At 55.5% G+C, this 57671-nt stretch carries 51 protein-coding genes and 1 riboswitch (2 of these 52 only partly in view); of the genes, 20 read left to right on the top strand and 31 right to left on the bottom strand.

The window, feature by feature from the left end; translation table 11 throughout:
- A protein-coding gene (locus tag JAO79_RS02575; protein WP_199005591.1) for a hypothetical protein crosses the window boundary here: on the bottom strand, positions 1 to 165 show its beginning. 240 nt of this gene lie to the left of the window's left edge; 165 of the gene's 405 nt are visible here — the first part of the coding sequence; its start codon is at positions 163 to 165; the stop codon falls past the left edge of the window.
- A 237-nt stretch (positions 166 to 402) separates the two neighbouring features.
- On the opposite strand from JAO79_RS02575, the gene JAO79_RS02570 reads away from it, so the two are divergent.
- Positions 403 to 1362 (top strand): integron integrase, encoded by a 960-nt coding sequence (locus JAO79_RS02570; RefSeq protein WP_199005590.1) that lies wholly within the window; start codon positions 403 to 405, stop codon positions 1360 to 1362.
- Positions 1363 to 1366: 4 nt separating this feature from the next.
- Here the strand turns inward: JAO79_RS02570 and JAO79_RS02565 are convergent, their stop codons facing one another.
- Complete coding sequence (locus tag JAO79_RS02565) at positions 1367 to 2140, bottom strand: CLCA_X family protein (protein WP_199005589.1); 774 nt, start codon at positions 2138 to 2140, stop codon at positions 1367 to 1369.
- A gap of 220 nt (positions 2141 to 2360) precedes the next feature.
- Between JAO79_RS02565 and JAO79_RS02560 the strand changes: the two genes are divergently transcribed.
- From JAO79_RS02560 to JAO79_RS02500, 13 genes are all read left to right on the top strand, one after another.
- Entirely contained in the window at positions 2361 to 2963 is a 603-nt protein-coding gene (locus JAO79_RS02560; RefSeq protein ID WP_199005588.1) for a cysteine hydrolase family protein, read from the top strand.
- A 155-nt stretch (positions 2964 to 3118) separates the two neighbouring features.
- The gene (locus JAO79_RS02555; protein WP_199005587.1) at positions 3119 to 3829 is read left to right on the top strand and encodes a DUF4377 domain-containing protein; all 711 of its coding nucleotides are present in this window, start codon (positions 3119 to 3121) and stop codon (positions 3827 to 3829) included.
- 13 nt (positions 3830 to 3842) lie between these two features.
- Positions 3843 to 4736, top strand: coding sequence for a LysR family transcriptional regulator (locus JAO79_RS02550; RefSeq protein ID WP_199005586.1), 894 nt, complete (start codon positions 3843 to 3845; stop codon positions 4734 to 4736).
- Positions 4737 to 4842: 106 nt separating this feature from the next.
- Entirely contained in the window at positions 4843 to 5634 is a 792-nt protein-coding gene (locus JAO79_RS02545; RefSeq protein WP_199005585.1) for a putative hydro-lyase, read from the top strand.
- A gap of 39 nt (positions 5635 to 5673) precedes the next feature.
- Positions 5674 to 6738: a TRAP transporter substrate-binding protein gene (locus JAO79_RS02540; RefSeq protein WP_106761160.1), complete on the top strand. Its 1065-nt coding sequence runs from the start codon at positions 5674 to 5676 to the stop codon at positions 6736 to 6738.
- Positions 6739 to 6801: 63 nt separating this feature from the next.
- A complete protein-coding gene (locus JAO79_RS02535) occupies positions 6802 to 7395 on the top strand; it encodes a TRAP transporter small permease subunit (protein WP_199005584.1) in 594 nt (197 codons plus the stop codon).
- The gene (locus tag JAO79_RS02530; RefSeq protein WP_199005583.1) at positions 7395 to 8678 is read left to right on the top strand and encodes a TRAP transporter large permease; all 1284 of its coding nucleotides are present in this window, start codon (positions 7395 to 7397) and stop codon (positions 8676 to 8678) included. Before JAO79_RS02535 ends, JAO79_RS02530 begins: the two co-directional genes overlap by 1 nt.
- Positions 8679 to 8713: 35 nt before the next feature.
- Complete coding sequence (locus tag JAO79_RS02525; RefSeq protein WP_199005582.1) at positions 8714 to 9391, top strand: DUF2848 domain-containing protein; 678 nt, start codon at positions 8714 to 8716, stop codon at positions 9389 to 9391.
- Positions 9388 to 10761, top strand: a complete 1374-nt coding sequence (locus tag JAO79_RS02520) for an amidase (protein WP_199005581.1) — start codon at positions 9388 to 9390, stop codon at positions 10759 to 10761. Before JAO79_RS02525 ends, JAO79_RS02520 begins: the two co-directional genes overlap by 4 nt.
- Complete coding sequence (locus JAO79_RS02515; protein ID WP_199005580.1) at positions 10755 to 11555, top strand: hypothetical protein; 801 nt, start codon at positions 10755 to 10757, stop codon at positions 11553 to 11555. The genes JAO79_RS02520 and JAO79_RS02515 overlap by 7 nt, the downstream gene beginning before the upstream one ends.
- Complete coding sequence (locus JAO79_RS02510; protein WP_199005579.1) at positions 11552 to 12307, top strand: 5-oxoprolinase subunit PxpA; 756 nt, start codon at positions 11552 to 11554, stop codon at positions 12305 to 12307. Before JAO79_RS02515 ends, JAO79_RS02510 begins: the two co-directional genes overlap by 4 nt.
- Positions 12304 to 13032, top strand: a complete 729-nt coding sequence (gene pxpB, locus JAO79_RS02505; RefSeq protein WP_199005578.1) for a 5-oxoprolinase subunit PxpB — start codon at positions 12304 to 12306, stop codon at positions 13030 to 13032. Before JAO79_RS02510 ends, pxpB begins: the two co-directional genes overlap by 4 nt.
- Positions 13029 to 13982, top strand: coding sequence for a biotin-dependent carboxyltransferase family protein (locus JAO79_RS02500; RefSeq protein WP_199005577.1), 954 nt, complete (start codon positions 13029 to 13031; stop codon positions 13980 to 13982). The genes pxpB and JAO79_RS02500 overlap by 4 nt, the downstream gene beginning before the upstream one ends.
- A gap of 60 nt (positions 13983 to 14042) precedes the next feature.
- Here the strand turns inward: JAO79_RS02500 and JAO79_RS02495 are convergent, their stop codons facing one another.
- From JAO79_RS02495 to JAO79_RS02475, 5 genes are all read right to left on the bottom strand, one after another.
- Positions 14043 to 15101, bottom strand: coding sequence for a ribonucleotide-diphosphate reductase subunit beta (locus tag JAO79_RS02495; protein ID WP_199005576.1), 1059 nt, complete (start codon positions 15099 to 15101; stop codon positions 14043 to 14045).
- A 28-nt stretch (positions 15102 to 15129) separates the two neighbouring features.
- A complete protein-coding gene (locus JAO79_RS02490) occupies positions 15130 to 17898 on the bottom strand; it encodes a ribonucleoside-diphosphate reductase subunit alpha (RefSeq protein WP_199005575.1) in 2769 nt (922 codons plus the stop codon).
- Positions 17899 to 18072: 174 nt separating this feature from the next.
- A riboswitch (cobalamin riboswitch) is annotated at positions 18073 to 18306 on the bottom strand.
- A 43-nt stretch (positions 18307 to 18349) separates the two neighbouring features.
- Entirely contained in the window at positions 18350 to 19096 is a 747-nt protein-coding gene (locus JAO79_RS02485; protein ID WP_199005574.1) for a substrate-binding periplasmic protein, read from the bottom strand.
- Positions 19097 to 19256: 160 nt separating this feature from the next.
- Positions 19257 to 20762, bottom strand: a complete 1506-nt coding sequence (nhaB, locus tag JAO79_RS02480; RefSeq protein ID WP_199005573.1) for a sodium/proton antiporter NhaB — start codon at positions 20760 to 20762, stop codon at positions 19257 to 19259.
- Between the two features lie 189 nt (positions 20763 to 20951).
- On the bottom strand, positions 20952 to 21938 hold the full coding sequence (locus JAO79_RS02475; RefSeq protein ID WP_199005572.1) for a CobW family GTP-binding protein: 987 nt from the start codon (positions 21936 to 21938) through the stop codon (positions 20952 to 20954).
- A 323-nt stretch (positions 21939 to 22261) separates the two neighbouring features.
- Here JAO79_RS02475 and JAO79_RS02470 point away from each other — a divergent pair, with 323 nt between their 5' ends.
- Genes JAO79_RS02470 through JAO79_RS02460 form a run of 3 tightly spaced genes read left to right on the top strand, consistent with a single transcriptional unit; the run spans position 22262 to position 25005 of the window.
- Positions 22262 to 23326 carry a hypothetical protein gene (locus JAO79_RS02470; protein WP_227664300.1) on the top strand — a complete coding sequence of 355 codons (1065 nt, stop codon included), beginning with the start codon at positions 22262 to 22264 and terminating at the stop codon, positions 23324 to 23326.
- 1 nt (position 23327) lies between these two features.
- A complete protein-coding gene (locus JAO79_RS02465; protein ID WP_227664299.1) occupies positions 23328 to 24251 on the top strand; it encodes a metal ABC transporter substrate-binding protein in 924 nt (307 codons plus the stop codon).
- Positions 24238 to 25005: a metal ABC transporter permease gene (locus tag JAO79_RS02460; protein WP_199005571.1), complete on the top strand. Its 768-nt coding sequence runs from the start codon at positions 24238 to 24240 to the stop codon at positions 25003 to 25005. Before JAO79_RS02465 ends, JAO79_RS02460 begins: the two co-directional genes overlap by 14 nt.
- 16 nt (positions 25006 to 25021) lie before the next feature.
- On the opposite strand, the gene glmS is transcribed toward JAO79_RS02460, so the two are convergent.
- The 17 genes from glmS to JAO79_RS02375 all read right to left on the bottom strand — a co-directional run bounded on the left by glmS (position 25022) and on the right by JAO79_RS02375 (position 44586).
- Complete coding sequence (gene glmS / locus JAO79_RS02455) at positions 25022 to 26854, bottom strand: glutamine--fructose-6-phosphate transaminase (isomerizing) (RefSeq protein WP_199005570.1); 1833 nt, start codon at positions 26852 to 26854, stop codon at positions 25022 to 25024.
- Positions 26855 to 26883: 29 nt separating this feature from the next.
- Entirely contained in the window at positions 26884 to 28248 is a 1365-nt protein-coding gene (gene glmU / locus JAO79_RS02450; protein WP_199005569.1) for a bifunctional UDP-N-acetylglucosamine diphosphorylase/glucosamine-1-phosphate N-acetyltransferase GlmU, read from the bottom strand.
- Between the two features lie 150 nt (positions 28249 to 28398).
- Positions 28399 to 28821, bottom strand: coding sequence for a F0F1 ATP synthase subunit epsilon (locus tag JAO79_RS02445; protein WP_199005568.1), 423 nt, complete (start codon positions 28819 to 28821; stop codon positions 28399 to 28401).
- Positions 28822 to 28858: 37 nt separating this feature from the next.
- On the bottom strand, positions 28859 to 30253 hold the full coding sequence (atpD, locus tag JAO79_RS02440; protein WP_199005567.1) for a F0F1 ATP synthase subunit beta: 1395 nt from the start codon (positions 30251 to 30253) through the stop codon (positions 28859 to 28861).
- 54 nt (positions 30254 to 30307) lie between these two features.
- Entirely contained in the window at positions 30308 to 31168 is an 861-nt protein-coding gene (atpG, locus tag JAO79_RS02435; protein ID WP_199005566.1) for a F0F1 ATP synthase subunit gamma, read from the bottom strand.
- Positions 31169 to 31238: 70 nt separating this feature from the next.
- On the bottom strand, positions 31239 to 32783 hold the full coding sequence (gene atpA / locus JAO79_RS02430; protein WP_199005565.1) for a F0F1 ATP synthase subunit alpha: 1545 nt from the start codon (positions 32781 to 32783) through the stop codon (positions 31239 to 31241).
- 28 nt (positions 32784 to 32811) lie between these two features.
- Positions 32812 to 33348 (bottom strand): F0F1 ATP synthase subunit delta, encoded by a 537-nt coding sequence (locus JAO79_RS02425; protein WP_199005564.1) that lies wholly within the window; start codon positions 33346 to 33348, stop codon positions 32812 to 32814.
- Positions 33349 to 33360: 12 nt separating this feature from the next.
- Entirely contained in the window at positions 33361 to 33831 is a 471-nt protein-coding gene (locus tag JAO79_RS02420; RefSeq protein WP_199005563.1) for a F0F1 ATP synthase subunit B, read from the bottom strand.
- A gap of 88 nt (positions 33832 to 33919) precedes the next feature.
- Positions 33920 to 34147 carry a F0F1 ATP synthase subunit C gene (gene atpE, locus JAO79_RS02415; RefSeq protein ID WP_014423137.1) on the bottom strand — a complete coding sequence of 76 codons (228 nt, stop codon included), beginning with the start codon at positions 34145 to 34147 and terminating at the stop codon, positions 33920 to 33922.
- A 54-nt stretch (positions 34148 to 34201) separates the two neighbouring features.
- Positions 34202 to 35056 carry a F0F1 ATP synthase subunit A gene (gene atpB / locus JAO79_RS02410; RefSeq protein WP_199005562.1) on the bottom strand — a complete coding sequence of 285 codons (855 nt, stop codon included), beginning with the start codon at positions 35054 to 35056 and terminating at the stop codon, positions 34202 to 34204.
- Between the two features lie 15 nt (positions 35057 to 35071).
- Entirely contained in the window at positions 35072 to 35479 is a 408-nt protein-coding gene (locus JAO79_RS02405) for an ATP synthase subunit I (protein ID WP_199005561.1), read from the bottom strand.
- Positions 35480 to 35679: 200 nt separating this feature from the next.
- Positions 35680 to 36561, bottom strand: coding sequence for a ParB/RepB/Spo0J family partition protein (locus JAO79_RS02400; RefSeq protein WP_199005560.1), 882 nt, complete (start codon positions 36559 to 36561; stop codon positions 35680 to 35682).
- 60 nt (positions 36562 to 36621) lie between these two features.
- On the bottom strand, positions 36622 to 37416 hold the full coding sequence (locus tag JAO79_RS02395) for a ParA family protein (RefSeq protein ID WP_199005559.1): 795 nt from the start codon (positions 37414 to 37416) through the stop codon (positions 36622 to 36624).
- Between the two features lie 23 nt (positions 37417 to 37439).
- Positions 37440 to 38084 carry a 16S rRNA (guanine(527)-N(7))-methyltransferase RsmG gene (gene rsmG, locus JAO79_RS02390; RefSeq protein WP_199005558.1) on the bottom strand — a complete coding sequence of 215 codons (645 nt, stop codon included), beginning with the start codon at positions 38082 to 38084 and terminating at the stop codon, positions 37440 to 37442.
- 9 nt (positions 38085 to 38093) lie between these two features.
- Complete coding sequence (gene mnmG, locus JAO79_RS02385) at positions 38094 to 39980, bottom strand: tRNA uridine-5-carboxymethylaminomethyl(34) synthesis enzyme MnmG (RefSeq protein WP_199005557.1); 1887 nt, start codon at positions 39978 to 39980, stop codon at positions 38094 to 38096.
- 385 nt (positions 39981 to 40365) lie between these two features.
- Positions 40366 to 43491: an efflux RND transporter permease subunit gene (locus tag JAO79_RS02380; RefSeq protein WP_199005556.1), complete on the bottom strand. Its 3126-nt coding sequence runs from the start codon at positions 43489 to 43491 to the stop codon at positions 40366 to 40368.
- Between the two features lie 3 nt (positions 43492 to 43494).
- Complete coding sequence (locus tag JAO79_RS02375) at positions 43495 to 44586, bottom strand: efflux RND transporter periplasmic adaptor subunit (protein ID WP_199005555.1); 1092 nt, start codon at positions 44584 to 44586, stop codon at positions 43495 to 43497.
- Positions 44587 to 44901: 315 nt separating this feature from the next.
- Between JAO79_RS02375 and JAO79_RS02370 the strand changes: the two genes are divergently transcribed.
- Complete coding sequence (locus tag JAO79_RS02370) at positions 44902 to 46722, top strand: acyl-CoA dehydrogenase C-terminal domain-containing protein (RefSeq protein WP_199005554.1); 1821 nt, start codon at positions 44902 to 44904, stop codon at positions 46720 to 46722.
- 54 nt (positions 46723 to 46776) lie between these two features.
- Here the strand turns inward: JAO79_RS02370 and JAO79_RS02365 are convergent, their stop codons facing one another.
- Together JAO79_RS02365 and JAO79_RS02360 are read right to left on the bottom strand one after the other, a co-directional pair.
- On the bottom strand, positions 46777 to 47532 hold the full coding sequence (locus JAO79_RS02365) for a substrate-binding periplasmic protein (protein ID WP_320158927.1): 756 nt from the start codon (positions 47530 to 47532) through the stop codon (positions 46777 to 46779).
- A 150-nt stretch (positions 47533 to 47682) separates the two neighbouring features.
- A complete protein-coding gene (locus JAO79_RS02360; RefSeq protein WP_199005553.1) occupies positions 47683 to 49872 on the bottom strand; it encodes a TonB-dependent receptor domain-containing protein in 2190 nt (729 codons plus the stop codon).
- A 327-nt stretch (positions 49873 to 50199) separates the two neighbouring features.
- Here JAO79_RS02360 and thpD point away from each other — a divergent pair, with 327 nt between their 5' ends.
- Positions 50200 to 51135 (top strand): ectoine hydroxylase, encoded by a 936-nt coding sequence (thpD, locus tag JAO79_RS02355; RefSeq protein WP_199005552.1) that lies wholly within the window; start codon positions 50200 to 50202, stop codon positions 51133 to 51135.
- A 49-nt stretch (positions 51136 to 51184) separates the two neighbouring features.
- On the opposite strand, the gene fghA is transcribed toward thpD, so the two are convergent.
- Entirely contained in the window at positions 51185 to 52024 is an 840-nt protein-coding gene (gene fghA, locus JAO79_RS02350; protein ID WP_199005551.1) for an S-formylglutathione hydrolase, read from the bottom strand.
- Between the two features lie 54 nt (positions 52025 to 52078).
- Positions 52079 to 53206 carry an S-(hydroxymethyl)glutathione dehydrogenase/class III alcohol dehydrogenase gene (locus JAO79_RS02345; RefSeq protein ID WP_008175541.1) on the bottom strand — a complete coding sequence of 376 codons (1128 nt, stop codon included), beginning with the start codon at positions 53204 to 53206 and terminating at the stop codon, positions 52079 to 52081.
- A 195-nt stretch (positions 53207 to 53401) separates the two neighbouring features.
- On the opposite strand from JAO79_RS02345, the gene JAO79_RS02340 reads away from it, so the two are divergent.
- Positions 53402 to 54271, top strand: coding sequence for a LysR substrate-binding domain-containing protein (locus JAO79_RS02340; protein ID WP_199005550.1), 870 nt, complete (start codon positions 53402 to 53404; stop codon positions 54269 to 54271).
- Positions 54272 to 54294: 23 nt separating this feature from the next.
- Here the strand turns inward: JAO79_RS02340 and mnmE are convergent, their stop codons facing one another.
- From mnmE to yidD, 3 genes are all read right to left on the bottom strand, one after another.
- The gene (mnmE, locus tag JAO79_RS02335; RefSeq protein ID WP_199005549.1) at positions 54295 to 55665 is read right to left on the bottom strand and encodes a tRNA uridine-5-carboxymethylaminomethyl(34) synthesis GTPase MnmE; all 1371 of its coding nucleotides are present in this window, start codon (positions 55663 to 55665) and stop codon (positions 54295 to 54297) included.
- A 71-nt stretch (positions 55666 to 55736) separates the two neighbouring features.
- Complete coding sequence (gene yidC, locus JAO79_RS02330) at positions 55737 to 57440, bottom strand: membrane protein insertase YidC (protein ID WP_199005548.1); 1704 nt, start codon at positions 57438 to 57440, stop codon at positions 55737 to 55739.
- 4 nt (positions 57441 to 57444) lie between these two features.
- On the bottom strand, positions 57445 to 57671 hold the 3' portion of the coding sequence (yidD, locus tag JAO79_RS02325) for a membrane protein insertion efficiency factor YidD (protein ID WP_199005547.1). 67 nt of this gene lie beyond the right edge of the window; only the last 227 of its 294 coding nucleotides appear in the window; its start codon lies off the right edge, out of view; it ends in the stop codon at positions 57445 to 57447.

Raw genomic sequence — 57671 nt, 5'->3', positions numbered from 1 at the left:
GTCAGCTTTTAACGTTTCGTATTCCACCGCCACCTCGAAAGCCAAATCGTTGGTTGACTGGTTCACGTAAAGCATTGCACCGATTGAGAAAATAATCAGCAGAAGGCCGAACAACGCATAGAACTTGTAAATGTTATCCGTCGGCAATGGAACACGGTTTTCCATTAAGATTCCTAAGGTTTAGTACTTGCCTAACAGCAACTAGACAGGCCGCTTCGCGATTGCAGAAATCTGACTGCTTCGATATTCCGCTTTCTACTCAATTGGGCGAATCGGCCATTAATATTTAAAACAACAGGTTATCTCACCTCGCACTCTGTTTCCATGTAATCGTTTGACATCTGTGATTTACGCCACCAATAATACTGTATAAAAACACAGCAATGGCAAGGAGCCACCGCTATGCAGAAAAACGAACCTCGGCTAAGAGATCAAGTCCGTGCCGTTATCAGAGTGAATCGCTACAGTATTCGTACAGAAAAATCCTACTGGTACTGGATTCGGTTTTTTATTCGTTTTCAAAACATGAAACACCCGCACGAAATGGGTGCGCCAGAAGTGAATGAGTTTCTCACCTGGCTTGCCGTTCGTCGCAATGTGGCAGCGGCAACTCAGGCCCAGGCACTGAATGCGCTGGTATTCCTGTATGACAAAGTACTGGACAAACCAATGGGCGATATCGGCGAGGTTATCCGGTCGAAAAAACCACGTAAATTGCCGGTAGTTCTCACCCATGATGAAGCCATGGCCATCATAAATCGGCTGGGGGAAACAGATCGCCTGATTGCTTCCCTGCTATACGGTGCAGGCCTGCGAATTACGGAGGCCTGCCGGTTACGTATTAAAGATCTCGATTTTCAACAACAGGTCGTCACAGTTCGAGACGGCAAAGGCGCCAAAGACCGAACAACCCTGTTACCCGCCCCTTTGCTGGCTCCGCTGCAATGTCATATCGATACCATTCGAAAAGCCTGGCGGGAGCAGGACAAAGCGTTTCTTCATCCTGTCAGCCTTCCGTTCGCACTCGCCCGAAAATACCCGAATGCAGGTCGGACTCTGGAATGGCAATGGCTTTTTCCGTCACCATCGATTAGCACTGATAATCTTGGCAACGTGGTTCGTCACCATAGGCATATTACCTCTGTTCAAAAGGCCGTACGCAATGCCGTCAAACAAACTGGCATTGGCAAGCAGGCGGGTTGTCATACGTTCAGGCACACGTTTGCAACCGAGCTATTGAAACGCGGAACCGATATTCGCACCGTTCAGGATCTGCTCGGCCACTCGGATCTGCGAACGACCCAGATCTATACGCACGTTCTTGGTCAGGGCTTTGCCGGGGTTCGCAGTCCGCTCGGATAGCATGTCAGCTTTCTGCCTTTTGCAGCGCACGCCCTAGCATCTGGAAGTAGGCAAAAAATGCCTGATTCACCCGCTCCCGCTGTTCCCCCTGTGGATAAAGGCCCAGTTTCGCGTCTTCGCTTTCTTTGGTGCCTTTCACCAGAAAGGCATTTTTTACCGCCGCATCCTGAACGAAGGCTTCAAAGGCTCTGGCGCAGAGTTCTTCGGGTTGGCTGTAATAATGCACGCCAGCGGCCTTGTCGGCTTTTGCCGACACCCTGAACAGGGTACTGGGGTGGTTGCCCTGCTCGTCCAGCAGGATGGCTTTGAAGCAGGCTTCAAGCCGCTGGTTCAGCGGGTGCGGGATGGCGTCTTGCCGGTGCAGCCATTGGCGGGACGCAAACTGGCCCCCGGGTACACGGGTGAACAGCTTGTTGCTGATGTAGTGGTCGAATGCATGAAACCATTCATGGGCTATGCTACCGGGGCCCGCATTTTTGGCCAGGGCGAAACTGCGGGTTGCGGGGGTATAGTGGGCAGACACCCCCGGGCGGCCGCCGATACCATATTGCAGGGCCAGGGTGCCACGCAGCGAGATCAGGCTTTCGGTGCCACCGAGAATGATCATCAGGTCGCACAGGGCGTCGTAGAAAAGGCCCGCACTGCGCTGCTTTTCCGGCTCGGTTACCCAGCGGCCGATTTCCACACTGCGGAACTGGAAACGGCGGCGCACGTCCAAAAACCCGACGCGGGCCCCGGCTCTGTGGTCCGGGCCGCGCCGATAAAAGTCTTTTTGCATGGAGCTATGATAAGGAGGCCGTAGCCCGGATGCCACTGCAGGCAACACGGCACTTTGGTACTGGCTCCCAAGGCGCGGGGCAATCCTCCCTTATGTTGATTCACTTGCTGGCAGGGGCCGGGTAACTTGCCAGTGTCGGTCGGTTTTTATAACCGGTGAGCCATTGCAACTGCGCCGTCACACAGAAGTTTTTTGCCGTTGCCAACCATAAGGAAACATCATGAGTGATCTGACAACCCTACGGGACATTGTTGGCCTGGGGAATCAGGCCAGCCCGATCAGCGATTCCGCGCTGGTGATTATCGATGCCCAGAACACCTACCGCGAAGGTATTATGAAACTGGACGGCGTGGAGCCCGCACTGCAGGAGTGCAAGGCACTGCTGGAGCGCTTCCGGGCGGCGGGTCGGCCGGTATTCCACATTCAGCACGATGCCGGTGCCGGTTCACCCTACGACCTCACGGCACCGATTGGACAGATCGCCGATGTGGTTGCCCCGATGGATGGCGAGCCGGTGATCACCAAAAATTTCCCGAATTCCTTCACCCAGACAAACCTGAATGACCAACTGAAAGCCGCGGGCGTGCAGAATCTGATTCTGGCGGGCTTTATGTCCCATATGTGCGTGAACTCCACCGCTCGGGGCGCCTTCTCGCTGGGCTACAACCCCACGGTGGTTGCCGCAGCCACCGCTACCCGTTCCTTGCCGTCCCGGGCGTCTGGCAAAGCCGTGCCCTCAGAGCAGGTGCAGGAAGCCGCGTTGGCTGCGCTGTCGGATCTGCCCTCGGCCGTGGTGCCGTCGGTAGCTGACGTACCAGACTGAACACCATCGAGATACCTCATCGTCTACAGGATGGTGGGGTATCCGTCAATTCGTTATCTTCCTATCATACGTTCATCAACTTAGTGCTACCCTCATTAAAGCTGCGATAAGGCCAGCCCGGCCATGACCCAGGATTGATGATGAGAGGTAACTGCATGCTTCGAGGTTCTATTGCCATTGCTCTGGGAGCATCACTGCTGGTTGGTTGTTCAGCATTCAGCCCTTCCTCGGCGGATAATACCGGCGCAAATTCCACCACCAGCACCTACTGGGTGAACAGCCTGAATGCCAGGTGCGTGGGCGTCGGCCCCATGCAATGTCTGCAGGTGCAGAAGGGCGAGGAGCTGTCTGCCGGTAACTGGCAGCTGTTCTACGCGCCCATTCACGGCTTTGAGTACGTACCGGGCTATATCTACAAGCTGAGGGTGAAGGAAACGCAGCTGCCCGCACATCAGGTGCCTGCGGATAAGTCATCCATTGCCTACGAACTGGTTGAAGTTCTGGACAAACAAGCCGACAGCCGGTTGCGGCTGCACGATATCTGGGTGCTCGAAGCCATTGAGGGCGAACCGCTTGCACTAACCAGCGAGCGCCAGCGGCCGCGCCTGGAATTCAACCTCACGGAAATGCGTTTCACCGGCACCGATGGCTGCAATAACGTCTTTGGCAACCTGCACGCCGTCACCCCAGACACGCTGTCGCTCGGCCCGATCGCGGCCACCATGATGGCCTGCACCGATATGGCCACTGCAGACCGGTTCCGGCAGCGGCTGGGCAAGGTTGAGGGGTATGTGCTTGAGGGCCTGAAACTGCACCTGAAAAATGCCAGTGGCAAGACTCTGCTGTCGTTCCAGAAAACGGATTAGGCTCCGGAAAATTATGAATATCAGATCCCTTGAAACCTTCTATTGGATAGCCAAGCTGGGTAGTTTTCGGGCCACCGGTGAAAAGCTGTACGCCTCCCAGCCGACCATATCTGCACGTATTTCCGGCCTGGAGGACGAGCTCGGCGTTAAACTGTTTGACCGATCCGGGCGCAGTGCAGTGCTGACAACCAAAGGCCGGGAGCTGCTGGTTTACGCCGAAAAAATTCTTGAACTTCATCAGGAACTTCTGGAGAAAGTCGCCGACCCGGACTCCATCCATGGCACCATACGATTAGGCGTTGCAGAAACCATTGCCTATACTTGGCTGCCCAGGCTGATCGAAAGGATCAATGAAACCTATCCCGCCATCAATCTCGAACTCGATGTGGATATTTCCGTTAGTCTTGCCGAAAAACTCATCCGGCGAGAAATCGACATTGCGTTTCTGATCGGTGAGGTACGGCATGAGGACTTTGTCACCAAACCATTCTGCAGCTATTCCCTCACCTGGGTGGCCAGTGAAAAGCTGTTGCTGCACGAAAAACCTCTGAGCGTCTCTGCTCTGGCCCAGGTGCCTATCATCACCTACCCACGAATGAGCGAACCACACATTTACATTCGCTCGCTGATCAATCCTGTGAGTCGCTCGATCCAGATCCACTCAAGCTCCTCACTCTCAACCATCATTCGAATGACGGTCGATGGTGTTGGTGTCAGTGCGCTACCCAGTGAGATTGTTACCAGCGAGCTTGAGTCCGGAAAACTTCGAGAACTGCAGGTAGAGGCAAATGTACCTGATCTTGTGTTCAACGTCGCTTATACCACAGCACCTGGCGGCTACATTGTTCGTGCAATCGCCGATCTAGCGCTGAATCTGGTGTCATCAGAATCCCGGGAATCACGTTAGCCATACAACTGATCACATTTTTCGATCAGTCTGTATTCTAAATATCAATTGGAATTAATCATTGCTTTTGCCTTAATTTAAGTAGAAACCATTACAAGGCGAAAAAATGATCAGCGTTAATCCCTCCGAGGCCAGAGCGGTTCGACAAAGGGCACGAGATGGCAGCCTGACCGGCCCCACCGCTGGCCTGGCAAACGGTTTTGTTCAGGTAAATCTGGTAGTGCTTCCCGAGGCACAGGCCAATGGTTTCCTGCGTTTCTGCCAGGCGAATCCAAAACCCTGTCCACTGATTGCCGTTAGTGAGCCGGGGCAGCGAACCTGCGAATTGCTGGGCAACGATCTGGATATTGCACGGGATGTTCCGGCCTATCACGTCTACCGTCACGGTGAACTCTCCGGCACAGCAGGGGATGTCTCTGATCTTTGGCGCGACGATCTTGTAACCTTCGCCCTGGGCTGTTCTTTCAGCTTTGAACATGCACTGATGCAAAACGGTGTGGCTGTTCGCCATATAGACGAAAGCCGCAACGTCCCTATGTTCAAAACCTCGATCCCACTTCAAGCTGCCGGAGGGTTTTCCGGTCATATGGTGGTATCCATGCGCCCCTTCCCGGCAGCGCAGGCAATCCGTGCCATTCAGATCACCACACGCTTCCCTCTGGCCCACGGTGCCCCCGTGCATTTTGGCGATCCGGCTCTGATTGGTATTCGTGATCTGATGAAACCGGATTACGGTGATCCCGTGTCCATCTATAGTAATGAGACACCCGTTTTCTGGGCATGTGGCGTGACCCCTCAGCAAGTATTGATGGATGCAGGCGTGCCTTTTGCGATTACTCATAGCCCGGGCCACATGCTGGTAACAGACATTCCCGAAAGCCAAGTTACCTTGCTTTAGTACCTGGTGAACAACAAAGAGAAGAGAAGAGGAAATGACATGATGAACAAGAATCAGGTTTGCGCCGCAGCCACTGCACTTACCCTTCTGATGGCAGGCCATGCCACCGCTCAGGACATTGATAACACCAGCTTTTCATACGTTGGCAGCTGGAGCAGCCTGTCGCTGTATAAAAACTTCGAGAACCCGTTCTGGAGCAATCATATTCCTGAGGCATCCGGCGGCAATATCTCTACCAATGTAACAACGTTCGACCAGATGGGGTTGGGTGGCGGTGAGGTCTACCGTCTGATGGCTCGCAATGTCATTGAGGTTACCTCAACGGTTGCCGACTACGCGGTTCAGGATGCACCTGAGCTGGAAGGGCTTGATATGCCCATGATGGCACCGGATGTTGAAACTGCCCGCAAGGTTGCCGAAGCCTACTGGCCGGTTCTGGACGAAGCCTTCAGCGAGCGTTTCGATGGCGCCAAGGTGCTTGCAGTGGCGCCGTACCCTTCTCAGGTTGTGTTCTGCAATGCCGAAATCAGCAGTCTCTCGGATCTCGCAGGCAAGAAAGTACGTGCCAGTGGCCGAACAACTGCGGAGTTCCTGGAAGCTCTGGGGGCCGAAGGTATCACACTGAATTACAGCGAAGTGCCCGGAGCACTTCAGCGTGGCGTTATTGATTGTGCGGTCACCGGTTCACTTTCCGGCTACAGCTCCGGATGGTACGAAGTAGCCACTCACCTGTACCCGCTTCCAGTTGGCGGGTGGGATCACGTTGTAACCGCCATGAACGGTAAAAAGTGGCAGTCACTATCGGCAGATACCCAGGAGTGGTTGCTCAAAGAACTGAAAGAGAACTACGAAGCAAAAGTATGGGCCACAGCAGTTGACGAAACCAAAGAAGGGATTGCCTGCCTGACCGGTGAAGGAGAATGCTCCCGTGGTGAGCCGGGCAATATGGTACTGGTTCAGGCAACGGAGAGCGATTTCAAAGCAGTTTCCCGCCACCTGGAAGAAAAGCTGCTGCCAAACTGGGCCGACCGGGTTGATCAGCGCTGGGTTGATCGCTGGAATGAAACCATCGGCAGTGTCACAGGCCTGAAAGCCTCAAAGTAAATTTCATCATCCTGCAATAACTGAAGAACGGGTTGTGCGCGGCAACCCGTTCTGGAGAACCCTATGTTGGAACAGATAACTTCCGGGCTCGACCGGATTCTTCAGGGCGTCCAGTCCGGCTCGCTCTGGCTGGCCCGGGCCGGTGGCGTTCTGATTCTCCTGACAGTCGCTCTGGTGACCATAGAAATTTTGTCCCGTCAGCTGATCGGCCGCTCAAATTTGCACGCGACTGAAATCACCGGATACGTGATGGCTATCAGCACAAGCTGGGCGTTTGCCTACACCCTGATGCGCAAAGCTCACATCCGCATTGATGCTTTGTATGTGAAATTGCCCGTCAGCGCACGCGGTGTGCTTGATCTCATCGCCCTGTTGTCTCTGGCCTTGTTCTGCGTTCTGGTTGTGGGTGCCGCATTCGATGTGGCAGAGCACTCCTATACGGGCGGAGCCCGCGCAAATACGCCTTTGGGCACACCCGTATGGATTCCCCAGGCACTGTGGTTGCTAGGTCTGGTGTGGTTCTCCGTCGCTGTCGTGCTGATGTCTCTGCGAGTACTGCTCGGCCTGCTCAGCGGCCAGATGAATGACGTACAGCGCCTGGCTGGCAGCCCGACACTGGATGAACAGATCCGCGAAGAGAACAAGGAAACCAACTGATGATTGTGCTAACTCTGACCGTTCTGCTTGTTCTTCTGCTGCTGAGTGTTCCGGTGGCCGCTACACTGATTGTGCTGGGGCTGTTTCTGGACGAGTTCTTCTCGCCGTTTCCCCTGGTTAATGCCATGGGAGACGTCCTCTGGACAGCTTCCAACAGCTTTCTCCTGATCGCCATTCCCCTGTTCATACTATTGGGCGAAATTCTGGTGCGCACCGGCATCGCCAAAGGAACCTATCGGGCATTGGAGAGCTGGTTTTCCTGGTTACCCGGCGGCCTGTTGCATGCCAACGTAGCCACGGCAACCCTGTTCTCCGCAACATCCGGATCCAGCGTGGCGACGGCTGCCACCATTGGCACAGTTGCCATCCCGCAAGGCAAAGACCTGAAGTACGACCAGCGCCTGTTCACGGGCTCCATTGCCGCAGGCGGTACTCTCGGCATTATGATCCCACCGTCGATCAACCTGATCGTCTACGGTTTTCTGACCGAAACCTCTATTCCACAGTTATTTGCCGCTGGGATGATTCCCGGGTTGTTGCTGGCACTGCTGTTTGTTGTCGGAACCGCTCTGATCTGTTTATGGCGTCCTTCACTGGGTGGGCCGAGCACGCACCACTCGTGGGCTGAGCGTTTCTCAGGTTTGTGGCATCTGGTTCCGGTACTGCTCCTGTTCGGTATTGTTGTCGGCTCTATTTATGCTGGCTGGGCAACCCCAACAGAAGCTGCATCGCTGGGGGTTATCGGCGCCATGGTGATCGCGGCAGCAATGGGCAAGCTCAGCAAATCCGTTGTCATGGAAGCTCTCGAGGGCACCATGCGCACCACGGGCATGATCATGCTGATTATCATGGCATCCTATTTCCTGAACTTTGTTCTGGCCTCTGCAGGTATCACCCGGGAGCTTACCTCGTTTCTTGAGTCTGCCGGCCTTGGCCCCTACTCCACCCTGCTGATGATCATCGCCATGTACATCATTCTTGGCTTCTTCATCGAAACCCTGTCACTGATGGTTATAACCATTCCGATTGTGGCTCCAATCATTATCAGTATGGGTTTTGACCCGGTGTGGTTTGGCATTTTGCTGATTCTGCTGATCGAAATGGCGCTGATTACACCTCCGGTCGGGCTCAACCTCTATGTGGTGCAGGGGGTTCGTCAGGGTGGCTCGTTCAACGATGTCATGGTTGGCGCATTGCCTTACGTCGCCATGATGTTGCTAATGGCTATAGCCCTTGTCCTCTTTCCTTCAATCGCGCTTTTCCTGCCGGAACTGCTCAACTAACCCCTTAACCAACGCATAACAACAGGAGATACGTGATGACAGAATTTCAATTTGCAGAGACTGGCGAAACCCTGAACGTTGAAATAAAAGAGCTGATTATTGCTGGTTGGGCGGGGCGCGAGCAGGCTGGCATTGATGAACACATTGAAGAGCTCAAGGCCCTCGGAGTTGCACCCCCGTCAAGCACACCTCTGTTTTATCGGGCATCAGCAGGACTGGTGACCACCGCCAATCAGGTTCAATTTCTGGGCAACGAAACCAGTGGTGAAATCGAGGTTCTGCTGATCGGAACCGAACAGGGCACGGTTGTTGGCCTGGGCTCGGATCACACGGATCGGGAAGCCGAAGCCTGGTCGGTCGCCCATTCCAAACAGGTGTGTGCCAAACCCGTAGGGCGTCAGATCTGGTGGCTGGCGGATGTAATTGACCATTGGGATAAGCTACAAATGGCCTCTTTCGCCACCATTGATGGCAAGGAAGTACCCTACCAGCAAGGCGGTGTTACCGGGCTACTGCATCCGGAGGATCTCCTGCGTCGATTTGGCCTGGAAACAACCGAACTGGCTCCCGGACAAGCCATGCTTTGCGGCACACTACCCGTGATCGGAGGTGTTCGCCCGGCAGAAACATTTCGGATGGTGTTAACGGATCCGGTCAGAGGCCGCTCTCTGGAGCATGCTTACAACGTTGAGACCCTGTCGGTGATAAAATGACACAACTCGAAACTACAGCGCTCAAGCCGTTGCCAGCGGAATCTCTGGCAGACCTACTGACTGGCCTGGCCTCTGGCCACTGGCAAGCCGGTGAGCTACTGGATATCTGCCAGGCCAACATCGATAAAGATGATCACCCGGATCGGCAGGTTTATACCCGCCGGTTCGATGGCCAGGCAAAAGCCGAAGCCCGGGCTATAGACGGCTTGCGAGGCGCCGGTGTACCCACTGGTGAGCTGGCTGGCTTACCGATCGCATTGAAGGTTCTGTTCGACGTGGCCGGAGAAGTTACCCACGCCGGTAGCCAATGGTGGGACACTCCAGCCAAAGCCGATGCGCTGATCGTATCTCGCTTGCGCCGTGCCGGGGCCGTGATTACCGGGCACACCAACATGACCGAATTCGCCTATTCCGGGCTTGGCATAAACCCCCATTACGGCACACCGGATAACCCTGTCGCTCCCGGCCGGATTCCCGGCGGCTCATCTTCGGGCGCCGCCGTCGCCGTGGCCCGATACATGGCCGCAGCGGCTATCGGCTCCGATACCGGCGGCTCAGTTCGTATTCCGTCAGCGTTCTGCGGCCTGGTCGGTTTTAAACCGTCGCAAAGCCGCATTCCACGCACGGGCTCCTTCCCGCTGTCCGATAGCCTCGACTCTATCGGCCCTATGGCCCGAACCGTAGACTGCTGTGCACGCATTGATGCTGTTCTGGCAGGGCAACCGGCGACACCTTTAAAGCCTCGTTCACTGGCTGGCCTGCGTTTTGCCGTCCCTACCAACTACATGCTCGACGATGTTTCAGCCGAAATTTCTGACGCTTTCGGCCGTAGCCTGAAGGCTCTTCGCGGCGCGGGCGCAATAATTGATGAGGTCGCGGTTCCGGTACTGGATGCCCTGCCAGAGCTATTGGAGGGCGGCGGTTTTACCGCTGCCGAGAGCTACCATCTGCACCGGGACTGGCTGGCAGCTTGCGGAGATCGCTATGACCCAAGAGTCCGTACCCGCATCGAGCGCGGTGCCTCTCTCACCGCCTCCGATTACATCGAGCTGCTGCACCGCCGAAAGAATCGCAAACAACAGGCCGACCAGTGGTTGTCAGCCTACGACGGACTGTTGGCGCCCACCGTGCCAATTGCCCCGCCACGTTTTGAGGAACTCGTTGATGATGAAAGCTATGGCCAGCTGAACCTGCTGGTGTTGCGCAACCCGACCGTCGCCAACCTGCTGGATTTATGTGCCATTACAATTCCGAATCACCCGCAGGGCGCGCTGCCATCCGGGCTAATGCTGGTTGGCCGAAATGGAACGGATCGGCAATTGCTCAACACGGCAGCAGGCCTTGAGAGGATACTCTCAACCCTATGCTGAGCGTTCTGATTGTCAAACTGGTGGCAACCGCCGCAGTGGTGATTGGGGTGTCGGTGGCGGTTGGCAAGATGGGCCCCCGGCTTGGCGGCATTCTGGCAGGCACGCCGATTATTCTTGGCCCCGGCTACTTCTTTATGCTTCAGGAGCGCTCAACCGAGTTCCTGCAAGCCGCCGCACTGTCGACTCTGCACGCACTGATCGCAACGCTTATCTTCGCTATCAGCTTCGTGCTGTCCGCCGGGCGTTTGGGCGTATTCACCAGCCTGGCACTGGCAACGGGCAGCTGGATACCCGCTTCGCTTCTATCTTCATTGCTACCCGGAGGCGTATGGGGAGCCCTTCTGGCGTACGGCTTGGTGCTTTTGACGGCTGAGTTCATACGCCACAGGCTGCAACTAAGGCACACCGTCGTAATTGCTCGATCAGGCTGGTTCGATCTGCTATTACGGGGCCTGCTGGCTGGCATTCTGGTAAGTATTGCAACAACCCTGGCGGCGAGAACCGGCCCGTTCCTTTCCGGTATATTGGTGGGGTTTCCTGTGGGTTTGTTCACGATTGGCTGGACACTCTACGAGCGCTACGGTCCGGAAGTGGCAAGAGCAACGGTAAGCATGGCCCAGAAAGGCATGCTCAGCCTCGTAGCCTTTGCACTGGCGCTGGCACTGGTGGTAGACACTTTGCCTCCTATGGCCACTTTTGCCGTGGCATTGGCTGCCTCGATGGCAGTGAGCCTGGGAATTTTTGTCTTAAGCCAGTGGCGTTACCGCATGGTTAAAACAGGAGAGGCTATATGAGTACGCTTTTGATCAATGCCGATATGGGTGAAAGCTTCGGCCCCTGGGTCATGGGAATGGATGAGCATGTCATGCCCCACGTGGATCTTGCCAACGTAGCCTGCGGCTTTCACGCATCCGACCCTCACGTTATCCGGCGTACCCTGCGCCTGGCCAAAGCCCATCAGGTGAAGGTCGGCGCTCACCCATCCTATCCGGATCTGGTGGGTTTTGGCCGACGCTCTATTGCTTGCTCACCTGCTGAAGTGGAAGACCTTGTGCTGTACCAGATCGGGGCGCTGTCCGGGCTTTGTCGGGCTGAAGGTCTGTGGCTACATTACGTGAAACCCCACGGCGCACTGTACAACGATATGATCCGGGATCCGGCTTTGTTTGAAGCCGTGGTCAGGGCGGTCAAAGATTTCGATGCCTCTCTGCCCCTGATGACTATGGCAGCCTGTGACACGTCGATGGCACAGGAAATTGCCGACCGATATGGCATAAACCTCTGGTTTGAGGCCTTTGCGGATCGCGCTTATGATCAGCACGGGCATCTGGTGTCCAGGCGGCAGCCCGGTGCCGTTCATGAAGACCCGAAGGAAATCCTGGCACAGGCCATTACGATCGCTAAAGGTGAACCACTCACCGCCAGCGACGGCAGCAAGATCGTTTTGCAAGCCGACACCTTGTGCGTGCATGGTGACAACAACGAATCCATTGCTGCCATCCAGTCCATTCGGGAAGCCATTCAGGCGCTTGGAAGCCAGACATGAACACAGGCTCCGTCACAACCCTGCCCCGGCTGGAATCTGCGGGCCTGGACGGCTGGATGGTAAGACTGTTCGATAGCATTGAGGAAACCAACCTGCCCTGGATCACCGCCTTGCTGCAGCGCTGCGAATCGGCGTTCGGAACGGCGGTGGTGGACCTAGTGCCGTCCTACACCACCTTGCTGGTGGTTTTCGATCCCGTGCAACTGAGTCCGTTGGAAGCGCAACAGAAGATCACCAGCCTGCTCACGGACCTGACACCGGAGGGCAGCTCCGGCACCAGCCAGATACATGAACTGCCAACGTTCTACCATGCCAGCGTTGGGCCAGACCTTGAGCGGGTCGCGGAACATACGGGACTGTCGGTGGCTGAGGTCATCGCGTGCCACAGCCAGAAAACCTACCGCGTCTTTGCCCTGGGCTTTGCGCCAGGCTTTGCCTTCATGGGCCTGACGGCCCCAGAGCTGGAATGCCCGAGGCTCGACACGCCCCGTAAGAAAGTCCCGGTGGGCAGCGTGGCCATTGCCGCGCGCCAGACCGCCGCATACCCCACCGCCACCCCAGGCGGCTGGAACCTTCTGGGTCGCACCAGTGCCCGCCTGTTCGACCGAAAAAGAGAAGGTTTCAGCCTGCTGAATGTGGGCGACCAGGTACGCTTTGTTCCGGCCTCTCGAGAGGCGTTTGAACGTAGCGGAGGCGACATTACCCCCATGGAGGCATGCCAATGACCACCCTGCCCCAGAGCGACATCGCGATCCGGGTGCTCCGGGCCGGGCCGCTTGCGCTGCTTCAGGATCGCGGCCGCTTTGGTGTCCGGCACCTGGGGGTCACTCAAGGCGGTCCGGCGGATCTGTACTCATGGGCCTGGGCCAACCGGCTGGCCGGTAATCCCTGGGGCTCGGCAAGCCTTGAAATCACCTTTGGCGGACTGCAACTGGTGGCGGAACGCGATCTTGATATTGCCATCACCGGAGCCGATCTTGGCGCCACGCTGGAGGGCCATCCGGTTCCGCTTTGGCAACGGGTACGCTGGTCCGAAGGCCAGAAACTGACGTTTGGCACCCCGGTAAGCGGGCTGCGGACGTATCTGTCTGTACGCGGTGGCTTTGCGGCTCCGCCAGCGATGGGCAGCGTAGCCTGTGTCGCCCGGGAGCAACTGGGCGGCTTTGATGGCTACGGCCGCAAGCTGGCGGATGACGACAGGTTAAGCACGTTCAAACCGGGTATCACCGCAGCAACGGGCATCACCCAGGCCCCGCCGCACGCCCGCCCAGATTTCCGGGAGCCGCCGCAGCTCGACCTTCTGCCAGGTGCGCAGATTGCCGAATTCACCGGTCGCAGCCTGTTTGACGCTTTCAACACCTGGTGGCGGGTGGATGACCGGGCAGACCGCATGGGTGTGCGCCTCACCGGCCCCAAATTACAGTGCCGAATCCGATCGCTGATTTCAGAGGGCATCAACCTTGGCGGAGTCCAGGTGCCACCCGATGGCCAGCCGATCGTATTACTCAACGACCGTCAGACCATCGGAGGCTATCCGAGACTGGGTGCGCTTTCGCCGCTGTCTGTCTCCCGGCTGGCCCAGTGCCTGCCCGGGCAGGAAGTCAGGCTGGTCGCCCGCAGCAGTGAATCTGTGCTGCGGGAATACCGGGCGTTTCTGGCAAGCTTTGCTTCCTGAACCGGAAGCAGCCTGACTCCCGGTATGCCTCAAGGCGCCTTACCTTATATTCGCAAACACTCACCACTCCAGCTGCGCCCCGGTCTGATATTCGATCACCCGGGTTTCAAAGAAGTTTTTCTCTTTGCGTAGGGTAGCCTGCTCGTCCAGCCAGGGTGATACGTTTTTCGCCCCGGGGAAGGGTTCTTCCAGGCCCACGGTGCGGGCCCGGCGGTTGGCCACAAATCGGAACTGCTCGCTGTGGTATTCGGCCGAGTAGCCCAGGATGGGGTCCCGCAGCACGTAGTTGGCGTAGGCCATTTCCGCCGCTTCGGATTCGTCCCACATCTCGCGCACGGCTTTCGGGTCCAGGGTGATTTTCTCTTCTTCCAGAATCTGGTTGACCACTTTCAAGCCAAATGAGAAGTGCATGGCTTCGTCCCGCAGGATGTATTGGAGTTGTTCGCCGGTGCCGCGCATCAGACCTCTGCGCTGCAGGGCGAATATGGGGCTGAAGCCGTTGTAGAACCAGCAGCCTTCAAACACCGCCGCAAAGAACAGGTACGACATGATGAATTCCTGCAGGTCGTCCTTGTTGCGCAGGTTGATGTCTGGGCGCATGGCGGCGTCCAGCCGGCGGTTGGCCATCTGGATTTTGGCGTTGATCTGCGGCACCACCCGGTAGCGGTTGTAGATTTCGCTTTGGTCCAGGTTCAGGGTTTCAATGCAGTGCTGGTAGGTCCAGGTGTGCAAAGCTTCTTCGTACACCTGGCGCGCTTGGTAGATTTGCAGCTCGGGCGCGGTCATTTTTTCCATCACCGCCAGGCCGATGTTGCGCATGGCCAGTATGTCGGAGGTGGTCAGGTAGGCCACCACGTTTTCGAACACGTGCTTTTCCGCCGGGTTCAGGCGGTGGTGGTAGTCGTGAACGTCTTGCGCCATGTTCACGTCCAGCGGGGTCCAGTGGTTTTTGTTGGCGTTCATGAAGAACTCCCAGGCCCACGGGTACTTGAACGGCGCCAACTGGTTTACGTCGGTTTCGCCGTTGATCACGCGCTTGTCGTCTACGTTCACCGGGGCCACGCTGCTGTGCGCAGCGGGCTGGCTTTGTGGTTTGGTTTCGTCGTCCCAATTCAGCATGGTTGTGCCTCTCCGGATAAGTAAGTGGTTACTGACAGGCTTCGCAGTCGGGTTCGTCGATGCTGCACACTTGCGGCTGTGGCGCGGCAACCGGGGCGGCTTGTTCGTTCACGCCGGTGGCACCCAAGGAGCGCAGGTAGTAAGTGGTTTTCAGGCCACGTTCCCACGCCAACTGGTACAGCTCGTCCAGTTTTTTACCGCTGGGTTCGGCCATGTACAGGTTCAAACTCTGGGCCTGATCCAGCCATTTCTGGCGGCGAGAGGCGGCTTCCACCAACCAGCGGGCGTCAATTTCAAACGCGGTGGCGTAGCGGGATTTCAGTTCGGTGGGTATGCGGTCAATTTGCTGCACGCTGCCGTCGTAGTATTTGAGGTCGTTCACCATCACGTTGTCCCACAAGCCTTCGGCTTTGAGGTCGCGCACCAGTGACGGGTTCACCACGGTGAATTCGCCGGAGAGGTTCGATTTCACGAACAGGTTCTGGTACGCCGGCTCGATGGATTGCGACACACCCACGATGTTGGAAATGGTGGCAGTCGGCGCAATGGCCATCACGTTGCTGTTGCGCATGCCGTGCTTGGCGATGAGTTCGCGCACCGGTGCCCAGTCCAGCCGGCTGTCGGTGTTCACGCTGATATCGCCTTCCCGGCGGGCCTTTTTCAGCAGCTCGATGGAATCGATGGGCAGTATGCCCTGGCTCCACAGGGACCCTTCGTAGCTTTCATACGCGCCGCGCTCGGCCGCCAGCTGGGCGGATGCGCGAATGGCGAAGTAGCTCAACTGCTCCATAGCCATGTCGGCAAATTCCACCGCTTGCGGGCTGGTGTACGGCAGGCCCAGTGCGTAGAGCGCATCCTGGAAGCCCATCAGGCCAAGGCCCACCGGGCGATGCTTCAGGTTGGAGTTACGCGCTTGCGGCACGGCGTAGAAGTTGATGTCGATCACGTTGTCGAGCATGCGCACGGCGGTGTTTACGGTGCGCTCCAGGCGCTGTACATCCAGCTCGCCATTGTGGATGTGGGCCGCCAGGTTCACCGAGCCCAGGTTGCACACGGCGATTTCATCAGCACTGGTGTTCAGGGTGATTTCGGTACACAGGTTGGAGCTGTGAACAACGCCCTTGTGCTGCTGCGGCGAGCGCAGGTTGCAGGGGTCTTTGAAGGTGATCCACGGGTGGCCGGTTTCAAACAGCACGGTCAGCATTTTGCGCCACAACTGTTTGGCCGGGATGGTTTTGAACAGCTCGATTTTGCCTTCCGCAGCGAGGGCTTCATAGTGCTCGTAACGCTCGCGGAATTCGTTGCCGTACAGGTCGTGCAGATCGGGTACGTCGCTCGGGCTGAACAGGGTCCAGTCGCGGTCTTGGCGCATGCGTTCGATCAGCAAGTCCGGTACCCAGTTGGCGGTGTTCATGTCGTGGGTGCGGCGGCGTTCGTCACCGGTGTTTTTGCGCAGTTCCAGGAACTCTTCGATGTCCAGGTGCCAGCTTTCAAGATAGGCACATACGGCGCCTTTGCGCTTGCCGCCCTGGTTTACGGCAACGGCAGTGTCGTTCACCACTTTCAGGAACGGCACTACGCCCTGGCTCTGGCCGTTGGTGCCTTTGATACGGGAGCCCAGTGCGCGCACGGGGGTCCAGTCGTTGCCCAGGCCACCCGCCCATTTCGAGAGCATGGCGTTGTCGCGAATGGCGCCGTAGATGTCTTCCAGATCGTCGCCCACGGTGGTGAGGTAGCAAGACGACAGCTGGGAGTGGCGGGTGCCGCTGTTAAACAGCGTGGGCGTGGAAGCCATGTAGTCGAACGACGACAACAGGTTGTAGAACTCGATGGCGCGGCTGTTGGGGTCGTCTTCACGCAGCGCCAGCCCCATGGCCACACGCATGAAGAATACCTGTGGCAATTCCAGGCGGTCGCCTTTCCAGTGCAGGAAATAACGGTCGTACAGGGTTTGCAGGCCGAGGAAACCAAACTGGTGGTCACGCTCGGGTTGGATGGCGGCCCCCAGCTTTTCCAAATCAAACGCCGCCATGGCTTCGTCCAGTAACTCGTAACGGATGCCGGCGTGAATAAAGGCGCTCAGGGCCTGTGGATAAATCTCGGCAAGGGTGCGGCTGGTATCAAGATTCAGAGCGGTCACGCTTTCAAGGCGCAGTTGCTCCAGCAGCAGGCGGGCGGTCACGGCGCTGTAGTCGGGCTCGCGCTCGATACGGCCACGGGCGGTCATAATCAGGGCGCTCAGCACTTCGGCTTCGTCGATGCCGTTGTAGAGGTTGCGAATGGCCTCTTCCACCAGCGAATCGCCTTCAATGCCTTCCAGCCCCTGCGAGGCCTGTTCAACCTGGCGTTTCATCAGGCCCAAGTCCAGGGGTACGGTGCGGCCGTTGGCTTGTTTTACGGTGAGATGCGGATGCGCTTCCACCGGCTCGTGCTGGGCGCGCTCACGGGCGTGTTCTTCACGGTAGAGTACGTAGGCACGGGCCACTTTTTGTTCTTCGGCGCGCATCAGGGCCAGTTCTACCTGGTCCTGGATGTCTTCGATGTGTACCCGGCCACCGGCTTTCAAACGGCGGCTAATGGCTTGAACAACCTGTTCAGTTACGCGGTGTACGGCGTCGTTAATACGGGCAGAGCCAGCGGCTTGGTCGCCTTCAACGGCCAGAAAGGCTTTGGTAACGGCTACGCTGATTTTAGACGGGGTAAAACTGACCAGATTGCCGTTGCGCTTGATAACCTGAAGGGCTTCTGTGTCGGATGGTGAGGCGGGCCGGGGCTCGGCCAGAGCTGTCGCAGACATACCGTTATCTCCTGAATACGCGTGAGTTATAAAACCTTCGCGTACGCAGGACGAACAAAGCATCAACCCATGCGGGCTGTCGCTGTGCCATGTTCGTTGCTGCTCACCTTAGGGTGCCAATATGCAGGCGCCTGAGTCGCGAAGGTGCAGTCGAGCTGTTTTCTGTGTGGCGATAGAAAACAACACGTCTCTGGCAGGTCTTCGGACTCAGGGGCGTGAACCTTGTGGTTCGGCCTTGTGTGGCGACTTCCCGGCGCTTGCCAGTGTCGTTATGCCACGCTCGTTCCCCAATACCGCTGCGCGTCAGTTCCGGATTCTCACCGGATTCCCGGCTACCTTTTGAACGATGTGTTTGAAATTCGCTCAAAACACAACATCTGGTAGCTAGCCAGAGACACCACAACTATATACACGAACTCATAGAGAAACAAGATCCGGGCCGGCTTGCCCCTCAAAGGGCCGGAAAGCCCGGTAGCAGGATGGATTTCTCGCCGGTGTCGGCCGGCGGTAGCTCACCGCGTTCCGCCAATCGGTGATAGGCCGCTTCAAACTCGGCTTTTAGGGTTTTCGCTTCGGGTATGGCGGCCGAAAACAGCCACGCCCCGGTTCGGGTTCTGATTTCGGTTTCCCGGAGTATCGCATCCGAAAAAACCGTTAATTCTTCCCGCACCGGATCACGGTAATCCAGCAGGTAATCCCCTCGGCCACGCTGGAGCATGTCTATTGCCGAGCGGTGGCTCGGGGCATTGGTAATCCGGATGTCATCCTGCTGCTCCAGCCACGCCCGAAGGCCGCCATAGGTGAACCCGTTGATCAGTATCACCACCTGATCGCGAAAGTCGTCGATGCGCGTGACCGGCGCTTGGTCTTCACGGTACCAGGCACTCAGTACAACGGACACCAGATTGATTTCGCTGTCGATCACGGCTTCCTTCAGTGCCGGCACGTTGGTCAAACCCAATGCGAAATCGATGCTGCCCTTTTTCAGATAGAGGTATGCGCGACTGACGGGAAGGTACAGAAATTCCAGCTCATAGCCGGCCTCGTGGGCTACCTCGTGCGTGACATCCAGCATCGCGCCTTCCGGCTCACCCTGCGCATTCTGGTAGGTAACCGGCGGGAACTCCATGTAGGCTACCCGCAGGGTGCGAGTGGCGGGCTCGGCGTGCTGTATTTTCTCTGCTTGCGCAGTACTCATAACCCCTGAAAGACAAAGCCCGCTCAACAACAAAAGTAAGCGGTGCAAAGTCTCGGGTATGAGAAAGCTAAAGCGCATAACAACCCTCTGAAATCTCTTAGACGATAGAGAAGGGTAACAGATCACAGGATTGTCTGTGCAACGCAATGCTCAGACTGGTTCAGAAAGCGTGAGTCACCATATACAACCCGACACCCCCCATCACCAATGTGTAAGGGAAGGCCATAATGACCATCTTGCCGTAGGACAAGCGCACCAGAGGCGCGATCGCCGAGGTCAACAGAAACAGGAACGCCGCCTGGCCATTGGGTGTGGCCACACTGGGCAGGTTGGTGCCGGTGTTGATGGCTACGGCCAAGGTCTGGAAGTGCTCGAAGCTGATGCTGCCACTATCCAGCGCCTGCTTTACTTCACTGATGTAGACCGTCGCGACAAATACGTTGTCACTGATCATCGACAAGATGCCGTTGGCAATAAAAAACATGCCCGGCTGCTGGCCTTCCGGCAGGCTCAGAACGTAGTCAATAATCGGTTTGAACAAATGTTGTTCGTGGATCACCGCCACCACGGCAAAGAACACCACCAACAAGGACGTAAAAGGCAACGATTCCTGGAACGCTTTACCAATTTTGTGCTCATCAACTACGCCGGTGAACGAGGTAATCAGAATGATCACCAGCAAGCCAATCAGCCCTACCTCGGCGAGGTGCAGCGCAAGCCCCAACACCAGCACCACGGCGGCAGCGGCCTGAACCCACAATGCGGCTTTATCGGAGGCGGTACGGCTGGTGCGCTCGTTTTCAGCAAACTCTTCCAGCACGCGGCGCACGGGTTTTGGCAAACGGCCGCCGTAGCCAAACCAACGCAATTTCTCCAACGCCCAACAGGTGCACAGCCCGGCCACCAGAACCGGCAAGCTCACCGGCGCCATGTGCAAGAAGAAGCCCGCAAAATCCCAGCCCACCACCTTGGCGATCAGCAGATTTTGCGGCTCCCCGACCATGGTGGCGACACCCCCGAGCGCGGTCCCGATGGCCCCGTGCATCAGCAGGCTACGCAAAAAGGCACGGAAGTTTTCGAGATCTTCCCGGTGCAGTTCAACCACGTCATCGTCACTGTTGGCGTTGTGATCTTTTTGCTGATAGCCCTTACCGGAGGCAACCTTGTGATACACCGAGTAGAACCCGACGGCCACGCTGATGATCACTGCCGTAACGGTAAGTGCGTCAAGAAACGCGGACAAGATCGCAGCGGCAATACAAAAGAGCAACGAGAGTGCCGATTTGGAGCGCACACCCACCAGTATTTGGGTGAAGGTAACCAGCAATAGCTCCTTCATGAAATAGATGCCCGCCACCATGAACATCAGCAGCAGAATCACCGGGAAGTTGGTGAGCACTTCGTTGTAAACCGCATCGGCGGTGGTCAGGCCTATCAGCAAGGCTTCCACCGCCAGCAACCCGCCCGGCAATAATGGATAACACTTGAGCGCCATTGCCAAGGTGAAAATAAACTCACCTATCAGCAACCAGCCCGCTACACCCGGCCCGAACACGTACATCACGATGGGATTGGCGATCAAAAACAACAGGATGACTTGTTTGTACCAGACGGGGGCGTTGCCGAGGAAATTACTTTTAAAGCCAGACACGATGGAGTTGGGCATTGCTGAATTCTTCTGAAAGTGGGCGGTTGTAGGTTACGGGGTTGCGCCCATACTTTCCTTGATATTAGTCGGCTTGGTGCTGGCTAAAACGCCTCTGCATGGGCGCCATGCAGAGGACTTGGAGTCGCTATAAGGTCAGGGCCAACGACGCTCCAGTAAATCAGGAAGCCGTACCTTAAAGTCATTCGCCTAAGAAATAAAGCAAGCTGATCGAAGCTGATGATCCAGGTCATCGGGTTGCAGGATCGGGCTAATGATCTCCAGCCGTGATTCCTCAGCAGGCTCCGTTTCCAGCAGCGTCATGGAGCCTTGCACGGCATTCAACATCCACCAGCCATCGGTTGTGTGCACCACCCCTTTTAAGCGCTCGAAGTCTTCGTTACTGGCCAGACTTTGCAGAGCGATCGAGTCAAACACAGTGTCCTTGTGAATGCGCCAGCCCATGCTGGTGTAGCCATCGCCCGTGTTGCAATACGACTGCCAGGGCTCGTCCGCCAAGGAAGGTTTTTCAGCCAGAGTTTTGCCGTGGTGATGGTGGTGAGCTTCCGGGAACTGTGGCGAAAGCCGGTCTGAATCTCCTGTCAGCCATTCAAACGGGAGCTGCCCACCACGGATTTGTCCGATGCGCCGCTTTGCCGGTTGCCAGTCGCCTGCCCAAGCGTCAAACCGGGCTAACTGCTCATCGGTGCACAGATCGGCTTTGCTCGCCACCAACAGCTCCGCCACGGCGACCTGATCATGGAACTGCCGGCTGGCGAGCACTCGTTCGTCTTCAAGACGACGCGGATCGACCAGACAAACAGACGTGGAAAGCTGCAAAACATCCCTGTAGAACTCACCGGTCAGCGTTTCAATCGCCTGAGCCGGGTGGCCCAGTCCGGTTGGTTCGATAAACAACCGGTCCGGGCGTGAAAAACTGATCAGGCTGTTGAGGCCCATCTGCATGGGCAGCCCCGACACGCAGCACATGCAGCCGCCGGGCACCTCTTTCACCGCCACGCCCTGATTCGACAGCATGGCGCCATCAATACCCACTTCACCAAACTCGTTGACCAACACCGCCCAGCGCTCGCCTGCTGGCTTTTGCTTCATCAGATTAAGTATTGCGGTGGTTTTGCCCGCTCCGAGAAAGCCAAGTACCAAATGGGTGGGAATGCGTGTCGGATTATCTGTCATGGGATCGTGCTTCTTTGGTCAATCAATGTATGTGGGGGTCAGTATTGGGGCAGCTGCAACTGAGCTTTACAATAAATATGTTATAACATAACATTCTCGGAGATTCGTAGACACACCTTAAGAATACAGAATTCGAGTCATCTGACACCAAATGTGCTGCTCAATTAATTCTTTCAAACCCTGAACGCAATGTTATAACATCTATAGGATATTGTATGCCCTACCCATCCCTGCCTTTCTCGTTTGCTCTTCGTCGAGTATTTAGGTTTCGCCCTACTATTTCTTTGGCCACCCTTACGCTCGCACTGCCGGCAACCGGCGCCATGGCAAACGAACTAAACCCCGATGTCAGCCTGACACTGGATGGCTACTACAAGCAGAACGACACCGCGCTGTCACACCGTGATCAAGGCTTTGGGCTGGGGCATACCGAACTGTCGCTCTCATCCCCCATCGATGACCTGTTCTCGGGGAGACTCACCGCCGTTTTCGAGGAGCACGACGGCGAGAGCGAAGTATTGATTGAAGAAGCTTACCTGCAGACCAATGGCCTACCCGCCGGGCTGAGTGTCCGCGCCGGTCGTTTCCTTTCGCAAGTCGGCTATCTTAATGGCCGACACCTGCACGAAGACGACTTTGTGGAGCGCCCTGCCGCCTATCGCGCGCTGTTGGGCAGCCATTACTACGACACCGGCCTGCGTTTGAACGCCCTTTTGCCCACACCATTTTTCTGGCAGATCGGAGCCGAGGCGTTCAGTGGTAATCAGCTCTCTGAAGGCGACGAGGATATTGGCGTGTACACCGTGAATACCCGAGTTGGCGGAGACCTGTCTGTTTCTCAAAGCTGGCAAGCGGGGCTGTCCTATCTGCACAACCGCCAGACCAGTGCCGAGGCTGATGAAGGGGGTCATCATCATGATCACGGGCACAGCCATGAAGCCGGTCACGCTCACAGTCATGGCGCCTCTTACACCGGTGAGAATCTCTACATCGCCGATGCCGTTTGGAAGTGGTCTCCGAATGGCAACACCCGTGAGCAGCAGGTGACGCTCAGTGCAGAATACCTGTATGCCGATGACCTGAACGAATTCGCGACCTCCGATGACGTTCATGAAGGCTGGTACGTGTCGGCTGTTCACCAATTTTCACCCCAGTGGTCTGCGGGGCTCCGATATGGTGAGGTCGAACTGAGTGAAGCCCACGGTGACCACTTCCACAAGCAGGACCTGCAAGAAACAGACGTGATGTTGAGCTGGTCGCGCTCTCACTTTTCGACCGTCAGGCTGCAGTACACGCATCAGTCGGCAACCGGGTTCAGCAAGGCGGATAACACCGTTGCGGTGCAATATGTAATGTCGCTCGGCGCCCACGGCGCTCATGGCTATTGATATGCGCCAATCACGACCCCTCATTCTGTGTGTTCTGATCGGGCTGGTTTCTTTGCCAGCCCGGGCAGATTTCCATGTATTTGCCTGTGAGCCCGAGTGGGCAACCCTGACCCGAGCATTGATGCCAGACGCTCACGTTACAACGGCCACCAGCTACCTGCAGGACCCCCACTACATTGAAGCAAGGCCAAGCCTGATCGCGGCCATTGGCCGGGCGGATATCGCGGTGTGCACGGGGGCTTCTCTGGAGGCTGGCTGGTTGCCAATGTTGCTGCAGCGGGCGGGCAATCGAAAGGTTCAGCCGGGCCGCCCAGGCCTGTTCTTTGCGGCCGATCATGCCCAGTTGCATGCGCCTCATGATCACGTAGACCGCAGCATGGGGGACGTACACCCGGAGGGCAATCCCCATGTGCATCTATCGCCGGATCAGCTACCCAAGATTACCGAAGCACTGGCCCAGCGCCTCGGCGAACTCAGGCCTGAACACTCGGCCGATATTTTTGCTCGTTACATAACGTGGCGCGTGAACTGGAACAGCCACCGGGAACAATGGCGCGAAAGTGCGAAAACCTTGGAAGGGCACTCCGTTGTCGTCCAGCACACCGGCTTCATCTACCTGTTGAACTGGCTGGGTGTGGGCTCCACCGTGGATTTAGAACCGAAACCGGGGCTGCCACCCAGCGCCAGTCATCTGAGTCAGTTGCTGACCGATCCGGCGCTGGACAAGGCATCGGCGATCCTGATTGCCAGCCACCAGAGCCGAAAACCTGCGCAGTGGCTGGCCGAGCGAACAGGAAAGCCGGTTGTTGTGCTACCGGGCACGGTCACTGACGATCCGGAAACCGACACGCTGGCCGAGCTGATTTCCATGATCGTGAACCGTCTTGAAACAAGCGTGGCAGAGGTTTCTGATGGCGGGTTTTGAGTGGCTGCTTCTACCGGTGTTCGGCAGTGCACTACTGTGCCTGCTGCTGGTGCCGCTTGGCTATCAGGTGATTGCCCGAGGGGTGATCTTCGCCGATCTTGCGATCGCGCAATGGGCTGCACTGGGCACTCTGGCGGGCATGTATCTGCTGCCGAACCACACGCTGGCCGGAGCGCCGGTGAGCAGTCTGATATTTGCCCTGCTCGCGGCCATGGCCGTGCACCTGATTTTCAGGCTGTTCAGTGAAAGCAAAGAGGCCTGGATAGGCCTGCTGTATGTGGTGGGTGCCAGTCTGGCAGTACTGCTGGTAAGTGACGATCCGCATGGCGCCCAAGCACTGCAACGAGCAGCCGCCGGCGATCTGCTATGGGCGAGTCGGGAGCTGGTCGTGGCAACCGCGATACTGGCCGCACTTGTCTGGCTACTTACCTGGAAGTGGTCTGGGTGGCTTTCCGGCGCAGCGTTCATGCCGGTGTTTGCGATTGCAGTGACCTACTCGGTGTCGTTGGCTGGCATTTACGTGGTGTTCGCAACGTTGATCATCACACCATTGATTGCCGGCTCGCTCAAGGGTAAGCCACCATTGGCCGCCGCCATTTGTGCGGTTGCCGGGCACCTGGCGGCCATCGTGTGTTCCGTGCTTTTCGATGTACCGGTGGGGCCCGCTATCGTGATCGCCACACTCTCTGCAGCGATGCTCTGGCTCGCTGCAGGTTTGCCGGGTGCGCAACGGCCGGAAACCGGCCGTTGCTAGACATCACGGTGGGAGCTTATTCCACCGTGACGCTCTTGGCCAGGTTACGAGGCTGGTCTACGTCGGTGCCCTTCAGTACCGCAACATGGTACGACAGCAGCTGCAGGGGCACGGTGTAAACGATCGGCGCGGTAATTTCGTGCACCGAGGGCAGCTGCATTGCATGAATACCGGGCTCGGCCTTCACGCCGGCTTCTTTATCGGCAAACACGAACAGCTCTCCGCCGCGGGCACGCACCTCTTCGAGGTTGGATTTGAGCTTCTCAACCAGGTCGTTGTTCGGCGCGACCGTCACTACCGGCATCTCGCTGTCTACCAACGCCAAAGGCCCATGCTTCAGCTCACCGGCCGGATAGGCTTCGGCGTGGATGTAGGAGATTTCCTTCAGCTTCAGGGCTCCTTCCATCGCCACCGGATACTGTGATCCACGGCCGAGGAACAAGCTGTGGTTCTTGTCCATAAAGGCTTTGGACATATTTTCGATTTCAGCGTCCAATGCCAGAACGTCGCTCACCTGGCCGGGCACCAGGTGCAAGGCTTCAACGATTTCAGCTTCTTTCTCTTCACTCAGGCCGTTATGACGGGCCAAAGCCACCGAGAACAACAACAAGGCTACCAGCTGAGTAGTGAAAGCTTTGGTAGACGCAACACCAATTTCCGGGCCGGCCTGGGTCATGATCACCAGGTCGGATTCGCGCACCAAGGAGCTGCCCGGTACGTTACAAATGGCCAGTGCCGCACGGAAGCCGGCTTTTTTCGCCTGCCGCAGAGCCGCCAGGGTGTCTGCGGTTTCACCAGACTGAGAAATGCACAGGAACAAGGTGTCCTGCTGGATCACGTGCTTGCGGTAACGGAACTCGGAGGCCACCTCAACCGAACAGGGCACGCCGGCCAGTTCTTCAATCCAGTAACGGGCCACCATACCGGCGTGGTAAGACGTACCACAGGCAATGATCTGAACGTGGCGAACGTTTTCCAGCAATTTGGCAGCGTCGGTACCCAAAGCCTGTTCCAGAACGCGGCTGTCGGTGATGCGGCCGGTCATGGTGGCTTTGACCACCTTGGGCTGCTCGTAGATTTCTTTCAGCATGTAGTGGCGGTATTCGCCTTTATCGGCCGAATCCGAAGCGTGCTCGAAGCGCGTGATGCTGCGTTCAACCACGTTGCCATCGCGGTCTTCGATGGCGATCTTGTCCTTGCGGATGTCGGCGATGTCGCCTTCTTCCAGGAACATGAACCGATCGGTTACCGGCAACAAAGCCAACTGGTCAGAAGCAATGAAGTTTTCGCCAATACCCACACCGATAACCAGCGGGCTGCCTTCACGGGATACCACCATGTGATCCGGCTCGTCGGCGTGGACAACCGCCAGGGCGTAGGCGCCGCGCAAGCGGGTCATTGCCGTTTTCACCGCTTTGTACAGGTTGCTGTCAGCCTGATAGTGCTTGTTGATCAGGTGCGCAACCACTTCAGTATCGGTCTGGGAGGTAAACTCGTAGCCTTCGGCGATCAGTTCATCGCGCAGTTCCTGATAATTCTCGATGATGCCGTTATGAACGATGGCCAGGCGCTCACCCGACATATGCGGGTGGGCATTCAGCTGCGACGGCTCACCGTGGGTGGCCCAACGGGTGTGGGCAATGCCCATGTGTCCGGCAACAGGGTTGGCTTCGATCGCGTCGGCCAGTGCAGCCACCTTACCCACTTCCCGGGCACGCTGTACCTGAGCCTCGGAACTTACAACGGCCATACCGGCGGAGTCGTAACCCCGATACTCGAGTCGGCGCAGACCCTCCAGCAGAATTCCCTGGACATCCCGTTCAGAAACCGCTCCTACAATCCCACACATGCTGCTATCACCTGTTCGTTAATCGGTCTTTACGCTTTTTTCGGCCGTTCCCAGCCTGAAATATTCCGTTGTTTGCCACGAGCTACGGCCAAATCGTTTTCGGCAACGTCTCGGGTAATGGTCGAGCCCGCGCCAATGGTTGCGCCTTCCTCGACTTTTACGGGGGCCACCAAGGAGGTATTGGAGCCGACAAACACGCCGTCACCCAATTCGGTGCGGAACTTGTTCACCCCATCATAATTGCAGGTGATTGTACCTGCACCTACATTCACATTACGGCCAAGAGAGGCATCGCCCACGTAACTAAGGTGGTTGATCTTGCTGCCCTCACCCACGATGGCTTTCTTAGTTTCCACGAAATTGCCCACCTTTGTATTGGCTGACAACTCGGTACCGGGGCGCAGTCGTGCAAAGGGTCCGATTTGGGCGTTAGCGCCAACTACGGCACCTTCGATCACGCTATTAGCTTTGATCTCGGCACCATCGGCGATGGTGGCATCTTTAATGACGCAGCCCGGGCCAATGCTCACGTTGCTGCCAAGGCTAACCTTGCCTTCAAAAACGACGTTGATATCAATCCACAGGTCGTTGCCAATGATAAGCTCGCCACGCACATCAACGCGGGCAGGATCAGCCAGAGTGGCGCCCTCGGTCATCAATCGTTCGGCTTGCTGAAGCTGATACCAACGCTCCAGTTCGGCCAGTTGCAGGCGGTTATTCACGCCCTGCACTTCAAAAGCCGTTTGTGGCTGGGATACCGCCACGCTCAAACCGTGTTCTACCGACATGGCAATGATGTCGGTCAGGTAGTACTCACCCTGGGCGTTACTGTTCGAGAGCGTGGGTAACCAACTCTTCAGGTGCTTGGCGGAAACCGCCAAGATGCCGGTGTTTACTTCTTTGATCGCCTGCTGCTCTTCGGTGGCGTCTTTTTGCTCAACGATCGCCTGTACCTGCCCTTCCGCACTGCGCACAATCCGACCGTAACCCTGCGGGTTGTCCAGATCGACCGTGAGCAAGGCCAGGCGCTCGTCGTTGAGCTCTTGCACCATGCCTTGCAAGGTGTCTTTGCTGGTTAGCGGTACATCGCCGTACAACACCAGTACCCGGGCGTCGTCCGGCAAGTCGGGCAACGCTTGGGCTACCGCGTGGCCGGTGCCTAATTGCTCGGTTTGCAGCACCCAGTTGACGCTGTCGTCCTGCAGGGATGCCCGTACCTGATCCGCACCATGACCGATCACTGTGTGTATTTTTTCTGCGCCCAGCTGTTTCGCCGTTTCAACAACGTGATGCAGCATGGCTTTGCCGGCTACCGGGTGTAACACTTTCGGCAGTGCGGATTTCATCCTTGAACCCTGACCGGCGGCCAGAATAACAACGTGTAACGGATTCATGGGGCGATCAACTCCAAATTCGTTGGTCATCTCATAGTAAAAAACCGCATCCCGATGAGGGGCGGCTGGTTTCCTTTCGGAACACCAGCGCCCGCCACCTGCGGATGCGGTTCACTGTCAGGCCTGTCCGGGCACTGACGCAAGCACTGCTTATCGCAGGTTCTTGCGCAGTTTCTGGATAGTGCGCAGCTGAGCGGCGGCTTCTGCCAACTCTGCTGCGGCCCGGGAGTATTCAAACTCACCTGATTTGTTTGCCAGTGCCTTCTCGGCTTCCTTCTGGGCTTCCAGAGCTGCAGCTTCGTCTACATCTTTCGCACGAATTGCAGAGTCGGCCATCAGGGTCACGAGGTTCGGCTGTACTTCGAGGTATCCACCGGATACGTACAGAATTTCCTCAGCGCCACCCTGTTTGATGATCCGCACTGCGCCCGGCTTGAGCGCAGACAGTAGCGGAGCATGGCCAAACTGAATACCAAGCTCACCCTCGGTACCGGTGGCGATTAACATCTCCACCAGACCGGAGTAAATTTTCTCTTCGGCACTTACGACGTCACAATGTACGGTCATAGCCATTTCTTACGCCTCTTGCGTCTGAAAGTGAAGAAAGGTGTTACTTACCTTCCTTCTCCTTCATTGCCTTAGCTTTCTCAATTGCTTCTTCGATGCCGCCGCACATGTAGAACGCCTGCTCTGGCATGTCATCGTAGTCGCCGTTAAGAATTCCTTCGAAGCTGGCGATGGTCTCTTTCAGAGACACGTACTTACCGGGGGAACCGGTGAATACTTCAGCAACGTGGAAAGGCTGAGACAGGAAACGCTCAATCTTACGTGCGCGGGATACGATCAGCTTGTCGTCTTCTGACAGCTCGTCCATACCCAGAATGGCGATGATGTCTTTCAGTTCTTTGTAACGCTGCAGAACGTTCTGAACACCACGAGCAACGTTGTAGTGCTGCTCACCAATCACCAGCGGATCCAGCTGACGGGAAGTGGAGTCGAGCGGATCGATCGCCGGGTAGATACCCTTGGAAGCGATGTCACGGCTCAGTACCACGGTCGCGTCAAGGTGCGAGAAGGTGGTGGCTGGGGACGGGTCAGTCAAGTCATCCGCAGGTACGTATACCGCCTGGATAGAAGTGATAGAGCCATCTTTGGTGGAGGTGATACGCTCCTGAAGCTCACCCATTTCCTGGGCCAGAGTCGGCTGGTAACCAACCGCTGAAGGCATACGGCCCAGCAGTGCAGATACCTCAGTACCGGCCAGGGTGTAACGGTAAATGTTGTCAACGAACAACAGTACGTCACGACCCTCGTCACGGAACTTCTCAGCCATGGTCAGACCGGTCAGTGCTACACGCAGACGGTTTCCTGGGGGCTCGTTCATCTGGCCGTAGACCATCGCTACTTTATCCAGAACGTTAGACTCCTTCATTTCGTAGTAGAAGTCGTTACCTTCACGAGTCCGCTCACCAACACCGGCGAATACGGAGAGACCGGAGTGCTCTTTCGCGATATTGTTGATCAGTTCCATCATGTTAACGGTCTTACCAACACCGGCACCACCGAACAGACCAACTTTACCACCCTTGGCGAACGGGCAGATCAGGTCGATAACCTTGATGCCGGTTTCCAGAAGGTCGGCAGAGGCTGACTGATCAGCATAACCCGGTGCTTTACGGTGAATGCCCCAACGCTCTTCTTCACCGATTGGGCCAGCCTCGTCGATGGGACGACCCAGAACATCCATAATCCGGCCCAGAGTTTTTGTACCAACAGGTACAGAAATCGGCTTGCCGGTGTTTTCTGCTTTCAGGCCACGCTTGAGGCCTTCGGTGCTGCCCATGGCGATGGTACGTACAATGCCGTCGCCCAGCTGCTGCTGGACTTCCAGAGTTGTTTCGCCACCTTCAAGCAGCAGTGCGTCGTAAACGCTTGGCACGGAGTCACGTGGGAATTCCACGTCGATAACCGCGCCAATGATCTGAACGATGTGTCCGCTACTCATGCTCGGTTCCTCGTTATCTAGTAGTCAATAAAACCAGTAGGTTAGTGAGCGCTATCAAACAGATGCTGCGCCGCTCACGATCTCCGAAATCTCTTGTGTGATCGCTGCCTGACGGGCCTTGTTGTAGGCCAACTGGAGCTCATCAATGATGCCACCAGCGTTGTCAGTCGCGCTCTTCATAGCGATCATCCGGGCGGCCTGTTCACAGGCCAGATTTTCTACCACACCCTGATACACCTGGGATTCGATATAACGTGGCATCAACCCGTCAAGAATCGGACGTGAGTCCGGCTCGTAGATGTAATCCCACTGGCGACCGATGTCGTCATCTGAACCTTCCGGCAGAGGCAAGAGCTGCTCTGACTTCGGGCTTTGCGTCATGGTGTTCACGAATTCGTTGCTAATGAGGAACAGGCGGTCAATCTTGCCTTCCTCAAACGCGTCCAGCATCACCTTCACGCTGCCAATCAGCTGTTCCGCACTTGGGTTATCACCCATGTGGGTCAGGGCTGCCACCACATTTCCGCCGTAGCTGCGGAAAAAGGAGGCGGCTTTCTGGCCGATGGCACAGATATCGGTCTCAATACCTTTTTCTTTCCATTCACGCATTTCGCGCACGAGCAGTTTGAACGCGTTAGTGTTCAAACCACCACACAGGCCACGGTCTGAGGAAACTACAATGTAGCCTACCCGCTTGACCTCACGCTCCTGCATGAACGGATGACGGTAATCTTTATTGGACTTGGCAATATGTCCGATTACCTGACGCATCTTTTCCGCATACGGGCGAGTCGCCTGCATGCGTTCCTGAGCTTTACGCATCTTACTCGCCGCCACCATTTCCATGGCGGAAGTGATCTTCTGCGTGCTCTTGATGCTTCCGATCTGGTTACGTATTTCTTTTCCGACGGCCATAAGTCACTGCCTTTTCAAGTTAGACACTCAAAGGGACCAGCAGGCCCGCTTATCGGCGGGCCTAATGGATTTACCAGCTCTGAGTGGTCTTGAATTTCTCCAGAGCAGCTTTCAGGCCGGCAGCGATGTCGTCGTTGAACTTACCTTCAGGACCGATCTGGTCGAGCAGTTCTTTCTGCTCGGCACGCATCCAGTCCAGAAGTTGTGCTTCAAAGTTCACAACCTTGTCTACGTCAACATCGTCAAGGAAGCCTTCGTTTGCTGCGAACAGCACAGTACCCATTTCAGCCACAGTCATCGGGCTGTACTGGTTCTGCTTCATCAGCTCGGTTACGCGCTGACCATGCTCAAGCTGCTTACGGGTCGCTTCGTCAAGATCAGAAGCGAACTGGGCGAATGCCGCCAGTTCACGGTACTGAGCCAGTGCCAGACGGATGCTACCGCCGAGCTTCTTCATGATCTTGGTCTGAGCTGCACCACCTACCCGCGATACCGAGATACCTGCGTTCATGGCAGGACGGATACCGGAGTTAAACAGGTTGGTTTCCAGGAAGATCTGACCGTCGGTGATGGAGATCACGTTGGTCGGAACGAACGCAGAAACGTCACCCGCCTGGGTTTCGATGATTGGCAGAGCGGTCAAGGAACCGGTCTTGCCTTTCACTTCGCCGTTGGTCAGCTTTTCTACTTCTTCAGCGTTGATGCGAGAAGCACGCTCCAGCAGACGGGAGTGCAGGTAGAAAACGTCACCCGGGTATGCTTCACGTCCTGGCGGACGACGCAGCAACAGGGAAATCTGACGGTAAGCAACAGCCTGCTTGGACAGATCATCGTATACGATCAGAGCGTCTTCACCGCGGTCGCGGAAGAATTCACCCATGGAGGTACCGGAGTACGGAGCCAGGAACTGCATAGCTGCAGGATCGGCGGCGCCGGCGGCAACGATGATGGTGTGGTCCATAGCGCCGTGCTCTTCGAGCTTACGCACAACCGCCGCGATGGACGACTGCTTCTGACCAACCGCAACGTAGATACACTTGATGCCAGTGTTCTTCTGGTTGATGATCGCGTCGATCGCAACTGCGGTCTTACCAATCTGACGGTCACCGATGATCAGCTCACGCTGACCACGACCGATTGGAACCATGGTGTCGATCGCTTTCAGACCAGTCTGTACCGGCTCATCAACGGACTGACGAGCGATAACGCCCGGTGCAACCTTCTCAACCGGAGAGGTCTGAGTGTTGCCCAGCTCGCCCTTGCCGTCGATCGGGTTACCCAGACCGTCTACTACACGGCCCAGCAGTTCGTTACCAACCGGTACTTCCAGGATACGACCAGTACAACGGACTTTCTGACCTTCGGCCAGGTCCTGGTAGTCGCCCAGAACAACCGCACCAACAGAATCACGCTCAAGGTTCAGCGCCATACCGTAAGTGCCGTTGGCAAATTCAATCATCTCGCCGTACATAACGTCGGCCAGACCGTGAATCAGTACGATACCGTCAGAAACGGAAAGGATCGTACCTTCGTTCTTTGCTTCGGAAGAGATGTCGAGTTTCTCGATTCTCTTCTTGATGATGTCACTGATCTCGGATGGATTCAGTTGCTGCATGCCTTTGTCCTCAAACCTTGTGCTGAAATCAGGAGCCCAGAGCCTTGGCCATTCTGGCCAGCTTGCCACGGACTGAAGCGTCGATAACCAGGTCGCCTGTGCGTACTACCACGCCGCCGATCAGAGACTGATCCACTGCGGTTTCAAGCTCAACCTTGCGCTCCAGCTTTCTGGACAATGCGTCAATCAGTTTCTGTTGCTCGTCGCCTGACAGCTCGAATGCGGTATCGATTGTCAGCTTAACGGATTGCTCCAGATCTGCACGATACAGAGCGAATAACGCAGAAACTTCTGGCAACAGGGCCAGACGCTTGTTTTCAGCAAGAATCAACAGGAAGTTTCTGAGTGCTTCAGGCAGCGGCTCTTCAAAACAGTCTGCGAAGAGTTCCGCCTTGCGTTGCTCAGACAGGCCAGGATTGGCCAGGATGTTCACTACCTCTTGGTCAGCCGCAACCTGAGCTGCGAAAGCCAGAGCCTGATCCCACTGATCAACGGCGTTCTGGTCCTGCGCGGCTTTAAAAACGGCTTTCGCGTAGGGTCGGGCTAACGTAGTTAGTTCTGCCATGATGACCCTCTATTAGAGTTCTGCGGCCAGCTTTTCCAGCATCTCGCTGTGAGCTTTGCCGTCGACAGAGGTTTCCAGAATCTTCTCGGCACCGGCAACAGCCAAAGCTGCTACTTCATTTCTCAGTGCGTCGCGAGCCTGAACACGCTCCTGTTGAATTTCTGCCCTGGCCTGTTCAATAAGCTTTTCGCCTTCTTTGCGAGCGTCGTCCTTGGAGGCTTCGACGATCTGGGCGGCACGCTTGTTGGCCTGGTCAATCAGGGCTGCAGCTTCTTCCTTCGCTGTGCGCAGTTCCTTCGCCGCTTTCTCTTGAGCAAGCTCAAGATCAAGGGATGCACGGTCTGCGGCGGAAAGGCCGTCTGCAATTTTCTTCTGGCGCGCTTCCATGGCTGCCGTGATCGGCGGCCATACATACTTGACGCAGAACCAGACGAAAATAGCGAAGGCAATTGATTGCCCTATCAACGTAAGGTTTATATTCACGGCAATATACCTCTTGCTATTCGTTGCGTCCTGGTTTCCGGAAATAGGGCGCGGTGTTGTGCACCAGCGCCCTGCATTCGCGGTCTAATTAACCAGCAACAACGAAGATCAGGTACATCGCGATACCAACACCGATCATGGGAACGGCGTCAAGCAGACCAGCCATGATGAAGGCTTTAGTTTGCAGCTGGTTAGCCATTTCTGGCTGACGAGCAGTAGATTCAAGCAGCTTGCCGCCCAGCAGACCGAAACCGATACCGGCGCCCAAAGCACCCAGACCGATGATCAACGCAGCTGCGATAAATACCATTTCCATTGAGAACTCCTCAGTTTTTTCAGATAGTTAAGGGTTTGTGTATTTAAGGGTAAATCAGTGATCTTCGTGCGCCGCACTGAGGTAAACCACAGTCAGCACGGTAAAAATAAACGCCTGAAGCGGGATAACCAGAATGTGGAAAATAGCCCAGGGTACGTTCAGCGTCCACTGGATCCACAACGGCAACAAGGCAATCAGGATAAACACAACTTCACCGGCGTACATGTTACCGAACAAACGCAGTGCCAGACTGATTGGCTTGATGATCAAAGCCAGGATCTCGAGCATCAGGTTGACCGGAATCATGGACCAATGGTTGAACGGGTTAAACGCCAGCTCCTTGCTGAAGCCACTGACGCCTTTCACCTTGAAGCTGTAGAACAAGATCAGCAGGAACACCCCAAACGACATACCAAAGGTGGCGTTTGGATCGGTGGTCGGTACGATCTTGAAGTATTCCAGACCCATGGCGTGCGCCAGAGACGGGATGAAATCCACAGGAATCAGCTTCAGGACGTTCATCAGGAAAATCCAGACGAAAATCGTCAGCGCCAATGGCGCAATCAGAGGGTTTTTGCCGTGGAATACGTCACGGACAAGCCCTTGGATAAACTCGAAACACACTTCTACCAGGTTTTGCAGTCCGGTCGGCACACCTTCGGTTACCCGAGAAGCGGCAAAACGGAACAAGCCCAGAAACAGAAGGCCCATTGCGAGGGACCAACCCATGGTATCCACGTGGATCGCCATGAAACCCATGTCTGCAGCTTCCTGAGCGGTGGTTGCAAAAGACCAGCCGGCCTCCTGCATCACACTGCCGTCAGCCCGCTCATAGCCAGCCGGAAGCTTGCCATAGGTAAGGTTGGTTAGGTGGTGTTTTATATACTCTACTGGGGTATCAGCTGCCATACTGCTCTCGTCCAGTCATCGCTGTGGTTGCGGCCGGATGAGCCAGCGTAATGCCGTACCCAACACAACCATCACAGCAAAAGTGAATAACAGAGCCGGTACATGTACTGGCTCCATTAAAGTGAAAACGGCCGCAAAAAAAATTGCGGTAAGGGCGAGTTTAATGCTCTCGGCCCTGAACATATTTCCAACCGCCACATGAATTTGGCGGGCGCCCTGATACCGAAAGGTCCGGTGGGCAAAATACGCGTTTGGTATGACAAAAATAAGACCGCCGATAAACGCGGAATAACCAGCCAAACGACTTTCTGTTAACCAAAACAGGCTGAGAATGATCAGTGTGGCCATCTCTATGGTGAGCCACTTCGCCAGCGGCACGTACGTGATGGCTTTCCTATAACGGGTCATATCACCTACTGTCATTCCAAGCGCGCGGAATTATATGTGTTAACCGATAGCTGTTCAACTGAGTCGTTGGGAAAATTCGGGCGTTTTTTGATCAGCGCCGGATGTCAGACGCTTCAATTTCACACAAGTTGTGGTCTGCAACCTATGGTACAACCACATCTGGTGTTTGCTGGTGATACTAGGCCTTTCGGATGATTTCGCGAAATTTTCGGGTGTCAGCGAATATGGCCCAATATTCCGTCAAGCTCATCCAACGATGTGTATTCGATTACCAGCTTTCCCTTGCCCCGCTTGCCATGAGCGATCGATACCCGTGCGCCTAAACGCTCGGAAAGATCGTCTTGCAGGGCGCGAATGTTAGGATCAAGCGCTGCTTTTTCTTCACCCTTCTCTTCCGGGGATTCCTGCTGCAACCGCCGAACCAGTGCTTCGGTCTGCCGCACAGAAAGGGATTTGGCAACAACCTGCCGCGCCACTTGCATTTGCTGCTCCGGTGGCAGCGTCAGCATGGCCCGGCCATGACCCATTTCGAGATCGCCGTGCTCCAGCATGGTCCGGACGTCTTCGGTCAGACCGATCAAACGCAGGAGGTTGGTAATGGTGGTACGGGACTTACCCACAGCCTCGGCCACCTGGGCCTGAGTCAGACCGAACTCGTCTTGTAAACGCTGTAGCGCGAAGGCTTCTTCGATGGGATTCAGGTTTTCACGTTGAATGTTTTCGATCAGCGCCATGGCGATGGCGGCTTCATCCGGCACTTCACGGATGATGGCGGGGATGCTGTCCAACTCGGCCAGCTGAGTGGCGCGCCAACGACGCTCACCGGCAATCAACTCATAGCGGCCATCGTCAATGGCACGTACCACAACCGGCTGCATGACACCTTGTTGGCGAATGGAGTCTGCTAGTTCCTGCAACGCGGCCGGATCCATATCACGGCGCGGCTGGTAACGACCACGCTGAATAAGATCAACAGGTATGTCCTGCATCTCGCCGTCGCGCTTTGCACTTTCGCTGCTCTGATTGAGGTTCACTTTGGAACCCTGCAACAGAGCTCCTAAACCACGTTCGCCCAAGCCTCGCTTCTTCGCCGCCATGGTAGTAGTCATTCTTCCTAGTGAAATAATGGATGCATGGTTGCCTGACGGCGAACTATGTTACACCGCAACGGCGCTGGATGTCTTTTTTGTTCCGTGCCGGCGGACCATCTCACCGGCCATCGCCAGGTAGGCAATGGCGCCTTTCGACGCTTTGTCGTAATTCAGGGCCGGCATGCCATAGCTCGGCGCTTCCGCCAGTCGCACGTTACGGGGAATCACCGCGCGATAGACCTTATCGCCGAAATACTCCCGCAGCTGCCCGGATACATCCAGTGTCAGGCTGTTGCGCGGATCGTACATGGTGCGCAGGATGCCTTCCATCTCTAACTGGGGATTCACCGTTTCCTTTATTTGTTCCACGGTGTTCATCAAAGCCGCCAAACCTTCCAGCGCGTAATATTCACACTGCATCGGGATCAGCACAGAATCAGCCGCCGAAAGTGAATTCACGGTTAACAGGTTCAGTGACGGCGGACAGTCGATCAGAATGTAGTCGTAATTGTCCCTCACGTCACTCAACGCCAGGCGCAACCGGTGTTCACGACCGATCTCGTTCATCAATTCAACTTCGGCAGCGGTCAGGTCACCGTTGCCTGGCAACAGGTCGAACCCGGCTGGATCGGTTTTCACCAAAACTTCGTCTGCCGTTGCCCGCTTGGTCAGAAGATCGTAGCCGGACAGCTCAAGGGCGTTTTTATCCACACCGCTGCCCATGGTGGCGTTGCCCTGTGGATCCATATCGACCAGCAAAACCCGGCGCTTGATAGCGACCAGTGACGCAGCAAGATTGACGCAGGTGGTGGTTTTACCCACACCGCCTTTTTGATTGGTCACTGCAATCACGCGCGTCATGCTTTGCCTCCTGCTATTGCGGGTTACCGGGATGATGGGTGTCGGGTGACGATCAACAGGTGTCGTTCACCATCGGCACCGGGCACTTTCAGAGAATGGTTGGATTCTACCTGCCATTGGCTTGGAAGGGCAGCTACTTCATCATCCGGATACTGACCTTTCATCGCAAGAAACTCACCGTCTTGCGCCAAAAGTTGTCCACACCAGGACACCAGATTTTCAAGCGCGGTAAACGCCCTGCTGCTGATCTGCTGAAACGGCTGCTCAGGCTGGCAATCTTCGGCGCGGCCGTGAATAACCTCCACGTTCTTCAATCCCAATTCCAATACACACTGATTCAGGAATCGGGTTTTCTTGCCGTTGCTGTCCAACAGTGTGAAGCGTGTGTCGGGAAATACGATGGCAAGGGGGATACCGGGCATACCACCACCGGCACCGACATCAAGCAAGTGATCGGTGGTTACCCAAGGCATGATGCTCAAGCTATCCAATAGCTGGCGCGACACCATCACCCGCTCATCGCGGACAGCGGTAAGGTTGTAGGCTTTGTTCCATTTGTTCAGGAGAGCGAGAAAAGCCAGCAACTGTTGTTGCTGGCCATCACTCAAAGAAAGCTGCATTTCAGCCAGCCCGTCTTCGAGCTGGCTCTGCCACTGTGGATAAGTCATAGAGTTGGATCAGGCGCTTTGCTTGCGGAGAAGGTCCCGCTTTTTCAGGTGAACGAGGATCTGACTGATCGCGGCCGGGGTCACGCCCTGGATGCGAGAAGCCTGGGCAACCGTTTCCGGGCGCACTTCCTGCAGCTTTTGTTTGATCTCGTTGGATAAACCACCGATCACATCGTAATCCAGGTCTACCGGCAACCGGGTATTCTCGTTCTTGCGCAGACGCTCGATTTCATCGGCCTGGCGGGAAATGTAGCCTTCGTATTTGACTTCAATTTCCACTTGCTCGGCCACAACCGGGTCTTCCGCACACTCACCGCCAATATCGGCAATGTGCTGGTACACGATTTCGGGGCGGCGTAGCAGCTCGGCCAGCGATTGATCACGGGTCATCGGCTGCTTAAGGAATCCGTTAGCGCGCTCACCCGCTTCCGTGTTCGGGTGAATACGGGTTTCTTCCAGACGACGACGCTCGCTGACGATGGCTTCGCTCTTTTCGCAGAACTTCTGCCAGCGGTCATCATCAACCAGCCCCAGCTTGCGTCCGGTTTCAGTCAACCGCAGGTCGGCGTTGTCTTCACGCAGAATCAAACGGTATTCGGCACGGCTGGTGAACATGCGGTAAGGCTCACTGGTGCCCATGGTGATCAAATCATCAACCAACACGCCCAGATACGCTTCGTCCCGGCGCGGGTACCATTCGTCTTTATCCTGCGCGCGCAACGACGCATTGATGCCCGCCAGCAAACCTTGCGCTCCGGCTTCTTCGTACCCGGTAGTACCGTTGATCTGGCCGGCAAAATACAGCCCCTGGATAAACTTGGTTTCCAAGGTGTGCCGAAGATCCTGCGGGTTCAGGTAATCGTACTCAATGGCGTAGCCCGGGCGCAGTATGTGGGCATTTTCAAATCCGGGAATGGATTGCACCGCTTTGAGCTGGATATCGAACGGCAAGCTGGTGGAAATACCATTCGGGTACAGCTCGTTGGTGGTCAAACCTTCCGGCTCAACAAATATCTGGTGTGAATCCTTGTCGGCAAAGCGATTCACCTTGTCTTCAATCGACGGGCAGTAGCGCGGCCCAACACCTTCAATATTGCCCGCGAACATGGGCGAGCGGTCGAAGCCGCTGCGGATGATGTCGTGGGTTTCTTCGGTGGTGCGGGTAACGTAGCAACAAATCTGTTCCGGATGCTCGTCGCGGCTGCCAATAAAGGACATAACCGGCGCCGGGGTATCGCCCCACTGCTCTTGCATGACCGAAAAATCCACCGTGCGGGCATCAATGCGCGGCGGCGTTCCGGTTTTCAGGCGCCCTACATTAAAAGGCAGTTCTCGCAGGCGCTTGGCCAAGGCGTTGGCGGGCGCGTCGCCCGCTCGGCCACCGGCATGATTCTGCATACCGATGTGGATAACTCCGCCCAGGAAAGTACCGGTAGTGAGCACCACGGTTTTCGCGTTAAAACGGATACCGGTTTGGGTCACCACACCGACCACCTGATCGTTTTCCACAATCAAATCGTCGGCCGCTTGCTGGAACAGCGTAAGGTTTGGCTGGTTTTCCAGAGTGTGGCGAATCGCGGCTTTATACAGTACACGGTCGGCCTGAGCACGTGTGGCACGAACGGCCGGGCCCTTACGGGCATTCAGTACGCGGAACTGGATGCCGGACTGATCAGTGGCACGGGCCATGGCACCGCCCAAAGCATCGATCTCTTTCACCAGATGGCTCTTGCCAATACCGCCAATGGCGGGGTTACAGGACATCTGCCCCAAAGTTTCAATGTTGTGGGTAAGCAACAGGGTTGCCGAGCCCATGCGCGCGGCCGCCAAAGCAGCTTCAGTACCGGCATGGCCACCACCAATGACTATGACATCGAAACGGGTTGGAAAATCCACACTACACCTCGGGAATCGGGGGATAAAATCAGGGGCGGGAGTATACCGCTTCGACGGAGAGATTGCAGTCAAAATGTGCAATTTTTGACCAGATTACGTGTAATCCCAAATCACCAACCCTGATCAATCCGAAAACGCGACAAAAAGTCAGCTTTATCATCAACCGAAACCTTCGGAAATCAGCGGTATTTCAGTGGCTTGTGAATAGCTCCTTACACGTTTTCAAAGGTTTTATCCACAGAAAAAACGGGTCAAAAAATCCGCCAAAAACAACCCTAAAACACTGATATATAATACTTTTAAATCAAAGATCCAGATCTCTTCCAGAACTTATCAAACAAGTTATCCACAAAACAATACAGGCAATTCGGGCCATAGGCGTGGATCAAGACGCACGAATCTCCTCCTGCGCCTTAACCGAGCCTTCAGAAAGGCGTTCCAGCTCTTTTTCCACAGCATTGGAGGATTTCGCAAATCGGGCCAACAAGTTATACAGCACGGGAATAATGAACAGCGTCAGCGTGGTCGCAAAAATCAGCCCACCCAGGATAACCACACCTATCGCGGCGCGACTTTCCGCCCCGGCGCCGGTGGCGAGCACGAGGGGCACTGCGCCGAAGACTGTGGATATCGTGGTCATCAACACCGGCCGAAAACGGAGAATAGCACCTTCCAGAATGGCATCCCGCACTTGATACCCCTGATCACGAAGCTGGTTGGCAAATTCAACAATAAGTATTCCGTTCTTGGCCATCAGTCCTAACAGCATAATGATGCCGATCTGGCTGTATATATTCAGGCTGATCCCCGACCAGGCCAACGCCAGCAGAGCACCGGTAACCGCCAAGGGCACAGACAACATGATGATGAGCGGGTGAATCCAGCTTTCAAACTGGGCAGCCAATACCAAAAAGACAATCACGAAGGCCAACGCAAAGGTAACCAGAATGGCCGATGACGATTCCTCGAATTCCCGTGACAAGCCCCGGAACGACACCCGTGCTTCCGACGGCAAGTTATCCACAGCCAGATTGTTCAAATAACTGAGCGCCGTACCCAGATCATACCCCTCGGCCAGCGAGGCACTGATCACCACCGCCGGCAACCGATCAATACGCTTGAGATCCGGATTGGCACCGATTTCATCCACAGTCACCAAGGCTTTCAAGGGAATTAGTTGCCCCCCTGCCCTCGGCCGCACAAATATCTGCTCCAGGTCGTCCGGCGTTGCGCGTTGGGAATCCTCCGCCTGAACAATGACATCGTATTCCTGGCCCCGGTCCATATAGGTAGTCACTTGACGAGAAGCGAGCATGGTTTGTAGCGTCAGGCCGACGTCTTCCACGGTGATGTCGAGGTCGGCAGCCCTATCCCGGTCGATGTTGACCCGCAATTCCGGACGGGTGAGCTCAAAATCCGTGTCTACGTTCAGCAGGTTCGGATTTTCTTTGGCCCGCTCAACGATTTCATCACTCCAGGCTTGTACTGATTCGTAATCCGGGCCAGCGACGACAAACTCCACAGGCTGACTGAACCCTCGTTGCCCTAGTCCCGGCGGGTTGATCACAGCAATTCGGACACCGGAGATATCCCCAATCTTTTTACGTATCTCGCTGGTGACCTGTTGCTGTTTGACCGAGCGCTGCTCCCAAGGCACCAGACCCATGATCATAAACGCGCTGTCTTCTTCATTGCGAAACCCGACGATCGATAGAAAACGCTGTGCAATGCCTTCATCCAGATAGGCAAGCAGCTCCTGTTCCGCCTGTTGCACAAAGTGATCGGTAAACTCCACCGTCGATCCCCGTGGCGCACCCACCGGCATGATGATCACGCCGCGATCTTCGGTCGGAGCCAGTTCCTGCGGCAGATTGGGATAGATCACTGCGGCAATTACAATTCCGGCCACACCTAGCCCCAACAGCAAGCCAGACTGATTCAAAGCAAACCGCAGTGCTTTCTCGTAGCCGCGCGTCAGGCCGTTCAAAACCGTTTCGCTGAATGCCCACAACCGGTGCCCTTCTGCCGTTTGCGGACTATGCCTGAGCCATTTCGAACACAGCATGGGCGCTAACGTCAGCGCCACCAGGCTCGACACAATGACGGCGGCGGCCAGAGTAAAACCGAACTCCGCAAACAACCGCCCGATGTTACCGCCCATAAACGAAATCGGCACGAACACCGCGACCAGAGTTAATGTGGTGGCAATCACCGCAAAGGCGACCTGTTTGGCGCCGTGATAGGCCGCCAGCAATGGCGGTTCTCCCTCATCAATTCGGCGCTGAATGTTCTCGAGCATCACAATGGCATCGTCCACCACCAGGCCAATCGCCAGAATAACCGCCAGCAGTGTCAGCACATTGATGGAAAAGCCCAGAAAACCCAATCCGATGAAAGCACCGATAACCGCAACGGGTATGGTTACCGCCGGTATCAAGGTGGCGCGCCAGGAGCGCAAAAACAGGAAAATCACCAGAATCACCAGCGACACCGAGATCGCCAAGGTAATCAGCACTTCTTTGATGGAGGCGCGGATGAAGATGGATTCGTCATAGCTTTCGGCGATCGACACCTCGGGAGGCAGAGTTTCCCGAATCGATTCCAGCTCCGCTTTCACTGCATCGGAAACGGCCACGGTATTCGCTTTCGACTGGCGAATGATGCCCATACCGATGGCGGTCCGACCGCTTGCGCGAAGTCGGCCAACATCCGATTCCACCCCCATGTGTACGTTGGCCACTTCCCCCAAACGCAAAAGCTCGTTGCCATCCCGGCGTACCACCAGATTACGGAACTCATCCACTGTGGATAACCGGCCTTCCGCACGCACGGTGAAGTTTCGAGTGGCGGAATCCACCGTCCCTGCCGGCAATTCCACGTTGTTGGCGCGAAGTGCCTGCTCCACTTCGGCGACGGTCAGGTTTCGAGCCGCCAGCTTTTCCCTGTCCAGCCACACCCGGATGGCGTAACGGCGTTCGCCGCCAATACGCACGTCGGCCACCCCGTCGAGCACCGAAAAGCGATCGCTCAATACCCGATCGGCGAAATCACTGAGTTCGGCCGCATCCCAGACCTCGCTGGTCAGGGTGACCCACATCATGGGGCGCGCGTCGGAGTTGGCTTTACGAACTACCGGGGGATCGGCTTCATCCGGCAGCCGGTTCAAGATTCGCGATACGGCATCCCGCACGTCGTTGGCGGCGATATCGATGTTCCGGGAGGTGTTGAATTCAATGTTGGTGCGGGACTCTCCCTGCTCGGTGGACGATTCGATCGACCGAATGCCTTCAATCCCGCTGATACTTCCTTCAATCACTTGCGTGATCTGGCTATCCACTACCTCTGCCGCGGCGCCGGTGTATTCGGTTGAAACCGACACCACGGGAGGGTCAATGTCCGGGTACTCCCGTACCGGCAAACCGAACAGCGCCGAGAGTCCAAAGACAACGATTAACAGGCTGAGAACGGTGGCGAACACCGGGCGCTTGATGGAAATATCGGACAGCACCATAAATCAGGACTCCCGCACAGATTCAAATCGGTTTTCCGGAATCGACCGCTCAGATTCAAGCACGCGAATACGGTTCCCTGAACTCAGCCGGTCTTGCCCGGTGACCACCACAGCATCCTCGAGACTCAGGCCTTCCGTGATTTCCACCCATCCTGGCATGCGATTACCAATCTGGATTGGGACGCGGCGAGCAACGCCGTCTTCCGCAACAAACACATACTTCTCATCCCCCCGCACCATCACCGCCTGTTCCGGCACCACCAACGCTTCCCGCTCCTGTAACGTCAGTGAGGCCGACATAAACTGACCGGGCCGTAATTTGCCGCCGGGGTTATCTATCACAGCGCGCACCGCCAAGGTGCGGCTGAGCTCACTGATACGGGTAGCCAGCTGTACCAATTGGCCGTCAAAACTCTCTCCCGGAAACGCTGGCGATACCGCTGATACTGGTTGGCCAACCCTGACCTGACCGACAAAGCGCTCTGGTACTGAAAAGTTCAATTCCAGCTGACCGCTGGAATCCAGCGTGGTGATGCTGCTGCCGGCTTGCAGAAATGCGCCAAGACTAATGTCCGAAAGCCCGATTACTCCGGCAAAGGGGGCTTCGATGCGATGGTTTTCCAGCCGTACTTTGGCAGCTTCCAGTTCGGCGGCAGCAACGGCCACAGACGTTTGCAACTCATCCACCTGGGCCTGGGATACACTGTTGTTGGCCCGTAAACGGCGGGTTCGTTCATACTGCCGCCGTGCGTCCGACAAACGCGCTTTCAGTACCGCCAGATCGGCCCGGGCCTGCCGGTCGTCCAGGCGAAGAAGCACCTGCCCTTGCTGTACCGGCTGACCGGATCTCAGATTCAACTCCACCACCCGACCACTGGCTTCGGTCATTAATTCAACAGAATCAACCGGGCGCAGATTGCCGACCGCAGAAATCTGGTCTTTGATCTGGCGCAGTTGCGGTTTGCTGATACTGACAGTCGTCAGCTTCACCCGCTGATTTTGCTCCTCCGCAACGGGTTGCTGGTTCAGATAGATACCCGCTCCCACCAGCACTGTGACGATAACCGCCAGCCCAACCAACCACTGCTTCCACATGTGCTTTCACTACCTGTTGACAATGTAAGTTTGGAGTTATCCACACCCCGAATCCAGACTGACCGGTACTGACGGATTCAGTTCCACTTACCTTATAAGAGTCTTCTGAGGCACGCCATGTGCCTCGTTCGAAACCAAAGGGGTTTGCATAATATTTACACACTTAGAGCCGGGTTCCTTATCCGTCATTTCAGCCAATTGTCCAATCTGACGTTGCGCCAGCTGCTTTTCGTCAATGGCAGCTTTCGTCGAATGCCGTACAACTAAAGGCATCAGGGTCATTGAGCCCTCTAATGCACACGGGAAGGATTGGATATGCCTCAGTACAAAGCCCCCCTGCGGGATATGAAGTTTTTGATGAACGACGTGTTCGATTATCCACGTCATTACGCGGGCCTGAGTTCTGGCGAGAACGCTACTCCGGATATTGTTGAAGCCATCCTGAATGAGTGCGGCCGATTCTGTGAAGAAGAGCTGAGCCCCTTGTACCAGATCGGTGATGAAGAAGGCTGCAAGCTGGAAAACGGCGAAGTAACCACACCGAAAGGTTTTAAAGAAGCCTATAACAAGTATGTGATGGGTGGCTGGCAGGGTCTGTCGGCGCCGGAAGAATTCGGTGGTCAGGGGCTGCCTGCCTCCATGGGCTTGTTCAAACAGGAAATGATGGGTACCGCCAACTGGTCATTCGCCATGTACCCGGGTTTGTCGCTGGGTGCGATGAACACCATCTACCTGCACGGCAGTGACGAGCAGAAGCAAACGTATCTGGTTCCCCTCACGGAAGGCCGTTGGGGCGGCACCATGTGTTTGACCGAACCCCAGTGCGGTACAGACCTTGGCCAGGTGAAAACCAAAGCCGAGCCTCAGAAAGACGGTACCTACAAGCTGACCGGCACCAAGATCTTTATTTCGTCCGGTGATCACGACCTGACCGAAAACATTGTCCACATCGTGCTGGCCCGCCTTCCGGGCGCTCCGGCCGGTACCCGCGGCATCAGCCTGTTCATCGTTCCGAAATTCCTGCCCACCGAAGACGGCGGCGTGGGTGAACGCAACGGCGTGAACTGTGGCAGCCTTGAAAAGAAAATGGGCATCAAAGCTTCCGCCACCTGCGTGATGAACTTTGACGACGCCACCGGTTACCTGATCGGCCCCGAAAACGAAGGTCTGGAGTGCATGTTCACCTTCATGAACACGGCTCGTATCGGTACTGCCATTCAGGGTGTTGGCCCGGCCGAACTGTCTTACCAGTGGGCACTGGAGTACGCCAAGGACCGCCGTTCCATGCGCGCGCTGTCCGGCAAGAAAGAACCGGACCAGGTGGCCGATAGCCTGATTCACCATGCCGATGTTCGCCGCATGCTGCTGACTCAGAAAGCCATCGCCGAAGGCGGCCGCGCCATGCTGTACTACGCAGCCAAATTCGCCGACCACATGGTTGAAGCGCACACCGCCAACGATGAAAAAGCCGCGAAAAAGCACGACGACAAACTGGGCTTCCTGACGCCTATTCTGAAAGGCTTCCTGACCGAGCTGGGCAACGAAGCCGCAAGCCTGGGCATGCAGGTATTTGGTGGCCACGGCTACATCCGTGAGCACGGTATGGAACAGATCGCCCGGGATACCCGCATTGCCACACTGTACGAAGGCACCACCGGTATTCAGGCACTGGACCTGCTGGGCCGTAAGGTATTGCTGATGACACAGGGTGGCGCGGTACGCGAGTTCACTCTGAAGGTTGCGAACTTTGCTCGTAAGCACCTGACCAACAGCACTCTGCGCCCGATGGCCGTAGAACTGCTGAAACTGACCGCCCAGTGGAACCTGCTGACGGTTCGCGTGATGCTTTCAGCTCGCAAAGACCGGGATGTTGTCAGCGCAGCGGCTTATGACTTCCTGATGTACAGCGGCTATGTATCGATGGCGTATATGTGGTTGCGTCAGGCTGCGGTCGCGACTGACAAGCTGGAGAACGGCGGTGAGGAATCAGACGCCTTCTACCAGACCAAGATCAGCACTGCCGAGTTCTACTACGAGCGTCTGTTGCCCCGTGCTCAAAGCCATGCCACCAGCATGCTGAGCCCGACCCGTAACCTGATGCAGATCGAAGCCGATAATTTGGCCTTTACCGGATAACTCTCCCGGTAACCTCTCACCCGGGTAGCACGTTCTACCCGGGTTTTTTGATCATCAGAGTCCGTATTTGGTCTCGATAGCCTGATACATCCCGTTGTCTTTGATGGCTTTCAGGCCCTCCTGCAACTTCTCAATAATCTCATCTGACGTGTTCGGATTCATCGCAAGATACAGCTCGGTTTCATTAAACGAGTAAACCGGCTCCAACCCTTCCACATCCTGCTGCGACGCAAAGTAGGGCCCCGCCAGGCGGTCGGCTATCCACAAGTCTACCTGCCCAAGCTCCAAACGCTTCGGGTTGATGTCATCACTTTCCATTTCCGACACCTTGTAGCCCCGATCCAGCAGGTAGTTGGTCATCACATCGTTACGATACCCCCCGTACAACATGCCTTTGGTGTCTTCCAGCTTGTCGATGTTCAGGTTGGTTCCCGGGGCAGCAAAAATTGTCCACAGGTTCTTCGTCAACGGCCCCACCCATTTAAAATTGGGCGCCCGTTCTTCGGTGTAGGTTGTGCAAAAGATGCCGTGGTTTCGTTTGCTCAGGGCACGTTTGTAACCGTAATCCCAATTGCGCAGCTTGATAACGTGGTCCAGACCCGATTTATCCAGAATCGCTTTGACCATCTCGGAACAGATGCCGTCCACTTCGTTACCGTTATGCTCAAAAGCACGGCCGGTGGCACTCATGTTGTATGGAGGGAAATTCTCGGTATAGATGTAAAGCTTGTCAGAAGCTGACACCGGCGCGGCTCCGCTGCCCAATGCAAGGGCGCCCACCAACGCTATGAATTGACCCAATTTACGCACGGATACTCTCCTTTCTCGTTTATAACCTATTGCCGATCAGAAAAAACCTGAGCGAATATAGGATGTTAGAGGCTAGAGAGTACCCGATTGCCGGTCATTCGTTGAGCATTAAACTGTTAGTTTTCGTAATGGTGCCACGTTAAGCTTGGGTTAGAAGGTAACGTTCGCGGATAACCATAGGCGGCGGCCTTCTTCCACCATTCCGCCAGCGGCCATACCCCGGTTCACATAAATGTATTCAGAAGCCCAGTCAGTTACCTCGTTGCCGTTATTATCAACAAAGGTGTAGCTGCTGCCTTCCAGGAAATCTTTGTTAAACACATTATAGATGGTCGCTGTAAGCTTCAGGTTCTCACTGGCCTGATAAGAGCCGCCCAAGTGGAATAATGCGTAGTCGCTCAGATCACCGAGTTGTTGATAAATCGCTGTTTCTTCAGCACTCAGGTTTTCCTTGAGGCTAACATAACGGGTACGTTCACCACGATACTCACCCGACAGCCACAGGTTCAGTTGAGAAGTAGCTTGCCAATTCAGACGTGCGTGCAACACATGCTCGGGGGTATTGGTCAAGGGAGCCCCCTTATTCACACCACTTTTCTGCTCCGTATCGGTATAGGTGTAGCTGCTCCGCAGGGTCCACGCCGGCGCAAACTCCCAGTTTGATGCCAGCTCAACCCCTCGGGTTTCCGCCTTTCCGATGTTCGCCAACTGATCGTAGGTGCCATCCGGAATCAACGAATCACCAGTGATCGTAACGGGATTTCCTCTATCGATCTTGTCACTGAATCGAGTATAAAAAACGGTTGCATTGGCTTTGAAACCGTTCAGGTTGTCAAAGTATGCACCCAATTCATAGTTGGTGCTTTTTTCAGGTTCGAGGTCTGGCGTGCCGATGGTCAGCTTTTCACCTTGTTTGGTCACACCGTTGACCCCGTTGTGCAAGTCGTTGATATCCGGTGTTTTATAACCTTTACTCACACCACCTTTAAGGGTCCAGTTGGCAGAGGAATTCCAAACCAAATAAGCCCGAGGAGTAAAATGGCCAGAGAACGCATCGTGGTCTTCATAACGCCCCCCTAGTGTTAATGCCAGGTCGTCTCTCAGGTACCACTCATCTTCAGCAAAAACGGCCCAAGAATTTTGTTCAAACGTGGTATTCGCGATACCATCGGTCAGTTCGGTGTCTCGGTACTGAGCGCCAAGAGTCACAATTTGGCTATCCGTAACAGGTGCAACCAATTTGGTATCGAAGATCGTGTCTTTCGATTCCAGCTCTCGATCAGCACCACCTACTAAAGCCTGATAGGGAGCATCATACGCCTTGCCGATGGTACCAGGCAGAGTGCGACCTTCGGTTTCGGTCACGTTATAGCTCAGATCATTGCTCCAGGTGCCGAAACCAAGCTTGCTGGAGTGCCCTAGTACCACCTGCTCGCGGTTGAAACGCAACTCATCGCCATAGCCGTTAGCCACGCCCGGTTTATCTTCACAACTACGGCTTTTACCGTCCAGCGTTCCCAGCTGGCAGGCGTCATTATTATAAACCTGCTTGCCTTGCTCAGCGTCCAGATAGAATTCGTGCCCCTGAGCTGGCTCAAACGTCAGCCGGGCACCTACGGTATGATTTCGGCCATCAACCGGTGCCACCCCACGCTTCGGAGCTGCAGAACCGTTTTCAAACTCGAGATTAGCCGCTTCACGATCGTATACGCTGCCTCGAACACTCAGGCCAAGGACATTTTCAATAAGCGGACCGCTGGTATAGAAACTGGTTTTTCCAGTATCCCCAAAATCCCTGTCTTCCTGGAAGGTGTGCTCCAAGGTTACAGAGCCCACCCACTCATCAGACACTTTCTTGGTGATGATATTAACAACACCACCAATCGCATCTGAACCATAAAGCGTAGACATGGGCCCACGAATAACTTCGATCCGCTCAATGGCAGACAGTGGCGGCATAAAACTGGTGGAAGTATCACCGAAACCGTTCGGCGTGACGTTGCCCGGAGGATTCTGACGCCGTCCGTCTATCAAGATCAGGGTGTATTCGCTGGGCAGGCCACGGATACTGATGTTCAATCCACCCGTTTTACCAGTGCTCTGTCGAATATCCACACCTTCCACGGTATCCAAGGCTTCAGCTAAATTCGAAAATTGACTCTGTTGCAGGTCTTGTTGGCTCAATACACTGATGCTGGCGGGCGCATCGGTCACTTTCTGCTCATAACCGGCAGCGGATACCACCAGTTCGTCCAGTTCCATTGGTTGGGCTGCCACTTGAAGGGTATAGCCTAAAGATAACAGTGCAACCGATGTCGCCAATGATGTCCTGAACTGCATGAGCCACTCCTTAAGTTGAAAATAAATATCGATGGCAAATGATAATCCTTTGCATTTAAATATTGCAACAACTTAATGAGAGAAAAATAGTTCACAAAATCAGTTATTTATATCGAGGTCGAAAATTCGACATTGATGCTGGCGGCTTAGTCTTGCGGATTCAGCCCAGGCTTGAAATTCCTTTCTCAGACCTCACATCCCCTCCCGGGTACCTCTAATAACTGTTAACCCTCTGAGGAATTTACAATTTCCATACCCTGCTCGTTTACTAGCAAGTAAGCGCGAATCATCAATCATCGTGATGTTTTTAAAAGAAGGAGGTTCGAAATGGACACTCGTGCTGACGACTTTTATCCCACACGTCTCGAAACCCCAATGGCTCCGATAGACCGGATAGAGCCGGTTATCCACAGCTGTGGGGATAACCGAACAAACGGCCCTTTAAGTGAGGCCGAATTAGCCAGGTATGAACGGGATGGGTTTCTGGTATTCGATCAGTTTCTCGACCACGAAACTGTCCGGCTGTTTCAGGAAGATCTTGCAGCATACGAGAACGATGACCGTATCCTGCGCGCTGAAGGGACCATTACCGAGCCCGGCAAGCAGGAAATACGATCCGTTTTCGGCATACACCAACTGTCACAGCGATTCGACCGACTCACCCGGGACCCGCGAATCCTGGATATGGTAAAGCAGATATTGGGCAGTGATGCCTATATTCACCAGTCCCGGATCAATTTCAAACCTGCGTTTCATGGCAAGGGCTTTGACTGGCATTCCGATTTTGAAACCTGGCACGCAGAGGATGGTATGCCGAGAATGCGGGCGGTCAGTTTTTCGATCACGTTGACCGATAACACGCCCTTCAACGGCCCCCTGATGTTGATCCCCGGCTCTCACAAAACCTTTATCCCGTGCGTAGGACGTACTCCGGAGGACAATTACCGGTCGTCATTGAAAAAGCAGGACTTGGGTGTGCCTAATGAAAGCGATCTGAAACGCTTAGCCAACCGGCACGGTATCAAGGCCCCCACGGGACCGGCAGGTTCGTTGATTATATTCGACTGCAACACACTGCACGCATCCAACGCCAATATGTCTCCTTGGCCGCGAAGCAATCTGTTCTTCGTTTACAACAGTGTGGAAAACCAACTTGCGGCGCCTTTCTGTGGGAACAAAAAACGACCGGATTTCCTGGGCAATCGCAGCAATACGGAAGCCCTGGCGCCAGTGACGCCGGATGTGATGAGAAAGACAGGCTGATGCCGTAACAAAAGACCCCGCAGGTGGTCACCTGCGGGGCCGATGGCTCTTACGAATTCAGATACTTCGCATGGAAGCGAAGGTGCCCTTCAATAAAACTGGCGATGAAGTAATAGCTGTGGTCGTAGCCGTCATGCCGGTTCAGTTCCAGCGGATAGCCACTTTGTTTGGCAGCGGCTTCCAGCATTTCCGGCTTCAACTGCTCGGTCAGGAAATTGTCCGCTTCGCCTTGATCCACCAACGCCGGTACAAATTTGCTTGCCTTTTGCATCAGCAAACTGGCGTCGTACTCGGCCCAGCTGGCGGTGTCTTTACCCAGGTAAGCGCCAAAGGCCTTCTTACCCCACGGGCAGTTGACCGGATTACTGATCGGACTAAACGCCGAAACGGACTGAAAACGCTCCGGGTTGCGCAATGCCAGTACCAATGCACCATGTCCGCCCATGGAGTGGCCAGAGATGGAACGCTGATCGCTCACCGGGAACATATCTTCAATCAATGCCGGTAATTCGTTGAGCACGTAATCGTACATGCGGTAATGCTTGCTCCAGGGTGCCTCGGTGGCATTCACGTAGAACCCGGCGCCCTTGCCCAAATCGTAGCCTTCGTCATCGGCGACATCGTCACCGCGCGGGCTGGTGTCCGGGGCAATGATGGCCACGCCCAGTTCGGCCGCCATGCGATGCGCGCCGGCTTTCTGCATGAAGTTTTCATCGGTGCAGGTCAGGCCGGACAACCAGTACAACGCTGGTACCTTTTTGCCATTGGAGGCCTGCGGCGGCAGGTAGATAGCAAACCGCATCGAACAGTTCAGGGTCTTGGAGTAATGACTGTACTGCTTGTGCCAACCACCAAAACTTTTATTACTGCTCAGATTTTCAATAGTCATTGCAACCTCTCGATAAAACGGTCGCCTGTGTTATCCACAGGCGACCTGAATTCATTACTTGTCGTAGTGAATAACGGTACGGATGCTCTTGCCTTCGTGCATCAGATCAAACGCCTTGTTGATATCTTCCAGACCCATGGTGTGGGTGATGAAATCGTTCAACTTGAACTCGCCTTGCATGTAACGCTCAACGATGCCCGGCAGCTCGGAACGGCCCTTCACGCCACCAAAAGCGGAACCTTTCCAGACCCGGCCGGTCACCAGCTGGAACGGACGCGTGGAAATTTCCTGGCCAGCTCCGGCAACACCGATAACCACCGACTCACCCCAACCTTTGTGGCAGCATTCCAATGCAGACCGCATCACATCCACGTTGCCGATACACTCGAAGGAGTAATCCACACCGCCGTCGGTCAGTTCTACGATCACTTCCTGAATCGGCTTGTCGTAGTCTTTCGGGTTGATGCAATCGGTCGCACCCAACTGGCGGGCCAGCTCAAATTTGCTCTCGTTGATATCGATGGCAATGATGCGGCTGGCCTTTGCCATGGTGGCACCAATCACAGCCGACAGGCCGATGCCGCCCATACCGAAGATGGCCACGGTGGCGCCCTCTTCTACTTTGGCGGTGTTCATTACCGCACCCATACCGGTGGTTACACCGCAACCCAGCAAACAGACTTCTTCCAGGGGCGCTTCTTTGTTCACTTTTGCCAGCGAAATCTCGGGCAGTACGGTGTACTCGGAGAAGGTTGAGCAGCCCATGTAGTGATAAATAGGCTCACCGTTCAAGGAGAAGCGGGTGGTGCCGTCTGGCATCAGGCCTTTGCCCTGGGTTTCACGAATCTTCCCGCACAAGTTGGTTTTTCCGGAGGTGCAGAATTTACATTCGCCACACTCAGGGGTGTACAGCGGAATAACGTGATCGCCCACTTTCAGACTGGTCACGCCTTCGCCGACGGACTCAACAATACCGCCGCCTTCGTGGCCCAGAATGGTCGGGAAGATGCCTTCGGGGTCTTCGCCTGACAAGGTAAACGCATCGGTATGGCACACACCACTGGCAATCACCCGAATACGGACTTCGCCAGCCTGTGGCGGCATCACATCCACTTCTTCAATGGACAGGGGTTGTTTCGGGCCCCAGGCGATGGCTGCTTTAGATTTGATGGTCTGAGTCATGTTGTGTGCTCCAATTTTTGTCGGGCTTGGGCAGAGGCTACTGCCATGATGATGACGCCATTGTATTGTTATTCTTGGAGTAGATAATCCACCATTCAGTCAATTCACTTTTACTGTATAGTAATAATGATTGCGCTTTTTGTACGACGTACCTTGTATCTAAGCTTACCCACCTCGTAACGCAAGGAACCGAGCATGTTTATCTGGGAAGGGGTCAGTGAGTTTGTGGCGGTCGCCGAAGCCGAAAGTTTCACCGCTGCGGCGAAACGATTGGGCATTTCCACCGCGCAGGTGAGCCGGCAGGTCAGCGCACTGGAATCCCGGCTTTCGACCAAACTGCTTTATCGCACCACCCGCAAGGTTTCGGTAACGGAAGCCGGCCAAACCTACTACCAGTATTGCCGCCAGGTACTCGATGGGCTGGAAGAAGCCGAGCGGGCCATGACCAACCTGCAACTTATCCCCAAGGGAAAATTACGGCTGACCGCACCGGTGACCTATGGCGAGAAGGTGATCGCTCCCTTGGTGAACGATTTCATTCTGCGCTATCCCGAGTTGGAGGTGCAGCTGAATCTGACCAACCAGAAGCTGGACCTGGTCGGCGGCGGTTACGATCTGGCGATTCGACTGGGCAAACTGGAAGATTCGACCATGATGGCCAAGCGGTTGTCGTCTAGAACGTTGTTCGTGTGTGCCTCGCCCGGTTATTTATCCACCTACGGCGTGCCTCACTCGCTATCGGAACTGGAACAACACAACTGTTTGCAAGGTAATCTGGATTACTGGCGGTTTCAGGACAGAGGCAAACCCCACAACGTCCGAATCAAAGGCAATATGAAGTGTGACAGCGGCTGGGCACTGCTGGATGCCGCTCTGAAGGGCATCGGGATCGTGCAATTACCCGACTACTACGTTCAGCCCTCATTGGCCTGTGGAAAACTCATGAGCTTGCTAGAGCACTACCAGGAAGCCGACGATGGCATCTGGGCGGTTTATCCACATAACCGTCACTTATCCCCAAAAGTGCGAATGCTGTTGGACTTCCTGGACGAATCGTTAAGTTAAAACCCTGTGAGGCGTTGGTCGTCTCACTTGCCGATGCAGAACGAGCTGAAGATCTTGCCCAGTAGTTCATCCGGAGTCAGATGCCCGGTAATTTCGCCCAATGAATCCTGTGCCGCTTTCAGGTCTTCGGCCAACAACTCCCCGGCTCCGTAACCTTGTAACTGGGATTGCCCTTGCACCAACGAATCCCGTGCCCGCTCCAATGCGTCCAGATGCCGGCGGCGCGCCAAAAAGCCACCTTCGGTGGTGCTGGCAAAACCGATACAGGCTTTCAGGTGATCCCGAAGAATATCCAGGCCTTCGGCTTCTTTGGCTGCCAGCCGCACAACTGGGGCAACTTGCCCGGGTTCATCACAAATGCCCACTTGTTCGCCGGATAAATCCACCTTGTTACGGATCACCGTGACCGGTGCGTTCTTAGGCAGCTGGTCGATAAAATCCGGCCAAATTTCATGGGGTTCGGTTTTATCGGTGGTGGTGGCATCCACCATCAACAGAATACGGTCGGCTTGGCGAATTTCGTCCCAAGCCCGGGCAATGCCAATCTGCTCGACTTCATCGGGGCTGTCCCGAAGCCCGGCGGTATCGATGATGTGCAACGGCATACCGTCGATGTGGATATGTTCCCGGAGCACATCCCGGGTGGTGCCCTCGATGGCGGTCACGATCGCCGCTTCCCGGCCCGCCAAGGCATTGAGTAAACTCGATTTTCCGGCGTTCGGCCTACCGGCAATCACCACTTTCATACCGTCGCGCAGAATGGTGCCTTGCTGGGCTTCCGATAAAATCTTTTCCACACGTTGCAACAGACCATCCAGATCGCTGGCAACTTTGCCGTCGGCCAAAAAGTCGATTTCTTCTTCCGGAAAATCGATGGCGGCTTCCACGTAAATACGCAGATGGGTGACCGCATCAACCAGATCGTCAATCTGCCGGGAAAACACACCCTGCATCGAACGCACCGCGCAGCGGGCGGCTTGTTCGGAGCTGCTTTCAATCAGGTCAGCAATGGCTTCGGCTTGGGCCAAATCGAGCTTGTCGTTCAAAAAGGCGCGTTCGGAGAATTCACCGGGGCGCGCCAGCCTCGCGCCTAACGTGCAGACCTCGCGCAGCAACAGATCGAGAATCACCGTGCCACCGTGGCCTTGTAGCTCAAACACATCCTCGCCGGTGAACGAGTGCGGGTTGGGAAAATACAGGCCAATCCCCTCATCGATCAGCTCGCCCTGGGTATCCAGAAAAGGACCGAAATGCGCGTACCTTGGTTTGGGATCAAAGCCCAACATGGCGCGGGCAATAGCCGATGCTTTCGGGCCTGAAACCCGGACAATCCCTACCCCGGCCTGGCCCGGAGCGGTAGCAATAGCGGCGATGGTGTCGGTAGCTGGCTGCATAATTTCTTTCCTGACTAGAACTGACAAAGGCTCCACAAGGGAGCCTTTGTCGGGTCAGAAATACTAACGGATCAGTATTTCTTGCCTGCGGTTTCCGCTTCAATCTTGCGGGTAATGTACCACTGCTGCGAGATTGAAAGAATGTTGTTCACCAGCCAGTACAGTACCAGACCCGCCGGGAACCAGAGGAAGAACACGGTAAAGATCAGCGGCATCAGCTTCATGATCTTGGCCTGCATAGGATCAGGCGGTGTCGGGTTCAGGCTCATCTGGATGAACATGCTGGCGCCCATCAGGATTGGCAAGATGAAGTACGGATCCATCTGGGACAAATCCTGAATCCACAGCATGAACGGAGCATGGCGAAGCTGAACACTCTCGAACAGTACCCAGTACAGCGAAATGAATACCGGCATCTGTACCAGAATCGGCAAGCAGCCACCCAGCGGGTTGATTTTCTCCCGCTTGTACAGCGCCATCATTTCCTGGGACATGCGCTGGCGGTCGTCGCCATATAGTTCTTTCAAACGGGTCAGTTGCGGGGCTACGGCACGCATTTTCGCCATGGAGCGGTAGCTGGTGGCAGAGAGGTGGAAAAACACCGCTTTTACCAGCACCGTCAACAGGATAATCGCGACACCCCAGTTACCCACAAGGCCATAGAACCATTCCAGAATGATGAACAGTGGCAAGGAGATAAAGAACAACCAACCGAAATCAACGGTGCGGTCCAGGTTCGGCGCCAAGGCTTCCAGTCGATCAATGATTTTGGGGCCGACGTAAGCGGTTGCGCCCACTTCCGTAGTTTCACCCGCCGCCACGGTGGTTGCCGGGTAAACAAAACCCATTACATGCAAAGGACCACGGCGCGTTGTCTGGAACTGGGCCGGAGTTTCGGAATCCGGCACCCACGCGGTAATGAAATAGTGCTGCAGGAACGCCAACCAGCCATTGGTTACGGATTCGTTGATACGAGATTCTTTCAGGTCGTCGAAGTCGTATTTTTCATAGGGATCTTCTGGTGTGCTCATCACCATACCCAGATAGGCCTTGATACCCATGCTGGCTTGAGAAGTAGGGTCAGGTGCCTGATCCCGAACAATCTTACCGGTGAAATTACCTTGCCAGGCGCTGTCTGACTGGTTGTCGATCAGGTAACGCACACCGATTTGGTAGCTATCGCGCTTGAACTCGTAGCGTTTGGTGATTTTAACGCCGGCATCGGTGGTGAAGTTGAGATCCAGAGTCAGCTCATCGCTGCCTTTTTCGAGAACAAATTCACTGGCTGCTGCTTCGAAGACCGGGGGTTTGGCTGCACTGCGACCGTCAGGGCCATCTCGTCCGATTAATCCACTTTCGAGGAAATAGGTGCGATTATTGGTGTTGGACAGGAGTTTTAATGGCTGTTCACTGTTTAGTGATTCATCGTAATCGAGCAGTGAGCTTTCAACGATGTTCCCGCCGATACGATCCACTTTCAGGTTGTATACATCGGTTTGTACAGCAATGAACCGATTGCTTACATCTTCATCGGCTGCAGTAGCTACGGATGCAACGCCACCGGTTTCCGGAGTTGAAAACTCATCAGCACTGTTACTGGACGATCCACTCTCAGGCAACACCATGCTGTCTGCAGACTGATTGCTTTTGGCCAGTGTTTCTGTCTGAGCTACCTGTTCAGTTTGTGGCTGGTGATAATCTTCGTTCCAGGCTAGCACCATCAGATAACTGACAATCGCGAGTCCGGCAAACAAAACGATGCGTTGAATATCCATAAACTTAGTGTCTGGTCTGAGTAGTGGATTGGAGCGGTTCAGTTGGGCTAGCTGTCATTTCAGCACAGGACTTCCCGTTTGATTCAGTGCCTGGTACCGGATCATACCCGGCATCCCCCCATGGATGACACCTCAACAAACGTGCACCAGCCAAGTAGCTGCCTTTGAGTGCCCCGTGATGTTGAATAGCCTCGACGGCGTATTGTGAACAGGTAGGAGTATGTCGGCAAT

Source organism: Marinobacter litoralis, from assembly GCF_016427555.1.
Classification (GTDB): Bacteria; Pseudomonadota; Gammaproteobacteria; order Pseudomonadales; family Oleiphilaceae; genus Marinobacter; species Marinobacter litoralis_A.
This window is presented reverse-complemented; position numbering and strand designations above follow the sequence as displayed.

What these genes read in the sequence shown, in the direction of transcription:
- JAO79_RS02465 (WP_227664299.1), top strand. Translation starts at nt 23,328, where the DNA reads ATGCGCCAATCACGACCCCTCATTCTGTGTGTTCTGATCGGGCTGGTT.
- JAO79_RS02375 (WP_199005555.1), bottom strand. Translation starts at nt 44,586, where the DNA reads ATGTGGAAGCAGTGGTTGGTTGGGCTGGCGGTTATCGTCACAGTGCTG.
- thpD (WP_199005552.1), top strand. Translation starts at nt 50,200, where the DNA reads ATGGACACTCGTGCTGACGACTTTTATCCCACACGTCTCGAAACCCCA.
- atpG (WP_199005566.1), bottom strand. Translation starts at nt 31,168, where the DNA reads ATGGCCGTCGGAAAAGAAATACGTAACCAGATCGGAAGCATCAAGAGC.
- JAO79_RS02485 (WP_199005574.1), bottom strand. Translation starts at nt 19,096, where the DNA reads ATGAGTACTGCGCAAGCAGAGAAAATACAGCACGCCGAGCCCGCCACT.
- JAO79_RS02490 (WP_199005575.1), bottom strand. Translation starts at nt 17,898, where the DNA reads ATGTCTGCGACAGCTCTGGCCGAGCCCCGGCCCGCCTCACCATCCGAC.
- fghA (WP_199005551.1), bottom strand. Translation starts at nt 52,024, where the DNA reads ATGACTATTGAAAATCTGAGCAGTAATAAAAGTTTTGGTGGTTGGCAC.
- JAO79_RS02550 (WP_199005586.1), top strand. Translation starts at nt 3,843, where the DNA reads ATGAATATCAGATCCCTTGAAACCTTCTATTGGATAGCCAAGCTGGGT.
- JAO79_RS02400 (WP_199005560.1), bottom strand. Translation starts at nt 36,561, where the DNA reads ATGGCGGCGAAGAAGCGAGGCTTGGGCGAACGTGGTTTAGGAGCTCTG.
- glmU (WP_199005569.1), bottom strand. Translation starts at nt 28,248, where the DNA reads ATGAATCCGTTACACGTTGTTATTCTGGCCGCCGGTCAGGGTTCAAGG.
- JAO79_RS02380 (WP_199005556.1), bottom strand. Translation starts at nt 43,491, where the DNA reads ATGGTGCTGTCCGATATTTCCATCAAGCGCCCGGTGTTCGCCACCGTT.
- JAO79_RS02445 (WP_199005568.1), bottom strand. Translation starts at nt 28,821, where the DNA reads ATGGCTATGACCGTACATTGTGACGTCGTAAGTGCCGAAGAGAAAATT.
- JAO79_RS02525 (WP_199005582.1), top strand. Translation starts at nt 8,714, where the DNA reads ATGACAGAATTTCAATTTGCAGAGACTGGCGAAACCCTGAACGTTGAA.
- JAO79_RS02495 (WP_199005576.1), bottom strand. Translation starts at nt 15,101, where the DNA reads ATGCTGAATTGGGACGACGAAACCAAACCACAAAGCCAGCCCGCTGCG.
- JAO79_RS02405 (WP_199005561.1), bottom strand. Translation starts at nt 35,479, where the DNA reads ATGACAGTAGGTGATATGACCCGTTATAGGAAAGCCATCACGTACGTG.
- JAO79_RS02340 (WP_199005550.1), top strand. Translation starts at nt 53,402, where the DNA reads ATGTTTATCTGGGAAGGGGTCAGTGAGTTTGTGGCGGTCGCCGAAGCC.
- atpD (WP_199005567.1), bottom strand. Translation starts at nt 30,253, where the DNA reads ATGAGTAGCGGACACATCGTTCAGATCATTGGCGCGGTTATCGACGTG.
- nhaB (WP_199005573.1), bottom strand. Translation starts at nt 20,762, where the DNA reads ATGCCCAACTCCATCGTGTCTGGCTTTAAAAGTAATTTCCTCGGCAAC.
- JAO79_RS02545 (WP_199005585.1), top strand. Translation starts at nt 4,843, where the DNA reads ATGATCAGCGTTAATCCCTCCGAGGCCAGAGCGGTTCGACAAAGGGCA.
- atpA (WP_199005565.1), bottom strand. Translation starts at nt 32,783, where the DNA reads ATGCAGCAACTGAATCCATCCGAGATCAGTGACATCATCAAGAAGAGA.
- yidC (WP_199005548.1), bottom strand. Translation starts at nt 57,440, where the DNA reads ATGGATATTCAACGCATCGTTTTGTTTGCCGGACTCGCGATTGTCAGT.
- JAO79_RS02470 (WP_227664300.1), top strand. Translation starts at nt 22,262, where the DNA reads ATGGCAAACGAACTAAACCCCGATGTCAGCCTGACACTGGATGGCTAC.
- JAO79_RS02395 (WP_199005559.1), bottom strand. Translation starts at nt 37,416, where the DNA reads ATGACGCGCGTGATTGCAGTGACCAATCAAAAAGGCGGTGTGGGTAAA.
- pxpB (WP_199005578.1), top strand. Translation starts at nt 12,304, where the DNA reads ATGAACACAGGCTCCGTCACAACCCTGCCCCGGCTGGAATCTGCGGGC.
- JAO79_RS02570 (WP_199005590.1), top strand. Translation starts at nt 403, where the DNA reads ATGCAGAAAAACGAACCTCGGCTAAGAGATCAAGTCCGTGCCGTTATC.
- JAO79_RS02475 (WP_199005572.1), bottom strand. Translation starts at nt 21,938, where the DNA reads ATGACAGATAATCCGACACGCATTCCCACCCATTTGGTACTTGGCTTT.
- JAO79_RS02460 (WP_199005571.1), top strand. Translation starts at nt 24,238, where the DNA reads ATGGCGGGTTTTGAGTGGCTGCTTCTACCGGTGTTCGGCAGTGCACTA.
- JAO79_RS02530 (WP_199005583.1), top strand. Translation starts at nt 7,395, where the DNA reads ATGATTGTGCTAACTCTGACCGTTCTGCTTGTTCTTCTGCTGCTGAGT.
- JAO79_RS02535 (WP_199005584.1), top strand. Translation starts at nt 6,802, where the DNA reads ATGTTGGAACAGATAACTTCCGGGCTCGACCGGATTCTTCAGGGCGTC.
- JAO79_RS02515 (WP_199005580.1), top strand. Translation starts at nt 10,755, where the DNA reads ATGCTGAGCGTTCTGATTGTCAAACTGGTGGCAACCGCCGCAGTGGTG.
- JAO79_RS02345 (WP_008175541.1), bottom strand. Translation starts at nt 53,206, where the DNA reads ATGACTCAGACCATCAAATCTAAAGCAGCCATCGCCTGGGGCCCGAAA.
- JAO79_RS02520 (WP_199005581.1), top strand. Translation starts at nt 9,388, where the DNA reads ATGACACAACTCGAAACTACAGCGCTCAAGCCGTTGCCAGCGGAATCT.
- JAO79_RS02510 (WP_199005579.1), top strand. Translation starts at nt 11,552, where the DNA reads ATGAGTACGCTTTTGATCAATGCCGATATGGGTGAAAGCTTCGGCCCC.
- JAO79_RS02565 (WP_199005589.1), bottom strand. Translation starts at nt 2,140, where the DNA reads ATGCAAAAAGACTTTTATCGGCGCGGCCCGGACCACAGAGCCGGGGCC.
- JAO79_RS02500 (WP_199005577.1), top strand. Translation starts at nt 13,029, where the DNA reads ATGACCACCCTGCCCCAGAGCGACATCGCGATCCGGGTGCTCCGGGCC.
- rsmG (WP_199005558.1), bottom strand. Translation starts at nt 38,084, where the DNA reads ATGACTTATCCACAGTGGCAGAGCCAGCTCGAAGACGGGCTGGCTGAA.
- JAO79_RS02560 (WP_199005588.1), top strand. Translation starts at nt 2,361, where the DNA reads ATGAGTGATCTGACAACCCTACGGGACATTGTTGGCCTGGGGAATCAG.
- JAO79_RS02370 (WP_199005554.1), top strand. Translation starts at nt 44,902, where the DNA reads ATGCCTCAGTACAAAGCCCCCCTGCGGGATATGAAGTTTTTGATGAAC.
- mnmE (WP_199005549.1), bottom strand. Translation starts at nt 55,665, where the DNA reads ATGCAGCCAGCTACCGACACCATCGCCGCTATTGCTACCGCTCCGGGC.
- JAO79_RS02555 (WP_199005587.1), top strand. Translation starts at nt 3,119, where the DNA reads ATGCTTCGAGGTTCTATTGCCATTGCTCTGGGAGCATCACTGCTGGTT.
- atpB (WP_199005562.1), bottom strand. Translation starts at nt 35,056, where the DNA reads ATGGCAGCTGATACCCCAGTAGAGTATATAAAACACCACCTAACCAAC.
- JAO79_RS02360 (WP_199005553.1), bottom strand. Translation starts at nt 49,872, where the DNA reads ATGCAGTTCAGGACATCATTGGCGACATCGGTTGCACTGTTATCTTTA.
- atpE (WP_014423137.1), bottom strand. Translation starts at nt 34,147, where the DNA reads ATGGAAATGGTATTTATCGCAGCTGCGTTGATCATCGGTCTGGGTGCT.
- JAO79_RS02425 (WP_199005564.1), bottom strand. Translation starts at nt 33,348, where the DNA reads ATGGCAGAACTAACTACGTTAGCCCGACCCTACGCGAAAGCCGTTTTT.
- JAO79_RS02540 (WP_106761160.1), top strand. Translation starts at nt 5,674, where the DNA reads ATGATGAACAAGAATCAGGTTTGCGCCGCAGCCACTGCACTTACCCTT.
- glmS (WP_199005570.1), bottom strand. Translation starts at nt 26,854, where the DNA reads ATGTGTGGGATTGTAGGAGCGGTTTCTGAACGGGATGTCCAGGGAATT.